Annotated in this window: 54 protein-coding genes, 1 tRNA gene and 1 pseudogene (1 of these 56 running past the window's edge); 30 read left to right on the top strand and 26 right to left on the bottom strand. The window is 70.8% G+C overall.

Translation table 11 applies throughout. The annotated features are described in order from the left end of the window. The 3 genes from CHC09_RS28905 to CHC09_RS28895 form a co-directional block, all read right to left on the bottom strand. A protein-coding gene (locus CHC09_RS28905) for an ABC transporter permease family protein (protein WP_089296383.1) crosses the window boundary here: on the bottom strand, positions 1–535 show its 5' end (the start). Its footprint begins 2,447 nt before the window's first position; only the first 535 of its 2,982 coding nucleotides appear in the window; it begins with the start codon at positions 533–535; its stop codon lies beyond the left edge, outside the window. 79 nt (positions 536–614) lie between these two features. After that, complete coding sequence (locus tag CHC09_RS28900) at positions 615–1,259, bottom strand: ABC transporter ATP-binding protein (RefSeq protein ID WP_089296382.1); 645 nt, start codon at positions 1,257–1,259, stop codon at positions 615–617. A 33-nt stretch (positions 1,260–1,292) separates the two neighbouring features. Then, on the bottom strand, positions 1,293–2,300 hold the full coding sequence (locus CHC09_RS28895; protein WP_239138549.1) for a magnesium transporter CorA family protein: 1,008 nt from the start codon (positions 2,298–2,300) through the stop codon (positions 1,293–1,295). Positions 2,301–2,358: 58 nt separating this feature from the next. Here CHC09_RS28895 and CHC09_RS28890 point away from each other — a divergent pair, with 58 nt between their 5' ends. Further along, positions 2,359–3,072 carry a nicotinamide mononucleotide transporter family protein gene (locus CHC09_RS28890; protein WP_089296381.1) on the top strand — a complete coding sequence of 238 codons (714 nt, stop codon included), beginning with the start codon at positions 2,359–2,361 and terminating at the stop codon, positions 3,070–3,072. A 2-nt stretch (positions 3,073–3,074) separates the two neighbouring features. Here CHC09_RS28890 and CHC09_RS28885 read toward each other — a convergent pair whose 3' ends face one another. Then, positions 3,075–4,505, bottom strand: coding sequence for an MFS transporter (locus tag CHC09_RS28885; RefSeq protein WP_089296380.1), 1,431 nt, complete (start codon positions 4,503–4,505; stop codon positions 3,075–3,077). A 77-nt stretch (positions 4,506–4,582) separates the two neighbouring features. On the opposite strand from CHC09_RS28885, the gene CHC09_RS28880 reads away from it, so the two are divergent. Beyond that, positions 4,583–5,248, top strand: coding sequence for a TetR family transcriptional regulator (locus tag CHC09_RS28880; protein ID WP_239138548.1), 666 nt, complete (start codon positions 4,583–4,585; stop codon positions 5,246–5,248). Between the two features lie 74 nt (positions 5,249–5,322). Beyond that, a complete protein-coding gene (locus CHC09_RS28875; RefSeq protein ID WP_089296378.1) occupies positions 5,323–6,528 on the top strand; it encodes a pyridoxal phosphate-dependent aminotransferase in 1,206 nt (401 codons plus the stop codon). A gap of 391 nt (positions 6,529–6,919) precedes the next feature. Here the strand turns inward: CHC09_RS28875 and CHC09_RS28870 are convergent, their stop codons facing one another. Further along, positions 6,920–7,588, bottom strand: a complete 669-nt coding sequence (locus tag CHC09_RS28870) for a response regulator (RefSeq protein ID WP_089296377.1) — start codon at positions 7,586–7,588, stop codon at positions 6,920–6,922. Further along, positions 7,585–8,697 carry a sensor histidine kinase gene (locus tag CHC09_RS28865; RefSeq protein WP_239138547.1) on the bottom strand — a complete coding sequence of 371 codons (1,113 nt, stop codon included), beginning with the start codon at positions 8,695–8,697 and terminating at the stop codon, positions 7,585–7,587. Before CHC09_RS28865 ends, CHC09_RS28870 begins: the two co-directional genes overlap by 4 nt. A gap of 113 nt (positions 8,698–8,810) precedes the next feature. Here CHC09_RS28865 and CHC09_RS28860 point away from each other — a divergent pair. Beyond that, a pseudogene (locus CHC09_RS28860) lies at positions 8,811–9,464 on the top strand (ABC transporter ATP-binding protein); the annotation flags it as partial. Positions 9,465–9,526: 62 nt separating this feature from the next. Next, positions 9,527–10,468 (top strand): transmembrane transport protein, encoded by a 942-nt coding sequence (locus CHC09_RS28855; protein ID WP_089296375.1) that lies wholly within the window; start codon positions 9,527–9,529, stop codon positions 10,466–10,468. A 230-nt stretch (positions 10,469–10,698) separates the two neighbouring features. Here the strand turns inward: CHC09_RS28855 and CHC09_RS28850 are convergent, their stop codons facing one another. Both CHC09_RS28850 and CHC09_RS28845 read right to left on the bottom strand, forming a co-directional pair. After that, positions 10,699–13,500, bottom strand: a complete 2,802-nt coding sequence (locus tag CHC09_RS28850; RefSeq protein WP_239138546.1) for a S8 family serine peptidase — start codon at positions 13,498–13,500, stop codon at positions 10,699–10,701. Positions 13,501–13,728: 228 nt separating this feature from the next. Next, positions 13,729–14,421 carry a hypothetical protein gene (locus CHC09_RS28845; RefSeq protein ID WP_089296373.1) on the bottom strand — a complete coding sequence of 231 codons (693 nt, stop codon included), beginning with the start codon at positions 14,419–14,421 and terminating at the stop codon, positions 13,729–13,731. Here CHC09_RS28845 and CHC09_RS28840 point away from each other — a divergent pair. The 8 genes from CHC09_RS28840 (at position 14,420) to CHC09_RS28805 (ending at position 22,563) form a co-directional block, all read left to right on the top strand. Beyond that, positions 14,420–14,950, top strand: a complete 531-nt coding sequence (locus CHC09_RS28840; protein ID WP_239138545.1) for a CGNR zinc finger domain-containing protein — start codon at positions 14,420–14,422, stop codon at positions 14,948–14,950. The two genes, CHC09_RS28845 and CHC09_RS28840, sit on opposite strands and share 2 nt — an antisense overlap. A 96-nt stretch (positions 14,951–15,046) precedes the next feature. After that, positions 15,047–16,030 carry a glutaminase A gene (gene glsA, locus CHC09_RS28835; protein WP_089296371.1) on the top strand — a complete coding sequence of 328 codons (984 nt, stop codon included), beginning with the start codon at positions 15,047–15,049 and terminating at the stop codon, positions 16,028–16,030. Between the two features lie 16 nt (positions 16,031–16,046). Further along, the gene (locus tag CHC09_RS28830) at positions 16,047–17,324 is read left to right on the top strand and encodes a cation:proton antiporter (RefSeq protein WP_089296370.1); all 1,278 of its coding nucleotides are present in this window, start codon (positions 16,047–16,049) and stop codon (positions 17,322–17,324) included. A 157-nt stretch (positions 17,325–17,481) separates the two neighbouring features. Beyond that, entirely contained in the window at positions 17,482–18,582 is a 1,101-nt protein-coding gene (locus CHC09_RS28825) for a peptidoglycan-binding domain-containing protein (protein WP_089296369.1), read from the top strand. A gap of 72 nt (positions 18,583–18,654) precedes the next feature. Then, entirely contained in the window at positions 18,655–19,674 is a 1,020-nt protein-coding gene (locus CHC09_RS28820; protein ID WP_089296368.1) for an SGNH/GDSL hydrolase family protein, read from the top strand. A gap of 30 nt (positions 19,675–19,704) precedes the next feature. Beyond that, positions 19,705–20,556: an SGNH/GDSL hydrolase family protein gene (locus tag CHC09_RS45485; protein WP_143232637.1), complete on the top strand. Its 852-nt coding sequence runs from the start codon at positions 19,705–19,707 to the stop codon at positions 20,554–20,556. Positions 20,557–20,628: 72 nt separating this feature from the next. Further along, on the top strand, positions 20,629–21,579 hold the full coding sequence (locus tag CHC09_RS28810; protein ID WP_089296367.1) for a hypothetical protein: 951 nt from the start codon (positions 20,629–20,631) through the stop codon (positions 21,577–21,579). 6 nt (positions 21,580–21,585) lie between these two features. Beyond that, the gene (locus CHC09_RS28805) at positions 21,586–22,563 is read left to right on the top strand and encodes a tetratricopeptide repeat protein (protein ID WP_089296366.1); all 978 of its coding nucleotides are present in this window, start codon (positions 21,586–21,588) and stop codon (positions 22,561–22,563) included. Between the two features lie 19 nt (positions 22,564–22,582). Here CHC09_RS28805 and CHC09_RS28800 read toward each other — a convergent pair whose 3' ends face one another. The 3 genes from CHC09_RS28800 to CHC09_RS28790 all read right to left on the bottom strand — a co-directional run bounded on the left by CHC09_RS28800 (position 22,583) and on the right by CHC09_RS28790 (position 25,554). Then, positions 22,583–23,329, bottom strand: a complete 747-nt coding sequence (locus CHC09_RS28800; RefSeq protein WP_143232635.1) for a hypothetical protein — start codon at positions 23,327–23,329, stop codon at positions 22,583–22,585. A gap of 71 nt (positions 23,330–23,400) precedes the next feature. Continuing rightward, complete coding sequence (locus CHC09_RS28795) at positions 23,401–24,897, bottom strand: alpha/beta hydrolase (RefSeq protein ID WP_089296364.1); 1,497 nt, start codon at positions 24,895–24,897, stop codon at positions 23,401–23,403. Between the two features lie 63 nt (positions 24,898–24,960). Next, positions 24,961–25,554: a response regulator transcription factor gene (locus tag CHC09_RS28790; RefSeq protein WP_275407894.1), complete on the bottom strand. Its 594-nt coding sequence runs from the start codon at positions 25,552–25,554 to the stop codon at positions 24,961–24,963. Positions 25,555–25,580: 26 nt separating this feature from the next. On the opposite strand from CHC09_RS28790, the gene CHC09_RS28785 reads away from it, so the two are divergent. From CHC09_RS28785 to CHC09_RS28765, 5 genes are all read left to right on the top strand, one after another. Continuing rightward, positions 25,581–25,982 (top strand): hypothetical protein, encoded by a 402-nt coding sequence (locus CHC09_RS28785; RefSeq protein ID WP_089296362.1) that lies wholly within the window; start codon positions 25,581–25,583, stop codon positions 25,980–25,982. A 316-nt stretch (positions 25,983–26,298) separates the two neighbouring features. After that, positions 26,299–26,724, top strand: a complete 426-nt coding sequence (locus tag CHC09_RS28780) for an RNA polymerase sigma factor (RefSeq protein WP_203833240.1) — start codon at positions 26,299–26,301, stop codon at positions 26,722–26,724. Between the two features lie 25 nt (positions 26,725–26,749). Then, the gene (locus CHC09_RS28775) at positions 26,750–27,412 is read left to right on the top strand and encodes a hypothetical protein (protein ID WP_143232633.1); all 663 of its coding nucleotides are present in this window, start codon (positions 26,750–26,752) and stop codon (positions 27,410–27,412) included. A gap of 396 nt (positions 27,413–27,808) precedes the next feature. Next, positions 27,809–28,501 carry a response regulator transcription factor gene (locus CHC09_RS28770; protein WP_089296359.1) on the top strand — a complete coding sequence of 231 codons (693 nt, stop codon included), beginning with the start codon at positions 27,809–27,811 and terminating at the stop codon, positions 28,499–28,501. Next, positions 28,498–29,949 (top strand): HAMP domain-containing sensor histidine kinase, encoded by a 1,452-nt coding sequence (locus CHC09_RS28765; RefSeq protein WP_089296358.1) that lies wholly within the window; start codon positions 28,498–28,500, stop codon positions 29,947–29,949. Before CHC09_RS28770 ends, CHC09_RS28765 begins: the two co-directional genes overlap by 4 nt. A 106-nt stretch (positions 29,950–30,055) precedes the next feature. Here the strand turns inward: CHC09_RS28765 and CHC09_RS28760 are convergent, their stop codons facing one another. Next, on the bottom strand, positions 30,056–32,200 hold the full coding sequence (locus CHC09_RS28760) for an MMPL family transporter (RefSeq protein ID WP_089296357.1): 2,145 nt from the start codon (positions 32,198–32,200) through the stop codon (positions 30,056–30,058). A gap of 242 nt (positions 32,201–32,442) precedes the next feature. Here CHC09_RS28760 and CHC09_RS28755 point away from each other — a divergent pair, with 242 nt between their 5' ends. Further along, complete coding sequence (locus CHC09_RS28755) at positions 32,443–33,651, top strand: monooxygenase (protein ID WP_239138544.1); 1,209 nt, start codon at positions 32,443–32,445, stop codon at positions 33,649–33,651. A gap of 176 nt (positions 33,652–33,827) precedes the next feature. On the opposite strand, the gene CHC09_RS28750 is transcribed toward CHC09_RS28755, so the two are convergent. The 3 genes from CHC09_RS28750 to CHC09_RS28740 form a co-directional block, all read right to left on the bottom strand. Next, entirely contained in the window at positions 33,828–34,493 is a 666-nt protein-coding gene (locus tag CHC09_RS28750) for a response regulator (protein ID WP_089296355.1), read from the bottom strand. A gap of 380 nt (positions 34,494–34,873) precedes the next feature. After that, a tRNA-Val gene (locus tag CHC09_RS28745) sits at positions 34,874–34,945 on the bottom strand. 54 nt (positions 34,946–34,999) lie between these two features. Beyond that, positions 35,000–35,404 (bottom strand): TIGR02611 family protein, encoded by a 405-nt coding sequence (locus CHC09_RS28740; RefSeq protein WP_089296354.1) that lies wholly within the window; start codon positions 35,402–35,404, stop codon positions 35,000–35,002. A 276-nt stretch (positions 35,405–35,680) separates the two neighbouring features. On the opposite strand from CHC09_RS28740, the gene CHC09_RS28735 reads away from it, so the two are divergent. The 4 genes from CHC09_RS28735 to CHC09_RS28720 all read left to right on the top strand — a co-directional run bounded on the left by CHC09_RS28735 (position 35,681) and on the right by CHC09_RS28720 (position 38,117). Further along, the gene (locus CHC09_RS28735; protein WP_014446635.1) at positions 35,681–36,112 is read left to right on the top strand and encodes an SsgA family sporulation/cell division regulator; all 432 of its coding nucleotides are present in this window, start codon (positions 35,681–35,683) and stop codon (positions 36,110–36,112) included. Positions 36,113–36,314: 202 nt separating this feature from the next. Then, the gene (locus tag CHC09_RS28730) at positions 36,315–37,208 is read left to right on the top strand and encodes a helix-turn-helix domain-containing protein (protein ID WP_089296353.1); all 894 of its coding nucleotides are present in this window, start codon (positions 36,315–36,317) and stop codon (positions 37,206–37,208) included. A gap of 66 nt (positions 37,209–37,274) precedes the next feature. Further along, on the top strand, positions 37,275–37,730 hold the full coding sequence (locus CHC09_RS28725; protein WP_089296352.1) for an RrF2 family transcriptional regulator: 456 nt from the start codon (positions 37,275–37,277) through the stop codon (positions 37,728–37,730). Positions 37,731–37,940: 210 nt separating this feature from the next. Further along, positions 37,941–38,117 (top strand): DUF4236 domain-containing protein, encoded by a 177-nt coding sequence (locus CHC09_RS28720; RefSeq protein WP_089296351.1) that lies wholly within the window; start codon positions 37,941–37,943, stop codon positions 38,115–38,117. A gap of 15 nt (positions 38,118–38,132) precedes the next feature. Here CHC09_RS28720 and CHC09_RS48510 read toward each other — a convergent pair whose 3' ends face one another. Continuing rightward, positions 38,133–39,032, bottom strand: a complete 900-nt coding sequence (locus tag CHC09_RS48510) for a hypothetical protein (RefSeq protein WP_089296350.1) — start codon at positions 39,030–39,032, stop codon at positions 38,133–38,135. Between the two features lie 87 nt (positions 39,033–39,119). On the opposite strand from CHC09_RS48510, the gene CHC09_RS28710 reads away from it, so the two are divergent. Together CHC09_RS28710 and CHC09_RS28705 are read left to right on the top strand one after the other, a co-directional pair. Beyond that, complete coding sequence (locus tag CHC09_RS28710; protein WP_239138541.1) at positions 39,120–40,622, top strand: fibronectin type III domain-containing protein; 1,503 nt, start codon at positions 39,120–39,122, stop codon at positions 40,620–40,622. A gap of 92 nt (positions 40,623–40,714) precedes the next feature. Beyond that, positions 40,715–42,295 (top strand): GGDEF domain-containing protein, encoded by a 1,581-nt coding sequence (locus tag CHC09_RS28705; RefSeq protein ID WP_089296349.1) that lies wholly within the window; start codon positions 40,715–40,717, stop codon positions 42,293–42,295. Between the two features lie 8 nt (positions 42,296–42,303). On the opposite strand, the gene CHC09_RS28700 is transcribed toward CHC09_RS28705, so the two are convergent. The 5 genes from CHC09_RS28700 to CHC09_RS28680 are packed head-to-tail and all read right to left on the bottom strand — an operon-like array spanning position 42,304 to position 47,110. After that, on the bottom strand, positions 42,304–42,813 hold the full coding sequence (locus CHC09_RS28700; RefSeq protein WP_089296348.1) for a DinB family protein: 510 nt from the start codon (positions 42,811–42,813) through the stop codon (positions 42,304–42,306). A gap of 35 nt (positions 42,814–42,848) precedes the next feature. Next, positions 42,849–43,652, bottom strand: coding sequence for an endonuclease/exonuclease/phosphatase family protein (locus CHC09_RS28695; protein ID WP_307833943.1), 804 nt, complete (start codon positions 43,650–43,652; stop codon positions 42,849–42,851). After that, positions 43,649–45,106 (bottom strand): phosphatase PAP2 family protein, encoded by a 1,458-nt coding sequence (locus CHC09_RS28690; RefSeq protein WP_179277327.1) that lies wholly within the window; start codon positions 45,104–45,106, stop codon positions 43,649–43,651. The genes CHC09_RS28695 and CHC09_RS28690 overlap by 4 nt, the downstream gene beginning before the upstream one ends. Before the next feature lie 34 nt (positions 45,107–45,140). Continuing rightward, on the bottom strand, positions 45,141–46,142 hold the full coding sequence (locus CHC09_RS28685; RefSeq protein WP_089296347.1) for a YihY/virulence factor BrkB family protein: 1,002 nt from the start codon (positions 46,140–46,142) through the stop codon (positions 45,141–45,143). Next, positions 46,139–47,110 carry a diacylglycerol/lipid kinase family protein gene (locus CHC09_RS28680; protein WP_089296346.1) on the bottom strand — a complete coding sequence of 324 codons (972 nt, stop codon included), beginning with the start codon at positions 47,108–47,110 and terminating at the stop codon, positions 46,139–46,141. Before CHC09_RS28680 ends, CHC09_RS28685 begins: the two co-directional genes overlap by 4 nt. A gap of 52 nt (positions 47,111–47,162) precedes the next feature. Between CHC09_RS28680 and CHC09_RS28675 the strand changes: the two genes are divergently transcribed. Genes CHC09_RS28675 through CHC09_RS28665 form a run of 3 tightly spaced genes read left to right on the top strand, consistent with a single transcriptional unit; the run spans position 47,163 to position 49,023 of the window. After that, positions 47,163–47,663 carry a DUF1990 domain-containing protein gene (locus CHC09_RS28675; protein ID WP_089296345.1) on the top strand — a complete coding sequence of 167 codons (501 nt, stop codon included), beginning with the start codon at positions 47,163–47,165 and terminating at the stop codon, positions 47,661–47,663. Next, positions 47,660–48,436 carry an MBL fold metallo-hydrolase gene (locus CHC09_RS28670; protein ID WP_089296344.1) on the top strand — a complete coding sequence of 259 codons (777 nt, stop codon included), beginning with the start codon at positions 47,660–47,662 and terminating at the stop codon, positions 48,434–48,436. The genes CHC09_RS28675 and CHC09_RS28670 overlap by 4 nt, the downstream gene beginning before the upstream one ends. Further along, positions 48,433–49,023, top strand: a complete 591-nt coding sequence (locus tag CHC09_RS28665; protein ID WP_089296343.1) for a DedA family protein — start codon at positions 48,433–48,435, stop codon at positions 49,021–49,023. Before CHC09_RS28670 ends, CHC09_RS28665 begins: the two co-directional genes overlap by 4 nt. Here the strand turns inward: CHC09_RS28665 and CHC09_RS28660 are convergent. After that, positions 48,992–49,870 (bottom strand): serine hydrolase, encoded by an 879-nt coding sequence (locus CHC09_RS28660; RefSeq protein WP_239138558.1) that lies wholly within the window; start codon positions 49,868–49,870, stop codon positions 48,992–48,994. The genes CHC09_RS28665 and CHC09_RS28660 overlap by 32 nt on opposite strands. Before the next feature lie 207 nt (positions 49,871–50,077). On the opposite strand from CHC09_RS28660, the gene CHC09_RS28655 reads away from it, so the two are divergent. Continuing rightward, positions 50,078–51,013 (top strand): hypothetical protein, encoded by a 936-nt coding sequence (locus CHC09_RS28655; protein ID WP_179277326.1) that lies wholly within the window; start codon positions 50,078–50,080, stop codon positions 51,011–51,013. Between the two features lie 226 nt (positions 51,014–51,239). Here CHC09_RS28655 and CHC09_RS28650 read toward each other — a convergent pair whose 3' ends face one another. Further along, positions 51,240–52,283 carry a S1 family peptidase gene (locus CHC09_RS28650; protein WP_089296524.1) on the bottom strand — a complete coding sequence of 348 codons (1,044 nt, stop codon included), beginning with the start codon at positions 52,281–52,283 and terminating at the stop codon, positions 51,240–51,242. A gap of 186 nt (positions 52,284–52,469) precedes the next feature. After that, a complete protein-coding gene (locus tag CHC09_RS28645; protein ID WP_089296341.1) occupies positions 52,470–52,991 on the bottom strand; it encodes a winged helix-turn-helix domain-containing protein in 522 nt (173 codons plus the stop codon). A gap of 351 nt (positions 52,992–53,342) precedes the next feature. Here CHC09_RS28645 and CHC09_RS28640 point away from each other — a divergent pair, with 351 nt between their 5' ends. Next, on the top strand, positions 53,343–53,825 hold the full coding sequence (locus tag CHC09_RS28640; RefSeq protein WP_089296340.1) for an NADPH-dependent FMN reductase: 483 nt from the start codon (positions 53,343–53,345) through the stop codon (positions 53,823–53,825). 13 nt (positions 53,826–53,838) lie between these two features. Here the strand turns inward: CHC09_RS28640 and CHC09_RS28635 are convergent, their stop codons facing one another. Together CHC09_RS28635 and CHC09_RS28630 are read right to left on the bottom strand one after the other, a co-directional pair. Beyond that, a complete protein-coding gene (locus tag CHC09_RS28635) occupies positions 53,839–55,515 on the bottom strand; it encodes a S8 family peptidase (RefSeq protein ID WP_239138540.1) in 1,677 nt (558 codons plus the stop codon). Positions 55,516–55,622: 107 nt separating this feature from the next. Then, positions 55,623–55,871: a hypothetical protein gene (locus tag CHC09_RS28630; RefSeq protein ID WP_089296338.1), complete on the bottom strand. Its 249-nt coding sequence runs from the start codon at positions 55,869–55,871 to the stop codon at positions 55,623–55,625. Positions 55,872–57,038: the final 1,167 nt, after the last annotated feature.

Genomic DNA, 57,038 nt, shown 5'->3' with positions numbered 1-57,038 from the left:
ACGTCCCGTCCGGGTCGAGCCGCCCGTACCGCGCGACCACCTTCACGGTGACCGTCCCGGAGACCAGCGAACTGCGCATCTGCAGGGACGCGCCCGGCCCGACCCCGAGCCGCCGGGCGGTCTCCTCGCTGATCGCCGCCTCGCCCGGAGCCGACGGGCACGGCCCGTCGAGCCGCACGTGCTCGCAGAAGCCCTCCCGGTACGCCACCCGGATCGGCCCCTGCTCGACGCTGAGCAGCACACTCAGCCCCGCGGCCGGCTCGCTCAACGGCACCGGCAGCGCACCTCGCACCCGCCCACCGAGCACGTCGAGCGCGGCCGCCGGCTCGCCCTGGGTGTTCACGTCGAGCACCGCCGAGACCACCCGCTCGGCGGCTCCGGCCGCGGCCAGGTCGGCCGCGGCGGCTCGACCCGCCGACGCCCACGCGAACCAGGGGCCGGCCACCGCGACGGCCGAAGCCAGCGTGGCCAGCACCAGAATCGTCAGCACCTGCGCGGCCCGCGCCCGCACAGCACCGATCACGAGCGCGAACATCCGAGCCTCCCCGTGTCTCCGGGCAGGTTACGCGTTCCGCGGCCGCTCCGGCGTCCGGAAGTTTCGCCCTGTGGACAACTCAGGCTCGCGCCCAGGAGGCGACCCCGTCAGCCAGGTGCAGTTCGCGGTCGGCGGCCGCGGCCGCCTCCGGGTCGTGGGTCGCCAGCACCACGGCCGCCCCGCGATCGGCCTCCGCTCGCAGCAGTTCCAGGACCTTCTGCCGGTTCGCCGCGTCCAGTTCGCTGGTGACCTCGTCGGCGAGGACCACCGCACCCCGCAGCGCCAGGCCCCGGGCGATCGCCGCCCGCTGCTGCTGCCCGCCGGAGAGTTCTTCGATCAGCTGATTCGCCTGCCCGGCGAGCCCCACCGCGGCGAGCGCGTCCGCGGTCCGCCGGCGGGCGTCAGCGGGCGAGCCCCCGGTCGCGATCACCGCGACCGACACGTTCTCCGCCGCGGTGAGGATCGCCGCCAGCCCGTTCTCCTGGGGGATCAGCACCACGCCCCGCCCGACCGCGGCGTCCCGGTCGCCCAGCGGTGCACCGGCCACGGTGACGGTGCCGGAGCGCGGCGGCAGCAGACCGGCCATCGCGCTGAGCAACGTCGTCTTGCCCGCTCCGGAAGTTCCGGTAACGGCCAGCACCTCGCCGGGGCGAGCGGTCACCGTCACTGCGCGCAGGACGGGGTCGCCGTTGCCGTACCCCAGATCCACCGACGTCAGGTTCATGTATTCGCTACCCCCGATCAAGCGGGGAGGTTACTACAGCCAGCCGCGTTTCTTGAGGTAGATGTAGAGTCCGGTCGCCATGACGACGATCAGCGTCGTGCTCAGCCCGAAACCCCACGGCTGGCCGAACCCGGGATAGGGCAGGTTCTGCCCGAAATAGCCGGTCAGGGCGGTCGGCACGGCGATGATCGCGGCCCAGGCGGCGAGCTTGCGGGTGATGTCGTTGAGGATGTTGCTCTGCTCGTTGAGGTCGGCGTCGAGCAGTTCGGTGATCCGGACGAGCGAGTGCTCGATCGACTCGAGGGCGCGTTCGGCATGGTCCTCGACATCCCGGTAGTACGGACGCAGCCGGTCGTCGGCCAGGTCGCTGTCCGGTCGGTTCACCTCGGCAACCACGTCCTGCATCGGCGCGACCGCCCGGCGCAGCTGGGCCAGCGAGCGGCGCAGCGCGAACCCGCGCATCCGGACCGCGCGGGGCGCGCCACCCTCGCCGAGCATCGAGTCCTCGACCCCGTCCATCGCCTCGTCGAGCTGCCGGGCGGCCGCGTACTGACTGTCCACGACCACGTCGAAGAGGCCGTACAGCAGGAAATTGACGCCGCCGACGGCGGCCAGTTCGGCGTCCGCGTCCCACCGCTCGACCAGCTTGCCGACGTCTCCCTCGTTCTTGTGGACGGTGATCAGAACCCGTTCGGTGACGAACGCGCTGATCTCCACCTTGTGCGCCCCCAGCGAGCCGCTGCCCCCGTCGTGGTCGAAGTAGACCGCGTAGACGTTGACGAAAAGATGATCGGGATAGCGGTCGAGTTTGGGCCGCTCGCGGGCGGCGAGCGCGTCCTCGATGGCGAGCGGGTGCAACCCGTACTCGGCGGTGACCGCGGCCAGATCTTCGGCGGAGGGTTCGAGCAGGTCGAGCCAGCCGACCGAGTCCGGGCGGTCGCGCAGGTGCCCGGCGAGGGCGTCGTACCCGAAGTCCTCCTCGACCACCCGGCCTTCGACGTAGAGACGGGAATGGACGGGACAGGAGATCTTTGCGGTCACCGTCTCACTATGCCCAGGCGGAAACGGGACAGAAACTCAATGCGGCCTACCATGAGCCGTGACTTGGCTCGATCACTTGCTGACCGCGTTCTACACCGCCAAATGGCAGGTGACCCCGGATCAGGCGATCTATTGGCGGGAGATCGTCGGCAACGCCTTCGGGCTCGGCTCGGCCCTGTTCGGCCTGCGCCGCAGCGCCTGGGCCTGGCCGGTCGGGATCGTCGGCAACCTGCTGCTCTTCACCGTGTTCGTCGGGCAGGCCATCGGCAACGATCAGGGCACCCCGCTCTACGGCCAAGCTGCCCGCCAAGTGTTCTTCCTGATCACCAGTGTGTACGGCTGGTGGCGCTGGCAGCGCAACCGGCGGACCGGCCACGGCGCCGCGGTGGTGCCGCACTGGGCCGGCCCCCGGCAGCGTCTCGTCTTCATCCCCGCGGCGCTGCTCGCCGTGGCCGCCTGCTTCTTCGCCTTCCGCGCGATCGGCGCCGGCTTCCCGGTTCCCTGGTGGTACCACCTGGCCGATTCGTGGATCTTCGTCGGCTCGATGCTGGCGACCTTCGCGATGGCCCGCGGCTGGGTGGAGTTCTGGCTCTGCTGGATCGCCGTGGACCTGGTCGGAGTGCCTGAGCTGCTGCACTTCGGCTACTACCCGTCCGCGGTGCTCTACGCCGTCTATGCCGTCTTCGTCGTCTGGGGCTTCGTCGTCTGGCTACGGATCTCCCGAACCGCGCGACCGCACGGCTCGGAAGATCCGGTACCGGTACCCGCCTGAGCTCAGACCGCCTCGAGCACCGGCTCCGGAACCGGGACGGCGGCGGTCGGTTGCTTGCGGAGCATCCACAGGCTGACCGGGACGCCCACCAGGACCAGGACCGCCGCGATCACCAGCGAGAACTGGTAGCCGACCAGGTAGCGGTGCAGTTCGGTGCCGGTCGCGGCGCCGGCCCGGTTGCTCAGGATGGCGCCGAGGACGGTCACCCCGAGCAGCCCGAACACCTCGCGGGACACGTTCAGCATGCCGGAGGCGACACCGGCGCGGTCTGTCGGCAGCGCGCTGATCACCACGTTGCTGAGCGGAATGAGCAGGCCGCCGCCGACGCCGTAGAGCGCGAACCAGGGCAGCAGGTCGAGGTAGTGGGTGCCCTCGCCGTACTGGGCGATGCCGCCGATCGCGACGCCCATCACCGCCAGACCGAAAGCGGTCACTCGAGCGACGCCGAAGCGGGTCTCGAAGCGGGGAGCGAGGATCGCGCCGACCGCGGTGATCAGCGCGAGCGGAACGAAGCCGGCGCCCGCCTCGGTCGGCGAGAAGCCGAGCACGTTCTGCAGGTAGATGGCCATGTAGAAGTAGATGCCGAAGACGCCGAACGCCCACAGTCCCATGGCCAGCAGGCCACCGGTGAACATCCGCAGGCGGAAGAAGGCCAGGTTCACCATCGAGTCGGCGGCCCGGCTCTGCCGAACTCCGAACGCGACCGCGGCCAGGGCGGCGATAGCGAACGAGCCCAGGATGAGGCCGGACGTCCAACCCTCGGCGTCACCCTCGATCAGGGCGTACGTCAAAGCGAAGAGTGCGATGGAGGACGTCACCAGGCCGATCGGGTCCAGACGCTGCCAGGCGCCGGCGGTCCGGGCCGTCGCGGCCCGCCGCGGCATGCTGATCAACGAGAGGGCCAGGGTGGCCACGCCGATCGGCAGGTTGATCAGGAAGATCCAGCCCCAGGAGGCGTGCTCGCTGAGCAGGCCGCCGGTGAGCGGTCCGACGGCGAGGGCGAGCGCGCCGACCGCGCCCCAGATCCCGATCGCGGCGCCGCGCTCCTTCGGATCCGGGAAGAACTCCTGGAGCAGCGCGAGGGCCGCGGGCGAGAGCAGAGCCGCGCCGATGCCCTGTACGGCACGGGCGCCGATCAGAAGTTCCTGACTGCCGGCCAGCCCGGCCGCGACCGAGGCCACGGTGAAGATCCCCAGGCCGGACAGGAAGACCATCCGGTGGCCCAGGACGTCGCCGAGGCGGCCGCCCGCCAGCAGCAGACCGGCGAAGACCAGGATGTACGCGCTGGTGATCCACTCCAGTCCGGAGATGCTGAGGTTCAGCTCCCGTTGGATGCTCGGCAACGCGACATTGACCACGTTGTTGTCGAGGTACGTCATGAAGGTGCCGAGCGCCACGGCAACCAGCGCCCACCACCGACGGTTCTTCTCCACGGTCTCCCCCTATACGGAGTACTTGTACGATGTACATGTACTCCGTACATGAGACCTGTACGTTGTATGGTTGTCAAGTGACCCCAGCCGAACGACTCAGCAAGGCGACCGTCGCCGAGCGCGCCCTGCGCCTCGCCGACGAGGAGGGCCTGGAAGCGATCACCATCCGCCGCCTGGCCAAGGAGCTGGGCGTGACGCCGATGGCGCTGTACTGGCATTTCAAGAACAAGGACGAGCTGCTGCTCGGGGTCATCGACCACGTGCTGAGCGGGGTGCGGGCGGACCGCAGCGCCGGCGATCCGTGGCAGAAACAGCTCCGCGCGATCGTGGAGACCGTGATCGGCGTCATGCGCGCCCACCCGTGCCTGCCCGACCTGCTCCACTCGGCCGACAAGACCCGGACGAACAGCTTCACCCGGGCCACCAACGACACCCTCGCCCTGCTCGCCGACGCCGGCTTCGGCGTCGAGGAGGCCTACTGGATCGCGACGTACCTGCTGCACGGCGCGATGGGCCTGGTCGCCACTCGACCTGACTGCCCCGCCAGCGTGCCCCCGGAAGACGCGGCCGAGTGGCGCCGGCAGCGACGCGTCCAGCTCGAGTGCCTGCCCGCCGACCAGTTCCCCATGATGATCGAGTTCGCGAAGACGTATCAGCGCGCTCCCGACGTCGAGCGCTACTTCGCCTTCGGCGTCGACCTGCTGATCTCCGCCGTCGAGGCGATGGCCGGCCGCCGCCCCTAACCGATGGGATCGGGTGGAGGATCTCGACGCGGGCTGGCATCGTTTCCTCTGGTACACCTAGGTCAGGAGGTCCGATGCGGCAGGCGCAGCGGCTGAAGAGTGTCCGGTACGACATCCGGGGCCCGGTGCTGCGCCGGGCACAGGAACTGGAGGCCGCCGGCCACCGGATCCTCAAACTGAACCTGGGCAATCCGGCCCCGTGGGGCCTCGCCACGCCCGACCCGATCGTCGCCGACGTGGTGCAGAACCTGAACGCGTCGCAGGGATACAGCGACGCCCGCGGCATCTACTCGGCCCGGGTCGCGGTCGCCCAGCACTACCAGACGCTCGGCGTGACCAGCGTCCAGCCGGACGACGTACTGCTCGGCAACGGGGTCTCCGAGCTGATCGTGATGGTACTGCAGGCTCTGCTGGACACCGGCGACGAGGTGCTGGTGCCGAGCCCGGATTATCCGCTCTGGACCGGTGCGGTGAACCTGTGCAGCGGCCGGGCGGTGCACTACCGCTGCGACGAGAGCGCGGACTGGGCGCCCGACCTGGAGCACATGGCCTCGCTGATCACCGAACGCACCCGCGCGCTCGTGGTGATCAACCCGAACAATCCGACCGGCGCGGTCTACTCCGAAGAGGTCCTGCTCGGCATGATCGAGCTGGCCCGCCGGCACGGCTTGCTGATCTTCGCCGACGAGATCTACGACAAGATCGTGTACGAGGGCGCGGTGCACCACACGCTGGCCGCGCTCGCCCCGGACGTCCCCGTCGTCAGCATGGGCGGGTTGTCGAAGACCTACCGTGCCGCCGGATTTCGCTCGGGGTGGCTCGCCACCAGCGGTTTCCCGGCCACCGGCTCGGATTATCTGGACGGTTTGCAGATGCTCGCCAACATGCGGCTCTGCCCGAACGTGCCGGCCCAGCACGCGATCCAGACCGCGCTCGGCGGTTACCAGAGCATCGAGGAGCTGATCCGCCCCGGCGGCCGGCTGCTGGAGCAGCGCGACCACGCGTGGCGTTCCCTCGTCGCGATTCCCGGGGTCGACTGTGTGAAGCCGGCCGGTGCGCTCTACCTGTTCGCCCGCCTGGACCCCGAGGTCCACAAGGTCCACGACGACGAACGACTGGTGATCGACCTGTTGGAACAGCAGCACCTGCTGATCTCGCACGGCACCGGGTTCAACATCGACACCCCGGACCACCTGCGCCTGGTCTTCCTGGCCCCGATCGACGTCCTCGACGACGCGGTGGGCCGGATCCGCACCTTCCTCGCCACCTATAGCCAGTAACCCCGCGACCTGCAGCCGGTAGCCCCACGACCTGTTGCCAGTAGCTCCGCAGACCCGCGCCGCCCGCATTGTCTGCACCGCTCACCTCACAGGCTCGCCCGTCGGCAGCTCAAGGCAGCAGCGCCTAAAGGCTGCGGCCCCGCGTCTCAAGGTCACGGCTCGGCGGCGCCTCGGGCGGCGGCTCGAGGGGCGGCTCAGCCGGCGGCTCAGGCAGCACCTCAGGCAGCGGCTCAGGTAACGGCTCGGGCAACACCTCAGGCAGCACCTCAGGCGACGGCTCAGGGCGGCACCTCAGACAGCACCTAAGGCAGCGGCTCCGGTAACGGCTCGGGCAGCGCCTCAGGCGGCGGCTCGGGCAGCACCTCAGGCAGCGGCTCGGGCCAGGCGGGCCTCAGCCGGTTTGCGGGAGGTCCGCCCCTGCCAGTCCGTTCTCCCAGATCCAGTAGGCGATCCCGACTCGGTTGCGCTGTCCGAGCTTCGTCTGGACCGCCGCGACATGCCCCTTCACGGTGCTCACCGAGATGAACAGGGCGCTGGCGATCTCCTGGTTGGACCGGGCCCGCGCGATCTGACGGGCCACCGCCAACTCCCGGTCGGTGAGCCGGTGCCTAACCGGCGCGGGCGCAGGCCGGGTGGCGGCCAGCTCGCGGAGCAGCCGCACGGTCACCGCCGGCGAGACCAACGACTCGCCCTTGTCCGCCGCCCGGACCGCCTCGGCCAGCAGTTTCCGGCCGGCGTCCTTGAGCAGGAAACCGACCGCGCCGGCCCGCAGCGCGCCGTGCACATACTCGTCCTGGTCGAAGGTGGTGACCACGACGACTCGCATCGGCTCGCGGACACCCGGACCGGCCAGCGCACGGGTCACCTCGATGCCGTCCATCCCGGGCATCCGGATGTCGACCAGGCAGACATCCGGCCGCAGCCGGCGGGCCATCGCCACCGCCTCCACCCCGTCCTCCGCTTCGCCGATCACGGTGATGTCCGGCTCGTCCTCCAGGATCACCCGTAACCCACTCCGGATCATCGCCTGGTCATCGGCGATCAGGACTCTGATCGTCATCGGTCACCTCCAGGAAGGCTCACGGCGACCAGCCATCCCGCGCCGTCGCGTGGACCGGCGTGAAACGTGCCGCCCAGGGTCTCGACCCGCTCGCGCATCCCGATCAGGCCATATCCGCCCCGCCGGGCCGGTCGCCGCCCCACCGGGCCGTCGTCGCTGATCTGCAAGTGCACGCCCGCGCTGTCCTGGCGGACGGTGACGGCGACCTCGCTCGCCTGCGGTGCATGCCGCGCGATGTTGGTCAACGACTCCCGCACGACCCGGTGCACCGTGCCCGCCACCTCCGGCGGCCACGGACTCGTTTCGTCCGGCAGGTCGAGGTGCACCGCCGGCCCGTGCCGCTCGAACCTCCGGACCAGCTCACGCACCTGCTCCGGTGCCGGTCGCGTGGCCAGCGCATCGTCGTCGTCGCGGAGCAGCCCGACGACCCGGCGGATCGCGTTCAGCGCCTCCGAGCCGGCGCTCTCGATCGCCGCCAACGAGTCGTCCAGCTCCTCGGGCCGCTTCCGCGCCAGGATCCGCGCGCCCTCGGCCTGCAGCACGAGCCCGGTCAGATGGTGAGCGGCCATGTCGTGCAGCTCACGGGCCAGCTCCAGGCGCTCGTCCCGGCGGACCCGCTCCTCGGTCTCCCGTCGGGTGTGATCGGCCAGCCGTAACGCCAGGCCGGTCGCGATCGCGCTGACGAAGCCGATCGCGTTCAGCGCGGCCACCAGGTTCACCTCACCGCCGGCCGGATGACTGGCCAGGAAGACCGCGAGAACCAGGACAAGCGCACCGGCCGCGACGGCGCCCGCTATCGGGTAGGCACTACGCCGCACCACCATTCCGACCAGCACCGCGAGGGCGAGAATGCCGGCCGGGCCCGGCTCCCGGGGCAGCCCGGCAAGGCGCGCGACCACCACCGCGAGCAACGCCAGCAGCAGACCGAGTGTGGCCGCCGCGACCGGTTTCCGATGTCGTGCCAGTGCCGTCGCGCCGAGAGACAGCCCGATCCCGGCGCCGAACAGCCAATACCAGCCGCCCCAGCTCGTCGCGATCGCGGCAGCGGTCAGCGCCACCGCGGTCAGGACCGCGGCGGCCAGACCGAACTCGATGAGTCGTTCCCGCACAGCCACAGCGGACACACTACGTCGGCGCGCAGGCGACCGTACCGGCCAAAAGTACTGCCCACCCCTTCCTGGGAAGGGTGTCCCGGACCGCCCGGATCAGCACGATGAACGCCATGTCCTCCGTACTCAAGGCCACCGGCCTGACCAAGCGATACGGCAAGCATCTAGCCCTGGCCGACTGCGACCTCGACGTGCCGGCGGGCCGGGTGACCGGCCTGGTCGGGCCGAACGGCGCCGGAAAGTCCACGCTGCTACAGCTCGCGTGCGGCCTGATCGAGCCCACCGCGGGCACCCTGGAGGTGCTCGGCGGACAGCCCGGCGCGACCGCCGCCCACCTGGCCCGGGTCGGCTTCGTCGCCCAGGACACCCCGGTCTACCCGTCTCTCACCGTCGACGAGCACCTACGCCTCGGCGCACGGCTGAACCCCGGCTGGGACGCCGGGCTCGCACGCCGCCGGGTGGACCGGAGCGGCCTGCGCCCGGGTCAGAAGGCCGGCCGGCTCTCCGGAGGCCAGCGCGCCCAGCTCGCCCTGACCCTGGCCGTCGCCAAGCGTCCCGAGCTGCTCATCTTCGACGAGCCCGCGGCGGCCCTCGACCCGCTCGCCCGGGACGCGTTCCTGCGCGACCTGACGGAGTCGGTGGCCGAGTTGGGCGCGTCGGCGGTGCTCTCGTCGCACCTGCTCGGCGACGTGGAACGGGTGTGTGATCACCTGATCGTCCTGGCCGGTGGCCGGGTCCGGGTGGCCGGCGACGTCGACGCCCTGGTCACCGGGGCAGACTCGCTGGAGATGTTGGTGCTCACCCACCTGAAGCGGGCGGAGGCGGCCCGATGATCTGGCTGAGCTGGCGACAGTTCCGGGCACAGGCGCTCACCGGGGCCGTCGCGCTGATCCTTCTCGCGAGCTTCCTGGTCGTGCTCGGCCACCAGATCCGGGACGGTGACCATTCGGGCGCGGAGCTCCGAGATCGGTTCCAGAGCCAGGTCTACCTGCTGGACGCGGTGCTGCTGTTGACGCCCGCGTTGATCGGGCTGTTCTGGGGAGCGCCGTTGGTCGCCCGGGAGCTGGAGACCGGCACACACCGGCTGGCCTGGAACCAGAGCGTCACCCGGCGGCGCTGGCTGAGCGTGAAACTGCTGCTGACCGGCCTGGCCGCGCTGGTCGCCGTGGCCCTGGTGAGCGCGCTGCTCACCTGGGCGGCCAGTCCGCTCGACCGGGTCGCCGACGAGCGGTTCACCACGATCTTCTTCGGCACCCGGAATCTGGCTCCGGTGGCCTACGGGATCTTCGCTCTCGTCTTGGGCGTCGTCACCGGCCTCCTGATCCGCCGGACGGTTCCGGCGATGGCGCTCACCGCGCTGGTCTTCGTGGTGACCCAGGCCCTGGTGCCGAACCTGCTCCGTCCGAACCTGGTTCCGCCGGTCCATGGGTCCGCTCCGATCACCGCTGAAGTGGTGCGCAACCTGTCCTTCCTCGGGAGTCAGCCGGTGATCTCCGGGTTGAAGATGCCCGGTGCCTGGGTGCTCGACACCAGCGAGTTGCGCACCGCCGACGGGGCCCGGGTCTCTCAGGAGGCCTACGACAATTGCGTGTCGGGGTCGTTCGACGCCGTGGCCGAATGCCTGGGAGCTCTGAAACTGCACGTGGACGTCGAGTATCAGCCGGCGGACCGCTATTGGACCTTCCAGTGGTTGGAGTCCGGCTTCTATCTGGGTCTGACCCTGCTGCTGGCGGCATTCGGCCTGTGGCGGATCCGCCGCTCGGGACAGTAGGGACGAGATCTCGTGGCGGCTACGAACCCGGCCGAACGGCACGCCGAGCGTCCCGGCGCCGGCCCCTGCGAGCCGACATCACGGGAGATCGCGTACGAAGCCCGGCCCGCGCACCTCTCACGCGGGCTGGACAGAACAGGCGGCAGGCCCCGCCGCCCAGAACAGGGGGCAGGCCCGGCTACCCGGAAGAGTCCGTCCGGGCCGCCGTGGCAGGCCCGGACGGACTTCGGTCACGCCGGCTCGAAGCCGGTCAGGTGCAGCGAGAACGCCCGGATCGACCCGAGGTCGGAGCCGGCCCGGTCGACGACGTGGAAGGTCCACGTGCCGTCGGCCGGGGAGACCCGCAACGACGCCAGCGGGTCGTCCGGTCGCCACGTGCCGGTGAACGGCGCGTTGCTCGATGTCGCGGAGGCGAACGACGCCGTGGCCGCGTCGTCGAACACCACCTGGCACAGGTTGTTGCCACCGCCGCCGGTTCGCGCGAACAGTGTCGCGGTCCGGCCGTCCGGCGCGGTCAGCGTCCCGATCAGGTCGCCGACGAAGGTGTGGTCAAGGCCGACCGTCGTCGAGGCCGTGTCGGTGGAGCAGGCCGTGCCGTCGATCGAGAAGGTCAGCCCGGAGACGTAGCCGACGCCGCTGACGGCCACGGTGGCCGAGGCGCCGGTCGGGTCGTTGTCCGGGACCGTCACCGGCGAACCGCTGTAGGCGAAGTCCCGCACGGTCGCCGACGGCTGCCCGGTCGGCACCACCAGCGTGGTGGTGGTCGGCGACAGGACACCGGCGAACGAGATCTTGACGGCGAGCGTGACCGGCCGCCCGAGCGGATAGCCGGCGGCCAGTTTCAGCGTGAAGTTCTTCGACTTCGACACGCCCGCGGCGATGTTCCCGTACGACGAGGCGTGCGGCGTCACCGTCGCCCGAGCGTCGTCCGAGTTCACCACCACGCTGACCCCGGTCGCCGTACCGTCGCCCTCGTTCACCGCCGGCAGCGCGACCGACGCGTTCTCCCCCGGCTCCAGGTACGCGTCACCGTCACCGGTGACCGGGGTGACCGCCGGGTTGCCGGCCCGTACCAGCGGCTGCGGCGTGGCACCGGTGTCGCGCAGCAGCCGGTCGGCCCGGACCACACCGGTCCCGGTGCGGTTGTCGTAGCCGCTCGGTGCCAGGTCGAGCGCGGTCCCGGTCAGCGCGGCCCGGATCTCGGCGTTGCTCATCCCCGGGTTGCCGGAGAGCGCCAGCGCCGCGATCGCGGCGGCGTGCGGTGCCGCCGCCGAGGTGCCGAAGAAGGGCGCGAAGCCCGGGACCGACGTCAGTACACCGTCAGCCGCGGTGATGTCCGGCTTGTTCCGTACGACTCCACCGGTCGAGCTGAAGTTCCCCGGCGTGACCGGGGTCCCGTCCGCACCGAAGAAGATCCGCCGCGGCCCGTCCGAGGTGAACCGTTCCGGCGTGGACTGTTTGGTGAACACGTTCGGGTACGGCCCCGCCGGGTTCGGCGGATCCCCGCTCTCGAGATCGAACGGCAGCGCCCCGCTCGCCGGCGCCGCCGCGACCGAGAACGCGCCCACCGCCGCGCTGTGCCCGCGCGTCACGCCGGGCGTGGAGAAGGCTTTCAGCGTCCCGTCGGTCGAGTCGGTGAACCGTCCCCGGAAGACGCTGAGCTGCAGATACCGGTCCGCTCCGGAGTACTTCACCACGGCCAGCTTCTGGTTGCTCCCGGAGCCGGTGGCGAGGATCTCGAACGGATCGTCGTCGCCGTCCTGGGTGTCCTGCGAGAAGTCGGAGACGTTGCCGGCGGCGTTGATCAGATAGAGGTCGTAGTCGTTCGCCGAGCCACCCAGCGCGTCCGCCCACCACAGTGTCGTCACCCGGCCGGCGCTCCCCGGCGAGAGCGGGTCGAAGATCTGCACGCCGGTTCCCGGGTCGAAGTCGTGCGCCGCCCCGGCGAACTTTCCGACCCCGCGCCCCGAGTCGACGAAGTCGCCCTCCCAGTTGCCCGAAGTCCCGTCGAGGGTGTTGCCCTCGTTCCCGGCCGAGCTGAAGTAGAACGCCCCGTCCGCGACCACGGCGTTGACCGCCTGCGCCGGCAGTCCGTCCTGGAACGGGCTCTCGTGGTAGTAGACGACGTCGTCCACGACGATGTCGCAGCCCGCCGTGAACCGGAGCGCCCGGATGTTCTCCGCGAAGCTCACCTCGCTGGTGAACGCGGTCGCGAACCCGAGCTTCGCGTTGGGCACCAGGTCGTGGAGGATCTCGAGCATCGCCGTACCCTCGTCACCGTCGCCCTCCTGCCCGGTGAGCACGTCGACGTCGGCCGGCAGGTCTCCGGTCGCCTGCGACGCCTCGAGAGAGTCCACACCGTCCGACAGGGCGCAGATCTTGACCCCGGTTCCGGTCACCTTGTAGCGCGTCCGGGCGGTGTCCGCCGCGTGCGTCCGGTCCCCTTCCGAGACCACCGCACCCTGGCTGGGCGCGGCCGCCGTGATCTTCGATGCGGCGGCTCGCACCGCGCCCTCGACCCGCGCCGCCTTGGCTTCCTTGGACTCGGTCGCCGGCTTGCTGCGGGGATCGGTCTCACGCCCGCTGATCAGCCCGTGCTTGGCGTTGACCGCGGTGACGTCCGACCATCCGGCGATCGTCGTCAGCGCGCTCAGCGGCGCCTCGACGAGCACCGTCCCGGTCGCGGCCGACGGGTAGCGGATGCCCGCACCGACCTTCCGGAGTCGCCCGATCAGATCGTCGCCGACCTTCGTGGCGTGTACCTCGACCTCGGTCGTCCCCGCCTTGGAGACCACCACCCCGGTCGCCAGCTCCGGCAACGCGCCCGACGCCACCTTGCCGCCGCGCTCACGCAACTCGACGGCGAGTTTGCTGTCCAGTTTCCGCTCGGCCCCCGTCAACGACTTCTTCATCTGCTGCAATGCCGCGATCTGCGCGTACGTCCTGGCCGTCGCGTCGTCCGGTCCCTTGGCACCGGCTGCCTGCGCTCCGGCTCCCACCACCAGAACACCGGCGGCGACACCGGTCAGCAATCGTCGTAGCCCACGTCCCCTGATTCTCAATGCAGCCCCCACTGACATCGATCAATTCGATGCCTGTGGATGTTATCGGCAGTGGGAGATCAACAGGACGTATGGACACGACCACTATCGGTCCCGTCGCCGCGCCGGAGCGGTCGTACGGGGATGAAGGGCGTGACTTCGGAGAGACGCGGTTGGCCGTCAACGGCAGCCCGCCGGTTCAAGCGCCGCAACCCGTGCTCAGTTCAGTAGCCAGGTCAAGCCCAGCTCACGGGCGGTCGCCGCGGACGCCTCGAGCAGCATCTCGCGCTCGGGACCTTCCGGCAGCGCGCCCGCGAGGGTCACCTGCGCGGCCGCCACCTGCGGACGGGCACCCAGCGCGGAACGCAGATGCAGCGAGCGACGCAACAGCATCTCCCCCTGCGACCGGTCCCGCTCGATGGCCTGGCCGCCGAGATGACGCACGACGTAGGACTCGAGTAGCAGGTCACCCGCCTCATGGCACAGTTTCAGCGCCTCGGTGTACCGGACATGAGCCGTGCCGGGATCGCGATGGACGTTGTCCGCGACGACGCCGAGCCAGAACGTCGCCCACCCCCGCAGCGACTCGGCCCGCATCGCGCCAAGAAACCCGGAGCCGGCCGTCCGCGCATCGTCGTCCAGGGGATCGAGCCCGAACAGAATCCGGGTGTACGCCAATTGAGCACCCAGGTACAGCGCCTGCGGCGAGGCGGGGTCGAGAGCATCCACGGCCGCCCGCGCCGAAGCTGGATCATCGAGCCGCCACCAATGCCGATCCACCAGGATCCGCGCACGCAGTTCGATGACGTCGGCGCCGGACCCGCCGGAGATCAACGCCAGCGCGCTGTCCCACTCACCGGCGCGGTGCAGGCTGTCAGCCGCAAGCACGATGTAGGTGTCACTTGCTATCATGACACCTACATTGACTTACATCGACTACATCGGCAACGTGACACGCTTCGCCGTGGAACTCGCGAACGCCGGAGACGCGGACGAACTGAGCCCCGAGTCACGGCGGCTGCTCACCGAGCACGCCGTCGAGCAGCCGAAAGCCGGGGAGCTCACACGGCTGGTGGCGCTCGTGCGGGAAGCACTGCGACAGATCGTCGACGCCACGCCGCCGGACGCGATCCGGACGCTGATCGCCGACTACCCGCCCGACCTGCACCTGTCCGATCACGACAACACCGGAACCTGGCACATCCACTACGCACACGACGGGCTCGCTCCCGGGCAGTGGATCGGGCAGGTCGTCGCCGCCTCGCTCGCGCACGTCGCGACCAGCGATCCGGGTCTCACCCTCGGCCGGTGCGCGGCGCGAGGCTGCCGGAACTTCTTCGTGGACCAGTCGCGCAACCGCACCCGCCGCTTCTGCGGCAACACCTGCGCCAGCCGCACCACGGTCGCCGCCTACCGCGCGCGCCGCCACGGGCCGGCCTGACGGAGCGGGTCTCACCCTCCTCGGATGAGGGCGGCCGACCGGCCGGGCCATAGCCTGATCGCTGCCGCCGCTCCTGGGACTCGTGGATGGGGACCGATGGACACCGACGTCGCGCCGTACGTCTCGACCGGCCAGTTTCCCTCTCCGGAGCAGGTGCGGCGCTCGATCGACGAGGCGCATCAGCGATATCGGACAGTGACCGCGGGCGAATGCTCCCGGGTCTACCCCGCGCTGGCCCGGGTGTCGCCCGACCTGTTCGGCATCTGCACGGCGGGCACCCGTGGCGGCCTGTACGCGGTCGGTGACGCCGACCACGGGTTCACCGTCATGAGCGTGGCGAAGCCGTTCGTGTTCGCTCTGATCTGCCAGGTCCTCGGCGCGGAGAAGATCCGGCAGCGGCTGGGCGTCAACGCCACCGGCCTGCCGTTCAACTCGTTGACGGCGGTCGAGCGCACCCCGGACGGCCGTACGAACCCGATGGTGAACCCCGGCGCGATCATCACCGCGAGCCTCGCCCCGGGCGACACCACCGCGGCCAGGTGGCGATTCCTCCGCGACGGGCTGTCCCGGTTCGCCGGCCGGACGCTGCCGCTCGACGACGAGGTCCACGCCTCCGCGGCGGCGACCAACCACCGCAACCGCGCCCTCGCCGACCTGCTGCAGACCTACCGGCTCCTCGGCTGCGACCCGATCGAGGCGGTCGACCTGTACACCCGGCAGAGCTGCCTGCGGGTCACCGCGACCGACCTCGCGGTGATGGGCGCGACCCTGGCCAACGGCGGCGTCAACCCGCGCACCCGCGAACGCGTGGTGGAGAGCGGGGCCTGCCACTTCACGCTCGCGGTCATGGCCACCGCCGGCCTCTACGAGACCTCCGGAGATTGGTTGTACGACGTCGGAGCGCCCGGCAAGAGTGGCATCGGGGGCGGCGTCATCGTCGTCTCCCCGGGAAAGGGAGCGCTGGCCACCTTCGCGCCACCGCTCGACGACTATGGAAACAGCGTCCGTGGGCAACTGGCGGCCCGGTACCTCTCCCGCCGGCTGGGGTTGACCCTGTTCGCCTCCGAACCGGCGGCCTGAGCCGCTCGGCGTGGGCATGGACGCGGGGGCCGTGGCTCTGGTCGCGCTGATCGTGTTCGCCTGGGGCCTGTTCTCGGCCCGGCTCGGTCGCGCGGACCTGAGCGCACCGATCGTCTTCGTCGCCGCGGGGCTGCTGCTCGCCGAGGTGCTGCACGTCATGCGGCTCGACCTCACGCCCGAGTCGATCAAGCTGCTCGCCGAGGTCACCCTCGTGTCGGTGCTGTTCGCGGACGCGTCCCGGGTGGGTCTCCGGCAGCTCAGGGCCGACCTCGGGTTGTACGCGCGCCTTCTCGGCCTGGGACTTCCGCTCACGATCGCCGCGGGGACGGCACTGGCGCTGTGGGTGATCGACGGTACGGGGTTCTGGCCGGCGTTGTTGATCGGTGCCGCGCTGGCCCCGACCGACGCGGCGCTCGGCGCCTCGGTGATGACCGATCCCGCGGTGCCGGCACGGATCCGGCGACTGCTGAACGTGGAGAGCGGACTGAACGACGGCATCGCGACTCCCGTGGTGATGGTCGCGATCGCCGGCACCCTCGCCACCGAGGGCGTCGCGGCACACGGTGTGGGTGGCGCCCTGGTCGATCTGGCGATCGGTCTGGCCGCCGGGATCGTCGTCGGCACCGTGGGTGGCCGGGGGCTGCGGATGGCCCGTCGCCGGGGCTGGGCGTCCGAGGACTTCGCCGGGCCGGCCGTGCTGGCGCTGCCGATGGTCGCCTACGCGGGCACGCTCTGGCTGGACGGGAACGGCTTCGTCGCCGCGTTCGTCGCCGGCCTGGCGTTCGGCCACTTCGGCCGCCGGGACGGGGCCGTGGAGGTCTACTACGTCGAGCAGACCGCCGGGCTCATGTCGTTGCTGACCTGGCTGGTATTCGGCGCGGTCGCCGTGCCGACCGTCCTCGACGGCGCCGATTGGCGGTTCGTCGTCTACGCCGTACTGAGCCTGACCGTCGTCCGGATGCTTCCGGTGGCGATCGCGCTGATCGGCACCCGGCTGTCACGGCCGACCGTGGCGTTCGTCGGCTGGTTCGGCCCACGGGGTCTGGCCTCGGTCATCTTCGCGGTGATCGCCCTGGACGAACTGCCGGGCGAGGCGGACCGCGCCGTGGCGATCATCGGAACGACCGTACTGCTCAGCGTATTGGCGCACGGCCTGAGCGCGAAGCCGCTCGCCCTCCGGTACGCGGCGAACCTCGCCGACCCGCCCGATCGACCGCCGGCCGCTCAACTGCCGGTCCGTGGCCTGCTGCCGCGCCACGACGGTGGAGGACCACCCTTCACCCGGCCGGGATGAGCCGTCGTGCTCGCCGGGCTGGGAGCCTGGCCGGGCCGGATTCGCCGCTGGGGAGAGGTTCGCATGAACGGATGGCTGATGTGGGGACTGTTCCTTCCCGTACTCCTGGTGGTCGCCTTCATCGTCATGCGGCGCCGACGGAACGGTCGCCGTTGAGATGCCGGCCACGGCGAAGATCCTGGTGATCGCGGTAGTGCTCGCGGTGGCCGGCTGCGGCGACGGCGACACCCGGGTACGCATGGCCGAGCGGCGGCTGAGCGACAAGCAGGAGGCCCTCGCCGAGGCGCGGACGGAGCTCGCCGGCCGGGCCGACGCCTTCTGCGGGAGCGGCGCCTCCTACCTCACCGCGCTGGACCGCTACGGCGACCTCCTCAACGCGACCGCGCCCACCGTGGGCGACGTGAAGGAGGCCGGCGCCGAGCTGACGGAGCCACGGTCCGACGTGATCGCCGCCGCCGAACAGGTCGTCGCCGCCCGCGAGGAGGTGGCGACGGCCGAGAAGGAGGTGGCGGAGGCGACCGCGGCCCTGGCGTCCGCCCGCGCCGGGGCGCCGCCCTCGCCCACGGCTTCGCCGTCGATCACACCCTCGGCCGAGGGGCCCGTGGCCGACACCACGGTCAACCGGGTGAAGCAGGCCGACGCCGACTTCACCGCGGCGCGGCAGGGCATCACCGACCAGACGCCGCTGCGGCAGGCGTCGGAGCGGTTCAACGCGGCGGCCGTCGCGTTGGAGATGTCCTGGCTGCGCCTGCTCGCCGAGGCCGGCTGCCTGAGCGAGGAACAGCGGGGGCAGGCCCGCGACTACACCCTGGCCGTCCAGAAGTCGCTTGCCGAGGCCGGCTACTACCGGCAGGAGGTCGACGGCGTCTACGGTCCGACCACGGTGGCGGCCGTCCAGGCCCTGCAGAAGGCGCACCATCTGCCCGAGACCGGAACCGTCGACAAGGCCACCGACGCGGCGCTGCGAGCGGAGTTGCGGGCCAAGGGTGGTGCGGCCACCGCCGACTCGATCGCGGCCACCGCCGCCGTACAGCAGACTTTGAAGCTGGCCGGCTTCTGGACCGGTCCCGTGGACGGCACGTGGACCGCGGAGCTGACCGAGGCCCTCGAGTCGTTCCAGGCGGCCCTGGGCGTCGAGCCGACCGGAGCCGTGGACGCGGCCACGATCGCCGCCGTCGAACGCGCTCTGGAGCAACGGTCGGCCGCGCCCTCCGCCGCCCGGTCGCCGTCCCCGGCAGCGCGGGTTTCCAGTCGATGAATTGACACTCTTCGATTGAAGGGCCACCATGTCACACATGCCATGGGAGCGCTCCCGGATCGGAGGCGGGTCATGCGACGATGCATCGTCCTTGTGGCGACCGTGCTGCTGAGCCTCGGCGGCTGGCTGATCGCCCCGGGCGCGAGAGCCGCCGTCGGCGACGGATCGCCGAGTGACACGAACATCAGCTTCGTGGGTCGCTGGAACACCTCGAACAAGGCCGCGTACGTCCCCTACTGGGCCGGGGCGTATCTCCGGGTCGGATTCACCGGCAGGACGGTGAAGCTGCGGCAGCGCAACAAGATCGACCTGTGGGCCAGTATCGACGGCAAGGCGTTCACCGCGTTCAGCGGCGTCTCCGGGACTGTCGATCTGACACCGACGGCGCTGGCGAGCGGCAACCACACCCTCATCGTCAGCTATCGCCAGGTGGCCGGTTCGTACACCGGCGACGCGGTCTTCCAGGGTCTGGTGCTGGACTCGGGCGCCGCCACGTTCAAGGCGCCGGCCCGCGGCAGACTGGTCGAGTTCGTCGGCGACTCGATCACCGCGGGCACCACCAGCAGCCAACTGGCCGTGACCGACTACGCGTTCGTGACCGGTGAGCGGCTGAACGCGGATCACACCCAGATCGCGATCGGTGGCATGTGCCTCTCCGAGACCTCGGACGGCTGCTGGGCACACGAGACCCGGTACTGGATGTCCAGCGGCGGCCAGGCCGGCACCGACCTGTGGGACTTCACCCGCTACACGGCCGCCGCCGTGGTGATCAATCTCGGCACCAACGACAAGAGCCACGGCGTGAGCGGTGCGGACTTCCAGGCCGACTACATCACGTTCCTGACGAAGCTGCGGGCCAAGTTCCCGAACGCCAAGCTGCTGGCGATGCGGACCTTCATCGGCCGGTACGCGGCCGAGACCCAGGCGGCGGTACGGGCTCGCAACGCGAGTGGCGACCTCGCCGTGTCCTACGTCGACACCACCGGCTGGCTCCCGTCGGACGGCCTCAGCGACTCGGTGCACCCGAACGACAAGGGTCACCTGGCCATCGCCGCCCGGCTTACCCCGATCCTCACCGCGACACTGCCCTGACCCCCCTCCAAGCGCAGGAGCATCCCCCAGATGAAAACCTTCCTCGTAGCGCTGGTGACCACGGTGCTGGCCACGGGACTCGGCGTCCCCGCCCGAGCGGCCACGACCCACGCGCGGGCGGCCCTGCCCTGCGCCGAATCCAGCGGCGTCACACGAGCGGCCGCCCTGGCGAAGATCAAGATCTGGATGGCCGGCGACTCGACCATGATGAACGCCAGCACCTGCCCGATCGGCTGGGGCAGCCAGTTCGCCCCGTACTTCACCACCGACGTCACCGTGCAGAACAGCGCGGTCGGTGGCCGCAGCATCCAGACCTGGCTGTACGAGGGGAACGTCACCAGCACCAAGAACTCGGCCGGCGAGTGCGTGCTCAGCTCGACGGCGTACAGCTCGCGATGGACGGGCATGCTGGACACGAGCGCCGGCATGAAGACCGGCGACTACCTCTTCATCCAGTTCGGCATCAACGACGGCACCTCGGCCTGCCCGCGACACGTCGGCAGCGCCCGCTTCAAGGAACTGCTCGGCGTTATGGCCTCGGCGGCCAAGGCCCGCGGCGCCAAGCCGATCTTCGTCACCCCGGTCGCGGCGATCACCTGCAGCGGCAGCACCGCCGTCGGCAACCGCGGCTTCGTCACCGAGACGAAGGACGCCGCCACCGCCAACGGGGTGCCGGTCATCGACCTGCACGCCCGCAGCGTCGCGCTCTACAACCAGCTGAAACTGTGCCCGAACAACGGCGACTACACACAGGGCGCCGTCGGCGCGTTCTTCTGCAACGACCACACCCATTTCGAGGCGGCCGGCGCCAGACAGATCGCCGCCCTGATCACCACCGCGCTCCGCGACCAGAACATCGGCCTGGCGGCCTACCTGGCGTAGGCCGGCCCGGCCTACGCGAGCGAGGACAAATGATCTTCCGGTACGGGGCGGTGGCACATAAGCTCTGCGGCCGTGTGGTCTACCAAGAAGAAGGACGACGATGTTCCGGAGTTCTGTCGATTCCTCGACGAGGACGCCGAACACCTGCGCCGCGCGCTGCGTAAACAGGACTGGCCGACGGCTCGCGGCATCCTCGAGGCGGCCGATCCCGAGCACCGGTCCCACTACTTCTCGGTCGCCGCGACCACGGTCGGCGTCGAAAGGTGGATCGCCGACGAGCCGGACTCGGTCCTGCCGTTGCTGCTGCGTGGCGCCGGCCTGCTGACCTCGGCCTGGGAACTGCGCCGGGACGGCCTCGCCGGCCCTCTGAGCGACGCCGGAGCCGAGCTCTGGTCCCGGCTGGTCCGGCAGGCCGAGGAGTGCGTCGACGAGGTCCTCCGGCGCGACCCCGGCCGGGCCGACGCGTGGACCTGGTCGATCGCGCTGAGCCGCGCCCTCGAGCTACCCGAACAGGAGCGGCGGCGGCGTTTCCAGCGGCTGATCGAGATCGAGCCGGACAACTGGTACGGCCACGAGCAGATGCTGCTCGCCCTCTCCCCGCGATGGGGCGGCAGTTCGGAGGCGATGTTCGAGTTCGCCCGCACGCGAGCCGCCGCGTGCCCCGGCACCCACATCCCGGCCCTGGTCGTGCTGGCGCACCGCGAGCAGATCGCCCACCTGGCGTACCTCGCCGAACCGGACGACCCGGACCGCGGCGAGGACCTGGCCTACTGGGAGCCGGAGGCCGTGACGGACGAGCTCTGGGACGCGGCGCACGCCTCGTTCTGGCACGACGACTACGAGATCACGCTGCTGACGCCGATCGTCTGGAACAACTTCGCCTACGCGTTCGCCTGGGGCGATTTCCACAAGCCGGCCTGGAGCATCTTCGAGTCGATCGAGGACGACTGGATCACCCGGGAGCCGTGGGACACGATCAAGTTCTTCCTCCGCTCCCGCAACTACACCAGAGAGAATCTCTGATCAGCCATGTGGCCTTTCAAGAAGCGTCCGGACGACGCCGAGACCGACACCGTGAAGTTCAACGATCTGCTGCGGGACCAGGGCGCCAGGCAGCTCCTCCGGGCCCTCCGCGAGCGGGACTGGCCGACGGCCCGGGACATCCTCACCGCCGCCGACCCCGAGCATTTCATGTTCTACATGTGGTGCGTCTCCGGCGCGGACGGCCTGCAGGAGTGGATCCCGGACGTGATCCGCGCCGAGCCCGACTCCACCCTGCCGCTGCTGGCCCGCGGCGCCCACGCCATCTCCTGGGCCTGGGAGGCCCGCGGCAGCGGCACTTCCAGCACCGTCGGCGAGGACCAGTGGAAGGTCTGGTTCCAGCGGCTCAAACTGGCCGAGAACTGTCTGGACGAGGTGATCGACCGCGATCCGAAGTGCGCCGAGGCCTGGCATTACCTGATCGTTCTGGGCCGGGCGCGGCAACTGCCCATGGAGGAGCGCTGGCGCCGGTTCAACCGGCTGATCGAGATCGATCCGGCCCACCTGCTCGGCCACCAGCAGATGCTCGAGAACGTGATGGCGAAGTGGAGCGGCAGCACCGAGGCGATGTTCGACTTCGCCCGGACCAGGGCCGCCGCCTGCCCCGGCACCAACATTCCGCTCCTGGTCGCGCAGGCGCACCGGGAACAGCGGCGGGTCGAGGGCAGTGACAAGTACCTCCGGCGTGCCGACGTGGCCGGTGAGATCTACGCCGCCGCCCACAACTCGTTCTGGCACGCCGGCTACCAGCGGTCGCTGATGACCCCGATGGTGTGGAACCAGTTCGCCCACGCCCTCACGGTGGGGCGGTACTTCCGGGAGGCCTGCGGCGTCTACGACCTGATCGGCGACGACTGGATCAACTCCACGCCGTGGCGCACCACCGAGCGTTTCGTGACGATGCGCGACCGCGCCCGCGACAAGGCCGACGACCCGGACCTCGACCCGGACCTCGACGAGGACTGAACGGGACCCCAGGTCCGGGTCACCAGCTCGGACCTGGGTCCGGCCACCAGGGCGAATAGAAGAAGAACAACCTGGCGAGGATGGGCCAGTACGTCCAGAGCTCCGGGACCGGACCCTCGTGGCCGACGAAGGCCACCATCAGGGCGAGAGCCGTGACGGGAAGGAGAACAAGACCCGGCAGCGCCAGTACGGCGATGAGCACCAACGGCCGCCGGCTCAGCGGGCGACACACCGCCACGCCGGCCAGCACGCCCGCCAGGGCACCGATCAACGCGCCGACGGTCGCCCCGGTCGTGGACCGGTAGAAGGTCACCACCGGACCCTGCGTGTCATGGGTGTAGGCGATGACCACATCTCCCCGCTGGGCCACCCAACCCGAGCAGCGCAGTTCCGCTACGTCACGGAGACCTTCCCAGCCCTGCCGCACCGCATTGGTGCGGGCAAGCCGGTCCAGGCTGCAATCGGGCTCTCCGGTACCCGTGCCACCGTCGTCGGGCTCGTAAGGAATCTCGACATAGCCGGGGCCCCACTCCTCGTCCCCGAGCCGCGACCCGTAGACGTAGTCACGCCGGTCGAGCTCGCCGGCCGGATTGACCCCCGGCAGGATCTCCCGCGCCATCCGCAGAGCCTCGGTGTTGTCCGGCAGCGGCCCGGGGTTGAACCCGCCGACCCACGACCCCACGATCGCGCCGATGATCCCGAGCACCAACGCACCGAACACCACCGCCGCGACGCGGGTCCCGCTTCTGGGCCTGGTCAACGTCAATGTGGCCTTCCTCGACGCGGGTCAGAACCGGAGAGTGTAGTTCGTCGATCAGCGGTCGGCTTCGACAGGCTTCAGCCGCCGACGAGCGGCAGCGCGACCGCCAAGGGCCAGGCCACGACGACGGCGCCGGTCACGGCGATCACCCAGGCGGAGACGGCGAATCGGTTGAGGAACACGCTCCACAACGCCTGCCAGAGCATCAAGCCGATCAGCGGGAAGAGGACCAGCAGCACGAACCCGTTGGTCAACCCGGTCACCGCCGCGGCGGTCAGGACCGTCACGAAGACCGCCGCCACGGCCAGCAGGCGCGACGGGACCCCGCAGGCGACGTGTTCGGTCGCGTAGGCGAGCAGGGCGAAGGCGGCCCAGATGATCAGAAGCAGCCACCAGCGGTCGCCGACCGGCAGGGCGTGGGTGACGCCCAGGTGCAGCGGCACGGCGATCGAGACGATCGCATAGGGAACGGCCAGGAGAAGGCGAGGCCGGCTGATCATTCGGCTCCGCCGGATCGCGTACGTGGGCCGCCGGACCGCGTACGCGAGAAGCAACGCTCCGGTGACAGCCGCGTACCCGGCGACGTACCCGGCGATCGCGAGTGGCAGCCGGGCCGTGGGCAGGACCCAGGCCGTCAACGCCCCGGCCGATGCCGCGGCCGCCGTCACCGCCGCGACCCTGATCGTCGTCGTGATGCCCGCAATCGCCTGCCGCGGTTCCCCGTCCCGCCGCCGCAAGCGCGGCCAAGGGTCGTTGGCCGGGTCCGCGAGCAGAGCGGCGAGCGGGTAGAGCCCGAGCAGGAAGGCCAGCATCAGCAGGGCCGCGCCGGCGAGGCGCCGTGCGGGGAACGGGATCGCGTCGTCGTTGCGCGGCCCGCCGAACGCGAGGTCGAGCCACGCCACCGTCTCCCGGTGGGTCTCGGGGGCGTACAGGATGGTGATGTGCTCGACGCCGTCGACGATGCGAACCGCGCGGTCGGCGCGCTCGGCGGCGACGCTGGTGGCGACCTCGCGGAAACCGGGAAACTCCAGTGCTCCCGCCATGGTGAGCAGCCGCGCGGGTCGTTCGGCCGAGGCGACGGCCGAATCCGGCAGGGAGATCGCCACGGTCGCGGTCACGTCGGGGTGGGCGGCCGCATACCGGGTGACGGCACCCGCGCCCATCGAGTGCCCGACCAGCGCGACCCGGGACGGGTCGACGTCGGGCAGCGAGCGCAGGTGGGCCAGCGCCACGTCCAGGTCGTGCTGGAGGACCCGGGTGGCGTCCGAGGTGCCCGCGACCCGATCCGGCAACGGCTCCGTGTTCGCGCCGTGTCCGGCGAAGTCGAGCAGGACGACCACGTATCCGCGGGTCGCCAGGGTGTCGCCGAACGGGGCCATCAGCTTCGCGGATCCGGAGAATCCGTGCGCGACGACCACACCCGGGTGCGTGCCGCTCGAGGTCGGATGCACCTCGTCGAGCGGCACTCCGCCGGAGGTGACGTGCGCACGGCGCAGGTCGTCACCGGCCCCGGCGATCAGCCAACCACCGGTGACCGTCAGGACGAGCAGGAGAAGCAGCAGCGTACGTCTCAAAGGATCTCTCCCCGCGAAAAATCGGCGGCTTCGGTCCCGACTACCTGACCATCCCCGACCGGCTCAGATCCAGCCCCGGCTGCGGGCCATCCGGGCGGCCTCGTGACGGTTCGCGCCGCCGAGCTTGCCGACGGCCGAGGAGAGGTAGTTGCGGACCGTGCCGCACGACAGCGACGCGCGCCGGGCGATCTCGCCGATCGGCGCGTCGTTCGCGGCCGGCGCCAGCACCTCGGCCTCACGACGGGTCAACGGGCTGTCCCCGGCGCTGATCGCCTCGGCCGCGAGTTGCGGATCGACGTACCACCGGCCGGCGGAGACCGTGCGGACCACCGAGGCCAGCGTCTCCGCGTCGATGGTCTTGGGAAGGAAGCCGTGGACGCCGGCGGCGAGCGCGCGCTTGAGATGACCGGGGTAGCCGTGTGCTGTCACGATCATCGTCCGGCAGTGCGGCTGGATCCGGTGCAGTTGCTCGGCCAGCGTCACCCCGTCGGTGTCCGGCAGGTGCAGGTCGAGCACCGCGACGTCGGCCTCGTGAGTCCGGGCCTGGGCCAGGGCCTCGGCGCCGGTGGCGGCCTGCGCGACGACCTCGATGTCACTCTCCAGCCCGAGCAGCGCCGCCATGGCGCCCCGGGTCAGATGCTCGTCGTCGACGAGCAGTACCCGCCGCGCTCGCCGTCGGCACGGTGACCGTGCTGGCCGGCTTCCTCACCACGCAGGCCCTGCTCGGTGACGCCGGGGTGTCGCTCATCGATCCGGGCGTGGCCCGCACGCTGGTCTGCGGCGTTCTCTACGCCGTTCTGCTCCTCCTCTTCTCGATGGGCGTGGCCGCGCTGCTGCGCGGCTCGGCGCTCGCCATCGGCATCCTCGTCCCGCTGTTCTTCATGGTCTCCGGGATCCTGCTGAGCATCCCGGCCACGCGGACCGTCGCCCAGTTCCTGCCGGACGTCGCGGGCGGCTTCGCGATGGCCTGCAGACCCACCGAGGGCATGCTGCTCACCCCGCTGACCGGGATGACCGTGCTGCTGGCCTGGGTGGTCGCGGCGGCGGCCGGCGGATACCTGGCACTGACCCGGCGCGACGCCTGAACCCTGTCCCGCGGGAGGCACTCGAAGCCGAGCTCCAATCCCGGATCTTCCCGGCGACTGCTGCCGTGAGCAGGGCAATCCCGGTCGGGACCGCGACCCAGACCGGCCGGGGATGAATTCCGCCACCAACCGCGGCTGTCAGCATCGCCCGAACCGCCGCCGGCGACGTGAACGATTCCGGGCAGTTCCGCGTCGAAGTTCTGAGGGACAACGGGAGGGAACGCCGATGAGGCAACCGCTGCGACGTTCGCAGGAGGACGACCCACCGTGGGGTGATGACGCCGGACGGGTCCGGGCCGTTTTGATCATGGGTGGGGTGCCGTGGCAGGACCTGGACGACGCGTTGCAACAGGTCCGCCTGAAGCTCCTGGAACAGTCGTCGGCCGGAACAATCCACAATACGGCCGCCTGGAGTGCTGTCGTCGCGTCACGGGTGGCCGTTGACTGGCATCGCGGCCGGCGACGCACCGAACTGCTCCGCCGGCGGCTCGTGGCGCTGCGAGCTCCCGGCGTCGCCGAAACGCTGCCCGCCCACGATCGCGATCTCGCGCTGATGATGGCAGGAGAACTCGACGAACTTCCGGCGGATCAGCGTCAGCTGCTGGTGCTGCGGTTCTACGTCGACCTGACCGTGCCACAGATCGCAGACGCGCTGGGGGTCGCCCAGGGAACGGTGAAAAGCCGGCTGCACCATGCGGTCGGCCGGCTGCGGGACCGGTTGAGCACGAAGGGAATGGTGTGAAATGCCGCAGATCACGGATGGTGGCATGACGCCGCCCGACAACGCGCTGATGTACGCGATCACCGGCGAGCAGGCGCCGGCCACGATGGCGGGCACCGACGAGATGGCCGAGGCGACGGCAACCGTGACCGCTCTGCGGCGCGGCCTGGCAGCGCTCGGCTCGGAGCTGGCCACGGCGGCACCGGAGTCGGCGACCGACCCGGCCCGGCGGCCGGACCGGGCCTCGGCACGGCGGATCTGGGCACGCCCGTGGACCCTCGCCACCGCCGCAGCCGTCGTGGGCGTCGCGCTGGCCGGCGGCTACGCGTGGACCGGATCCGATCCGGCCGACAACCCGGACAGCCGGAGCCTCCCCGGCCTGGTGGCGTGCGCCGAAACCATCGTCATGGGAAACGTGACGTCGGTGAGCAGCCAAGGCGACCGGTTCGCGGTGACGCTCGACGCGACGCGGTACCTGAAGCCGGAGAACGGACCGAAGGTCTTCACGGCCGGCGACGCACGGCTCCCCCTCGGTGGAGCCGGCACCGCACCGGCCCGGGGCGAGCGCGTCCTGGTGGTCGTCCACGATGCGGCGAACGGCGATGTCGATCTCTTCACCGGCACGGACATCGCCTCGGAGTGGGCCTGGATGGAGAACGCGCTACCCGACTCACGCTCGATCGACCCCAAGGAGTGCGACGGCGAATAGCTTCCGGCGGCGCGGCGCCCGGGTCGACGTCGTGGTGCTCTCGCAGGCTCATGCGAACGGTCGTTGAGCTGCTCGAACATTCTCGCTGGCGGGAGCTGCGCCGCTCCCCTCGGTGCACAAGATCTCGGTTGGAGGGCCGGACTCCCGTCGGGGCCGGTGAGACCCTTGGTAGGGAGCACAAGGCCGCCAGCCGGTCAGCCCAGCGGGGTTCGGTCACCATCTCGCTGCTCCCTTGCCAGCGAGGTATTCGCCCGGAAGTCAGCGCCCAGAGCCGAGCGCAGGCATCCGTAAGAGCAGGGCTCGCGGGCATCACAGAGGCGACGGCTCTAATCCTGGCTTCAGGTTGGCCGGGGAGAATGAGCGGCAAAAGCAGCAACTGGAAGGGGGCGGTCCGGCGTGCGGATCCTGATCGCGGATGATGACGCGGCCATCCGTGAGTCGCTGGAGCGGGTGCTCCAGGTCGAGGGTTACGACACCAGCACCGTCGCCAACGGTCTCGCCGTGCTCGACGGGGTCGATGGGGCGGGCGGTGACACGCTGGATCTGCTGATCCTCGACGTGATGATGCCCCGCCTCGGCGGGTTGGAGACCTGCCGGCGGTTGCGGGCCGCGGGTCGGGATCTGCCGGTGCTGATGCTGACCGCCCGTGATCAGGTCTCCGACCGGGTCACGGGGCTGGACGCGGGCGCCGACGACTACCTGCCCAAGCCGTTCGCCACCGAGGAGTTGCTGGCCCGGGTGCGGGCCCTGCTGCGCCGGCGCACGACCGCCGACGGGGAGTCGCAGATCCTGTCGTTCGCCGACGTCCGGCTCGATCCCGACAGGTTCGAGGCGTGGCGGGGCCGGCGGCCGCTGCGCCTGACCCGGACCGAGTTCTCCCTCCTGCAGGTTCTCTTGCGCAACGCGACCCGGGTCTTGACCCGCGACGCGCTGTTCGAGGCGATATGGGGCTTCGACATGAGCACCACCGCCAACAACCTCCAGGTATACGTGAGCTACCTGCGCCGCAAGATGGAGGCCGAGGGTGAGCCGCGATTGATCTACACGCTGCGCGGCCTGGGATACACGTTGCGGGAGACTCCTCCGTGAGCAGGCACCCCCGCTGGGAACCGCGCCGGCTGACCCGATGGTGGCGCCGGCGGTCCTTGCGGACCAGGATGACGGTGATCGCGGCGACGGCCATCGCGATCAGCGTGTTCGTGGCCTTCCAGGTGGCCAGCGAGCTACTGGACTGGGAGTTGCAGAACACCGCCGAGAATCAGCTACGCGCCGACTCCCGCGTCCTGGCGACGAGCGCGGAGCGCGCCGGTCTGGCGCAAGTTCAGCTACCGCCGTATCCGGGATCCGGTCGGCTGGTGCGGGTCATCCTGCCCGACGGCTCGACCCGGACGCCCGTCGGCCAACCTGAACTGCCCCCGGTCAGCGAGCGCGCCGGGCGCGTGGCGCAGGGCGCGTCAGCCGACCTGATGGAGTCGAAGGACAGCGACGACGACGGCTACCGCATCTACACGCTGCGGGCGGGCGACGGCGCGGTGCAGGTGGCCCACGTCGCCGACGACAGCCCGATCAACCGGTTCGGGTTGGGCATGCTGCTGATCGGGATGCTCTGCGTGGTCGGCGGCGCCGTTGTCGGGCGGACCGTGGCGCGGACCGGACTGGCACCGATGGACCGGCTGACCGCCGCCGCGGTACGTGTCGCGAACACCCAGGATCTCGACGCCGACATCCCGGATGAGGGCGGTGGGGAGATCCGGCGGCTGATCCAGGCGATCAACGACATGCTCGCCGCGCTCCGGGACTCCCGGCGGGCCCAGCGGCTGCTCGCCGAGGACGCCGCCCACGAACTCAAGACCCCGCTCACCAGCCTGCGCCTCAACATCGAGTTGCTGGTCCGGCTCGACCGGCGCGGCACCCTCGACACTGCCCTCCCGGCGGAAAGCCGTACCCGGCTGCTCAACGACCTCGGCGCCCAGGTGGCCGAATTGAGCACCCTTGCCGCCGAGCTGACCGACCTGGCGCGCGGTGACGTCAGCGACGAGAACACCGAGCTGCTCGACCTCGCCGACGTGGTGGTGGCCGCCGCGACCCAGGTGCGTTCCCGCGTGCCCGACCTCGAGGTCGCGCTCGACGTGACCTCCGTGTGGGTGAGCGGGCGTCCTGCCGCGCTCCAGCGAGCGGTCCTCAACCTCATCGACAACGCCGGCAAGTGGTCCCCCGCGGACCAGCCGGTCCAGGTCCGGCTCCGAGCCGAGGGCGCGTCGGCGGTGCTCGAGGTTGACGACGCCGGACCGGGCATCGACGCCGCCGACGTACCGCGGGTGTTCGACCGGTTCTACCGTGCCGACAGCGCCCGGGCGTTGCCGGGGTCCGGTCTGGGGCTGTCGATCGTGCAGCGGGTCGTCCACGCCCACGGCGGCCGGGCCGCCGTCGCCCGTTCCGCACGCGGTGGCGCGCTGCTTCGGGTCGACCTTCCGGCCACGGCGCTGCCCACCCCGATCGCCCGGCTCACCGCCGGGGAGGACACCACGGTGCGCTGACCGCCCCGGCCGCACGGCTCAGAACCAAAGGACGGCGGCCGCCGGGCCCACGAAAGATCCGGGACGGGCCTGGGGCCCGTCCCGGATCTCGTCCGTGCCGCCGCGCTCACCGTTGCAGCGCGAGCTCCTCGTCGTCGGCGAGCGACTGTGGCCCGTCCGGCGGCTCCGCCGTCGGCCGGGACAGCCGACTCGGCCACCAGATCCGCCGACCGATCAGCAGGGTGAGGGCGGGCACCAGGACCGACCGCACCAGCAGGGCGTCGAGCAGCACGCCGAAGGCGACCAGGAATCCGACCTCGATCAGCATCACCAGCGGAAGTGTGGTGAGGACCGCGAACGTGGCCGCCAGGACCAGGCCTGCCGAGGTGATGACGCCACCGGTGGCCGAGAGGGCTTTGAGCATGCCCTGTCTGGTGCCGAGACGCACGGTCTCCTCCCGGCCCCGGCTGGCCAGGAAGATGTTGTAGTCGACGCCGAGCGCCACCAGGAACAGGAATGCCAGCAGCGGCACCGAATAGTCGATGCCCTTGAATCCGAGGACCGTGTCGAAGATGAACACGCTGCCGCCGAAGGCCGCGGCGAACGAGACGATCACGGTGGCCATCAGGACCAGCGGGGCCACGATCGCGCGCAGCAGCAGCCCGAGGACGATCAGGACGACGGCGAGCACCAGCGGGATCACCAACTTCTCGTCGCGGCTGGTGGTCACCTCGGTGTCGAGGTTCTCCGCACTCGGCCCGCCGACGATCGCCTCCGCCCCGCTCACCGCGTGCACGGCGGTGCGTACTCGCTTGATCGTGTCGTACTCTGCGACGGTGTCCGGCGCGTCCGTCGGGAACACGGAGATGTCGGCCCAGCCACCGCTGGTCTGACCCGGGATGGCCACGGCCACACCGGGAGTGCCCTTGACGATGTCGAGCACCCGCTCCTGGTACGCCGGCCTTGTGAAGATCGTCATCGGCTGGCCGCCGAGCTCCGGGAAGTGCTGGCGGAGAACAGTGAAGCCGGTGACCGACTCCGGCGCGGACAGGAACTGGTCCTGTTCCCGCAGGGCGCCGGTGTTGCCCGCCAGTCCGATGGCGAGCACGCCGAGGACTCCGAACGAGCCGAGCGTCGCCACCCACCGGCGGCGGCTGATGGCGGTGCCGAGCCGTCCCCACAGCCCCTGCTTCTGCTCCACGGCCGTACTGAACCGCGGGATGGCCGGCCAGAAGATCCGCCGGCCGAGCACGACGAGCACCGCCGGGAACAGCGTCAGCATGGCCACCAGCGCGCACAGGATGCCGGCCGCACCGATCGGGCCCAACCCGCTGGTGCTGTTCAGGTCCGCGACGAGCAGGCAGAGCAGGCCGGCGACCACGGTGGCCGCGGACGCGAGGATGGCCGGCGCCGCGCCGCGTAGCGCGTGGACCATCGCGACCCGCACGTTCTCGTGGTGGTGGAGTGTCTCCCGATATCGAGCGATGAGCAGCAGCGCGTAGTCCGTGCCGACGCCGAACACCAGGATCGTCAGCAGCGCCGAGTTCTGGTCGTTGACCACGATGCCGAAGCCCTTGACGAGCAGGTAGACGGTCGCCATCGCGGTCAGTGTGGCCGCGCCGACGACCACGAGCGGGATGAACCACAACACCGGGCTGCGGTAGGTGAGGATGAGCAGCACCGTGACGACGAGGACGGTGGTGAGGAAGACCTGCAGGTCGATGCCGTCGAAGACGGCGTCCATGTCGCCGTCGACCGCGGCCGGGCCGGTCACGTCGAGTTCCAGGCCCGCGGGGCGGTCCTTCGCGGCGTCACGCAACGGGCCGACGATGGTCTCCGGTCCGCCATAGTTCGTGCTCACGTCGAGGGTGAACATCATCGCTTTGCCGTCGGTGGAGAGTCTCGTCGGTGGGCCGTCGTCGTCCTCTCCGGCCGCCGCCTTCGGCGGGTACCGCTTGGCAAGGGTGTTGTAGTGGCGCTCGACCGTCGCCCGGTCGGCGTCGGTCATGCCGCCGGCGCGGTGGTACACGAAGACGAACGTGTTGTCCTCGCCGCCGGGGAGACTGTCCTCCAGGGCCGCCACCTTGGTGGACTCGGCATTTGCCGGCAGGGTGTCCACGGCTCTGTCGGTGGTGACCGAGCTCAACTTTCCGCTCAGCGGCACCAGGACCGCCGCCAGCGCCACCCACAGGCCGATCACCAACCACGGCACCCACCGGCCTGCCAGCCGACCGGGCGGCGCTTGCCTGGACGGCGCTGCGTTGACTGCCATCAATAGCCTCCTACATGCGCGTTACGTCGCTCATCTGAGGCCGACTTCGTACCGAGCGAATCTGAGACGACCGTTAGAACGGCGCTCAGCCCGGGTGTTCTGCAGTAGGCGCGCCCAGCCGCGTACCACGGCGCGGGTGCCGAACGGCGCTCCGGCGAGTGGTACCGCGGTGCCGTCCCTCTCACGAGAATGACGACCGCAGTACGACGAAACCGGACGGAATCGGACCTAGCTTTCGAGCTATGACGAAACCTGATAGCCCACTGTGGAAATTCGGGGCGGGAACCATGGCGCTGGCCGGGGTGTTCGCTGTCGTGGCCGCCTGCGGGTCGGACGCCGACAACAGTGCGGCGCCCGCCGCGACCGGCCCGCACAGCGCGCACGCGGGAGGATCGTCAGCGCCACCACAGCCGCTGCGCGCCGGCGAGCGGTTCGTCGACCTGAGGATGGCCGGGGCCTACACGCCCGCGCCGCCCGAGGGCGGCGGCTCGGACGAGTACCGGTGCCAGGTGATCGATCCGGGCCTGAGCAAGACGGCGTTCCTGACCGGGACCCAATTCGCGCCGGAGAACGTCGCCATCGCGCACCACGCCATTGCGTACGCGGTGCCGCCGGGCGGCGCTGCCGCGGTGCGTAGGCAGGACGCGAAGACCCCTGGTCTCGGCTGGCAGTGTTTCGGCGGGACCGGCGTGGCCGGCGCCGAGGTCGAAGAGGGGGACGCGGCGTGGGTGGACACCTGGGCGCCGGGCGCCACGGAGACGCTGCTGGACCAAGACGCCGGCTACAAGCTGGAGCCGGGCAGCCTGCTCGTCCTCCAGATCCACTACAACCTGCTCGCGACCGACGGCAAGCCGACCGGGTCGGACCGCTCGGCGGTGCGGCTGCGGCTGACGGACGGCACTCCGCGGACCCGGGAACTCGAAACGTGGCCGGTCGACGCGCCGACCGACCTGCCCTGCGCCGCCGACGAGTCGGGTCCGCTCTGTGATCGGGCGGCCTCGATCGCGGACGTGACGAAGCGGTTCGGGCCGGATGTCGGCGAAATGGCGGACCGGCAGGTGGAGGAGTGCGGCCGGCGCGTGCCGAAGCCCGGTAACACCCAGACCTGCGACCACAAGGTGGAGGCGCCGATGACGCTGTTCGCCGGCTTCGGCCACATGCACATGCTCGGGCGGGCCTTGAAGGTCGAACTCAACCCGGGCACACCGAAGGCCCAGGTCGTCCTGGACGTCCCGCAGTTCGACTTCGACAACCAGCGGCTGGTGAAGCTGCCGTCGCCGGTGGAGATCGGTCCGGGGGACACGCTGCGGGTGACGTGCACACACGACGCGGGGCTGCGCAAACAACTGCCGCAGCTGAAGAAGCTGCCGCCCCGCTACGTGGTGTGGGGTGACGGCACCAGCGACGAGATGTGTACAGGCATCATGATGGTCTCCCTCCGCGAGTCCTGAGGAAGCGTCGAACGTGTGTGAGCTCGCTGAAGTCAACGAGCCGAAAACAGCTTCGAGCTCACACACATCGACCCTGAACGGGCGGTGACGTGGCGTGCGGGCGGACCCGGCGGCGGATCGGCCCGGAGCGGCTGGGACCTACGATCGCGCCCTCGACGGACGTGCGAGACGAAGTGCTAAACCGGCCGGGTGAGTCTCAGGTCGTAGGCGAGGATCACGGCCTGGATCCGGTCCCGTGCGCCGATCTTGGCGAGGACCCGCCCGACGTGGGTCTTCACCGTCGACTCCGACAGCGTGAGCCGTTGTGCGATCTCGCCGTTGGTGAGGCCATGGCCGATGGCGACGAGGACCTCGCGCTCACGGCCGGTCAGAAAGCTCAGCCGGGGATCCTCCCGCGCGGGCCCGCAAAGGTCATCGTCGAGCCGGTCGGCGAACGCGTCGAGCAGCCGCCGAGTCAGCGCCGGCGCGATCACCGCGTCCCCGGCGGCGACGGCCCGGATGCCGGCGAGCAACTCCTCCGGGCGGATGTCCTTGAGCAGGAAACCGCTCGCCCCGGCCCGCAGCGCGGCGAATGCGTACCGTTCCACGTCGAACGTCGTCAGCACCAGGATCCGCGAACGCCCACCGGCTGCGACGATGCGCCGGGTGGCCTCGATCCCGTCGACGCCCGGCATGCGGATGTCCATCAGCACCACGTCGGGACGTAGCTCGGTGATCCGCCGAACGGCCTCGGCGCCGTTCTCGGCCTCGCCGACGATCTCGGTGTCGGGGGTGCTCTCCAGCAGCATGCGAAACCCGAAGCGCTGCAGCGGCTGGGCGTCCACCACGAGCACAGAGATCATGAATGGCTGCCTCTCAGGATCGAATGGACGGTCCAGTCGCCGTCCGGCGGGGGCCGGCGCTGACCGTGTCGCCGTAGAGCGCGGCGCGTTCGGCCATGCCGGCGAGGCCGGGACCCGCGTCGCCCGGCGACGCCCTCTTCCTACCGAGCGAACCTGAGACGACCGTTAAACGGCGCTCAGGCCGGTTGGCCGCCCGCGCGTGTCCGTCGGCGAGCGACCCGCTGTCGCGCACGACGATGTGGCAACCTGGCGGAGGTCAACCAAGGGGCGAACAAATTCTGATCTCGGAGTGGTCAGCCCGACCTGCTCCCAGAATTACGACAAAAGGCCCACCGCAATGAATCATCGCGGCAGGTCCTTTTCGCAGCTCAACGTACTTGTGGGCGATACTGGGATCGAACCAGTGACCTCTCCGGTGTGAACGGAGCGCTCTCCCGCTGAGCTAATCGCCCTCAACGAGAAGGAACTCTACCGGACCATCGCCCCACGACAAAAATGGGGGTGGCTCACCGATCCAGCAGGTCCTGGCAGACCTGGATGAGGTCGATGCCGAAACTGAGCCGGGCCGCGAAGTAGACCACCGCCGCCACGAAAACCAGGCCGACGATGCCGAGGAGGGCACGCAGCCCGAGGCTCTGCCGTCCGATCCAGTGCGTCCAGTTCTTCACGTGGCGCCGGGTGAAGGCGAGCAGATTCTTCGCCCAGGCGAACTCCAGGGCCAGGATGGCGAGCCCGAGGATCACGATGGCCCAGCCCGGCCCCGGGAACGGGATCAGCACGATGCCGACGGCCACGACCAGGGCCCCGACCACACCGATGCCGATCTTCAAAGCCAGCCGCCCGGTCGGGTTGGACCGGATACGGTCGAGCAGACGCACGTCGGAAACCTTGTCGTCCGGTTTTACACCCATTTCATCCCTCAGTGTCCGGGGGCCCCGTCACTACCCGGGACGAATGGACGTTACCGGAGTAAGTCAACTGCTGGACCACCCGACGCCGGGCGGAACCGAGTACATGGGCAGAACAGGACAAGATATCTTTTTGCGTCCTGAGCGGAGGGGTTTTCGGAACCGTCTTCCCACTACTGGGTGAGATCAGCGTATGGCGGAGCGTAATGACAGGGATCACCTGAGTATGGGAAACGCGGGGTTCACCAGCCTCGCAGCGGTGCCGGGGGGAGTTCGTCCATGAGTACCATTCGTCCAACGACCGTCGAGGTCGAGACCTCGCTGCGGCTCGTAGCGCCAGACGCGACGGCACTGCCGGTGCGCGCCAGTCTGCGCTACGACCCGGCAGACCCGTATGCGGTCCATGTTTTATTCCACGCGGAATCAGCCGGTGGGGAAGCCGTGAGCTGGTCTTTTGCGCGGGAACTGCTGGTCACCGGGCTCGACGAGCCGGCGGGTATCGGCGATGTCCGGGTGTGGCCGTGGGCCACACCGCGGGGGGATTTCGTCGCGCTGGCGCTGTCGTCACCTGACGGGAACGCGCTGTTCGAGGTTCCACGCAGTGTCCTTGTCCGATTCCTGCGGCGCACCTATGTGGTGGTGCCGCGCGGAAGGGAATCAGATCATCTGGACGTGGATGCGGCGGTCAACCGTCTCCTCGCCGGTCGGTGAGCAGACAGCAGGAGTGATAAAGGGCGACCCGCGCGGACACTGCCGATCCGCGCGGGTCGCCCTTTATCCGTGAAAGGTCTGGATCTCCGAAAAGGAATCGGAATCGGACGTATAGCGAATACCGAGGCACGAAACAGACAAATAACGCGGTAAGTGCAAGAAGGGATGCGTTGACGTCCATCGACGGTTACCGTCAGGCACGATGCCAGCACTCACTCACCGCGCCGAGCGCGCGCCAGCCTGTATTCCGCCCGACTGGGCGGGGGTCGGTGCCTGCGCCCTTCCGGTGGCGGCCGGAGCCGCCACCGGGTTGCTCGAGTGCCATGCGCTCGTGCTGATCTCCACGGGGCCCTTGCTAGCCGACATCGATTTCACCTCCCATCTGGCCGGACCGGGGACCCTCATCTGGGTGCGCCCGGGCCAGGCCCTCCACTTCGACATCCCGGGATCGGCGAGTGATCCTCCGGGCGACGCCACCACGGTCGTCTTCCGGCCCGGCCTCTTCGCGCCCGAGGAACTGCCCGGCCTGCCCCCGGACGATCCGGTCGGCCCGGCCCGTACCCCGCTGGTCCTCCCGGACCCGGCGGTCTTCCGCGCCGCGATGAAACACCTCGCGGCCGACACCGAAGGGCCACCGGGCCGGATCTCCGCCGCCCTGCTGCGTCATCAGCTCGCCGCCCTGCTGCTGCGGGTCCGGTTGCTGGACGGCGCCGGCCAGGATCTCGGAAACGTGGAGAGCCGGACCTTCGAGCGGTTCCGCCGCCGACTGGAGGACGGTTACCCGCACAGCCGCCGGGTGGAGGACTACGCGGCCGAGCTGAGCTGCTCGGTGCGCACCCTGACCCGGGCCAGCCTGGCCGTCACCGGACGGACCGCCAAACAGGTGGTCGACGACCGGGTGGCCCTGCAGGCACGCCGGCTGCTGGCCGCCACCGACCTCTCGGTGGCCGAGGTGGGCCGGGGTCTGGGGTTCGGGGAGCCGACCAACTTCGGGCGGTTCTTCCACCGGGAGACGGGGCTGAGTCCGGGCCAGTTCCGGGCCGGGTTCGCCGACCGGCCCGGGGGCATTCCCGGACCGCGACAAGCCGTTGACTAAAAGTTAATTCCCATACAGGCCTGGGGTATGTGCTCCGGCGACACAACGGCGAGGCAGAATAGCCGGGTGCAGATCTCCGCGCGCGGCGACTACGCGGTCCGGGCAGCCCTCAGCTTGGCGCAGGCCTACCCATCGCTGATGTCCGCCCAAGCCATCGCCCAGGACCAGGAAATGCCTCGCAAGTTCCTCGAGGCCGTGCTCGCCGATCTGCGCCGCGCCGGGGTGGTGCGGGCGCAACGCGGTGCGGAGGGTGGATACACGCTCTCCCATCCACCGCGGGACGTGACGATCGGCCAGATCCTGCGGGCCGTCGACGGCCCGCTTGCCGGCGTGCGCGGCCTGCGCCCGGAGGAGACGCAGTACTCCGGTGCCGCGGAGAACCTGCCGAACCTCTGGGTCGCGGTCCGTGCCGCGGTCCGCGAGGTGGTCGACGAGGTGAGCCTGGCCGAGCTGATCAGCGGCCGGATGCCGGCCCACGTCCGCAAGCTCACCACCCGCCCGGACGCCTGGCAGCCCCGCTGACCCCGGCTTCGAGGTCCTTCTCGGAGTTCGGAGGCGGGAGGGGCCAGATCCGCCGCCGGTTCTTGTCCAAACCCGGCGACGGTACGACAGAGACCACAGCGGACCCGGCGCCCACCGGGAGTTCCGCATGATCCGGCTCGACGTTTGTCGAATCGTCCGATCGGGAACCGTGCTCTCATCGCACAGTTGTCCCCCGAAGGAGACGTTCCGATGGGCCTGGTTTTCCGCAGCCGCAAGAAGTTCGGTCCGCTGATCCTGAACTTCACCGAGAACGGTTACTCGTCCTGGAGCATCAAGATCGGCCGCTGGTCCTGGAACTCCAAGACCCGCGCCCACCGCGTGGACCTGCCCGGCCCGCTCTCCTGGAAGCAGGACCGGTCCCGCTGACCGCGATCGCCACGCTCACACCGGCGTGATCAGCACGTCGCCCCCGAGGCGGCCGTGCTCGGGGCGGCGGGCGACCACCCCGGCGTCCAGCATCAGGTGCAGGACCCGGTTCGCGTCCGCGGCCCGGTAGACGGTCTCGGTCAGCGTGAACGTACGCAGGTCGCTCACCGTCGCCGGGCCCACCTCGGCCAGGTACGCCAGGATCTCCCGGCGTAACGGCCCGGGGTGCGGCTGCAGCGAGATGTCGATCGGGTGCCGTTCGGGGTCGCCGGGGTCGCGAAACCGCACCCCGGCGAACTCGTCGACCGCCCAGAGCGCCTCCTTGAAGCTCTCCAGGCTCTTACCGGACCCGGTCGCGAACACCACGACCTGTCCCGGCTCCTCGCCGGTGGCCAGCTCGGCCGCGGTGAGCAGCGGGAAACCGGCGTCCCGGTAGGGCGCCGCCGGCGTGCCCGGCGGCAGCACCAGCAGGACCTCGGCCGGGCGACCGGCGGCCAGAGCCGCCACTGTGGGCACCGCCGGCGGCTCGCTCTCGGTGCCGGCGTCGAGGAAACCCAGCAGCGGTACGCGGGTCGCCCCGGCCGCCTGCAACGCGACCCCGACGCGCGCGCCGGTGCCGCCGCCGATACCGAGAACGGACAGTCCCGCCCCGGCGCCGGCCTGTTGCTGAACCTCGCCGAGTCGATCAGTGACTGTCGTCATGTCGTCACCGACGGCCACCATGGACAGCTCGCGCCCCCGGGCCAGATCGGGCAGGTCGGCGAGCACCCGGACCGCCGCCTCGGCCGTCACGCCGCCATCGACGTCGGCGTATCCGTGCAGATAGATGGCCCGGCGCCCGCGGTGAAGCGCGGCCGGGGCCCACGCTTCCAGGTGCCGGATCAGCAGTTCGCGTTTGACCGTCGTGACTGACATGCCGGATGTTCTACCTCGTCCACTTCGCACCGACTCCCGGAGCCCGGGACTTGTACCTAGGGTATTCGTACGAGCACTATGTGATATGTGGCTCCTCCGCTCGCCGAACTGACCGCTCAAGCCCAGACATTGACATCGGCCGGGGATCTCGCGGGCGCCCGGGCCGTGCTCGCCGAGGTCCTGCGCAACGCGGACGCTGATCCGCGCCGCGCCACCGCCGAGCTGGCCGTCGCCGCCGCTCTCTTCGCCCGGGTCCTGATCGCCCTCGGCGACCCGCAGTCCGCCCGGCTCTGGGCCGCCTTCGCACACGCCGCCGAGGAGCAGTTGCACGGCCCACGGGACGAGCGCACCATCGCCGCGGCCGCCACCCACGCCGCCGTCCTGCACCGCATCGGTCAGTACGGGCGGGCTGCTCTGGTCTATCACGACCTGGTCGTCGAGTTGGCCCGGATCGACGATCCGGACGCCCCGCGGGTGCTGGCCGCCGAGGCCGACCTGGCCACCTCGGAGCACGCCGCCGGGCACTGCGCCGCCGCCCGCGCCCGGCTGACCGGCACCTGGCGGCGCTACCAGCGGAGGTACGGCGAGTCCTCCCCCGCCGCGATCAAGATGCTGGCCCGGCTCGGCGCCATGGAGCGCGAGTGCGGGCGGGAGGCCGCCGCCCACGATCATCTGGCCACCGCGCTGCGGCTGAGCGAAACACACCTCCCGGCCGGCCACCCACTGGCCCGTCAGGCCGCCACGCTGGTCCGCGGTGAGCGCTCCGGCCGGCACACCTGCGGGCGGATGACCCGGCCCGGCCGGGACGAGGACACCGAGCTGCGGCCCGGCGGGTTCCGCCCGTTTCCGCGTCGCCCCACGGTCCCCGACCCCGAGCCGGACGGGACGACGGCCACGAAGTACCCGCCCGCGCCGGACGACACGCTCGACGACGCCACCCAGCCGCCGCCGGACAACCTGGCCACCGATCCCAACGGGACGGTCTACCAGCAGCCGTTCTACCTGAGCGACCTGAACCTGCCGGGTGACCCGACCGGCCGCCACGCCCGCGCCGACACCCCACCGCCGCTGCCCGGGCACCGCGCCCCGGACTACGGGCCGGACGGCCACCCGATCGGCACCGCCTCGCTGAGTCCCCCCACCGGACGGCGGGAGAGCCATCCCGCGCTGCTCGCGGCCGCGCTGGCCGGTGGCGTCACGGTGACCGCCGCGGTGGTGATCGTGACCCTGCCGGACCCGGAGGGGACCGCCGTCCCGCAGGCCGCCACCTCGCAGGCCGCCGCCACGGTCAAGCCGACGGTCACCGTCGCCGGTCCGGGAGCGCCCGGCTCGCCGGAGCGCGTGACGCTCCGGGACAACGGCACCAGCGTGTCGCTGAACTGGATCTACCCAGCCTCGGCGAAGGGTGAGGTGGTGGTCGCCGGCGGGCGGACCGGGCAGACCCCGGGCGAGTTCCAGCGGCTGCCGGCCGGTGCCGCCGACTTCGAGGTCTACAGCCTGAACGAGCGGCTGGACTACTGCTTCACCGTCGCCGTGCGGTCGGCCGGCGGCAAGCTCGCCCCCTCGGCTCCGGTCTGCACCGACCGGTGATGCCCGCAACCACATCGCAACCGAGCGGGAACCACTCCGCCACCGGACAACCTGACTCTGGTGCAACAGGGCGGCTACAGAAAGTAGGGACAGTGACGACGGAAACGGCGGACTGCGTCCCCACCGGCATGGACGAGCTCAGCGTCCTCGACGCCGCCGTGGCCGAGCTCGAGAACCGGGCGAACTCGCAGTTCCGGACGGTTCGGGAGCCGGCCGCCGAGATCCGGCGGCGGGCTGAGGAGCTCGGCGCCGACGAGCTCTACCAGCGCGCCGACCTGCTGCTCGCCTCGGTCGCCTTGCGTGAGGGGCGGACCGGCGAGGGTGGCCAGACCGCGCACCGGGTGCTGGCCTGGGCGGAACGGCACAACTGCCCGCGACTGCTGGCCCGGGCCCACCGCCAGGTGTCGCTCTTCTACCGGTACGTGGGCGACTCCGCCGAGGGCCTGAAGCACGCCGTACAGGCGGTCTCACACCTCCCCGAGGACGAGCCGCGCGTCGTCCGGACCCAGTTCCTGCTGTCGCTGTCGGTGACTTTGGAGGAGAACGGCGCGCGGATCGACGGCGACCAGCGCGGCCGGGAGGCGCTGGCGCTCGCCCGTGCCGAGGGCGACCACGAGATGATCCTCCGATGCCTGAACAACCTGGCGTACAGCGCGTACGAGAACGACGACGAGCCCGCCGCCCGGGCGATGGTCGCCGAGATGCACGAGATCGCGGCCCAGATCGGGCACCGCTTCGGCGCCAACGAGTTGGACACGATGGCCCGGGTCGAGCTGATGGGCGGCCGCTACGACGCGGTCGAGGCGCTGCTCACCCCCGTGCTGGCCGACCTGGTCACGGCGAATGAGGGTGACGCTGTCGCGGAGTGCCAGCTCACCCTGGCCCTGACCCGCCGGCTGGCCGGGCGGTACCCGGAGGCGCAGGCCGCCCTCGACGCCAACCTGCGGATCTGCGAGGAGCGCGGACTGGCCGCGGTCCGCGCCCGCCTCCGCGAGGAGCAGGCCGCGCTCTACGCCGCGACCGGGCGCTTCGCGGAGGCGTACGAGGAGCACCGGGTGTTCCACACCGAGACGACCGCCCTGCTCTCGGCGCAACGCGACGCCCGCGCCCGCGCGTTGCAGGCCGTCTTCGAGGCCAACGAGGCACGCCGGTCCAGCGAGCACTTCCGCGAGATGGCCCACCGGGACGCGCTCACCGGGCTGTACAACCGCCGGCACGTCAACGAGCGGGTGCCGGCCATGCTCCTCGACGCGGTGAACCGGCGCGGGCCGATCTCGCTCGCCATCATCGACCTGGACCACTTCAAGCGGGTCAACGACACCCTCTCGCACGCCGCCGGCGACACCGTGTTGCAGCACGTGGCCGCGTTGCTCGAGGAGGCCACGCCCGAGACGGCGCTCGCCGCCCGGATGGGTGGCGAGGAGTTCCTGCTGGTCCTGCCGGGCGTCGGCGCGGAGGAGGCGGCGCTGCGCTGCGAGCGGCTCCGGTTGCGGATCCGCGCGCACGCCTGGGGCCCGATCACCGGCAGCCTGCCGGTCACCACCAGCATCGGGGTCATCACCTCGCCGCACGGGAGCGGCACGCTGCCGTCGCTGCTCGCCGACGCCGACCGGAACCTGTACGCCGCCAAGCGCGGCGGCCGGGACCGGGTGGCCGCCACCCTCCTCGCCTAGCGACCGCGCTACTCGCCTACCGCGCCGGCTCCCAACTCGACGACGATGTCCAGGTGGCCGACGTGCCGCGCGTACTCCTGGACCAGGTGGAAGAGGATCCGCTGCAGGGTGGGCGGCTCGGCGCCGTCCCAGCGCGGGCCCGGTTCGCCGACCGCGTTCAGGTCGGAGCTCGCGATCACCTTGTCGGTGTGCGCGCCCTGCGCCCGCAGCGCCTCGGCCAGGCCGGCGAAGGTCTCGTCCGGGGCGACGTACCAGCGGTCGACGTTGCGGTCGCCCCACGGGTCGTCGAAGGCCACGCCCTCGAAGCCCCATTCGATCCAGCGCAGTTCCACGTACCGCAGGTGTTTGACGAGCTCGATCGGCGTCCAGCCGGAGGGCAGCCGACTGCTCCGGCGTTCCGGTTCGGGAAGCGCCGCGACCTTGGCCAGGAGCGTCTCGCGGAAGTACCCGAGATAGCCCACGAAGACCTCGGCGGTGTCGCCGGCGGGACGGGTCGGCGAGGGGAACTCGATCGTCATGCCGCGAGTATGCAACTTCGGCGACCCGGACCCGCTCACGACACATCCAGCCGCAGGTCCACCCGGACCGGATAGTGGTCGGAGGCGTGCTCCGCCGTCCCGCCCCGGACCACCCGCATGTCCCGGGCGGTCGCCGCCAGGTCCGGGGTGGCCAGCACGTAGTCCAGGCGCATCCCGCCGAACTCGCGCCCGCCGCCCTGGGTGGTCGGCACGGTCCGCCCGTCGCCGCCGCCGGCCTTTCCCCACAGGTCGACCAGCCCCGCCTCGGCGAGCCCGGCGAGGGCCCGGCTGTCCACGGTCCCGTCCGGGTACAGGTGGCGTCTGCGATACATCGACGGCTGGTCGGCGAGCGCCTCGGTGTGGTCGTTCACCGGGTCCAGGCCGTTGAGGTCACCGGCGAGGAGCACCCGGTCCCCATTCAGGTACCGGCGGGCCAGCCAGCGCGCCTCCCGCATCCGGCGGTACGGCCGGAACGGGTTCAGGTGGGCGCTGATCACGGTCACCGGCCCGGACCCGGTCTGTACCACGGCGACCGCCGCCGCGTGGTGCAGCCGCCAGGTGACGCTCGCCGTGTGGGTGATCCGCAGCGGTGCCCGGACCAGCACGGCCACCGGCATCCCGAACCGTGACGGGGCCAGGTGGGCGCTCATCCCGACCGCACCGGCCAGTTCGGCCATCCGCCGCCCGCCGTCGCGGGTGAAGTCACGCAGCTCCTGCAGGGTCAGGATGTCCGGTTCCTCGGCGGAGATCACCTCGGCGATCGCCGGGAGGCGGAACCGCCGGCCCCGGTCGACTCCACCGGTCTTGATGTTCCAGGTCATCATCCGCAGGGCCGTCACACGACCACCAGCTGCCGGTTCTCCACCGCAGCCTCGGTCGCGGTGACCGCGTGCGTGTTCGGCCGGATCACGAACCAGAGGGTGCCGAGCCAGGCCGCGGCGAGCAGGCAGGCGCCGAGCACATCGGTCGGGTGGTGCATGCCGCGGTACATCCGGGACATCGCCACCCCCAGCGGCATCAGGACCGCGAGCGCCGGGAACAGCCAGCGCCACGGTTTGTGGACCCGGGCCATCACGATGATCGCGATCGCGCTCCACAGGCAGATCGTGGCGGCGATGTGCCCGGACGGGAACGCCGAGGTGGGCAGCGGGCCGTCCAGGTGCTCGGCCGCCGGCCGGGGCCGGTCGACGGCGGCGGCACTGGTCAGGAACAGGGTGAGTTCCCCGAACATGGCCAGCACCAGGAAGAGCACCGGACGCCACTGTCGCCAGAGGGCCAGTGCGAGCGGGCAGAACACCAGCGAGACGGCGAGGATGGCGTGCGTGTCGCCGGCCTTGCTCCACAGCCAGCTGAGGTCGTCGAGGGCCGGGCTGCGGAACTCCTGGAGCCAGCGCGGCACCGCGTCGTCCCAGCCCGGTGACCACCTGGTCACGGTATATCCGAGTACATAGAGCAGGCCGAACGTCAGGACCCAGCCGACCACGATCTCCGCGGCCTGCGTCCACGGCTGCGGCAGGACGGCGCGCTCGGCGGGCGCGGGCCGCAGGTCTGGGCCGGCCTCCGGCTCCAGGCCGTCGTGGGCCGGCCGGGCGGCGGGATGCCCGGCCTCGCGGCGCCAGAGACGGAACGCGTACGCCGTCACGCTGATCCAGGCGATCCCGAGCAGCCACCCGGCCACCACATCGGAGAGGAAGTGCACGCCGAGCGCGATCCGGCTGAACCCGATCAGCGCCACGATCAGGCCGAAGAACCCGAGGAACCAGGGCCTGAACCTGGGTCGTACGGCGGGCAGCAGCACCAGGGCGAGCATGCCGTAGACGATCATCGAGCCGAGCGCGTGCCCGCTCGGGAAGCTGTTGCCGGGGGCGTGCGCGACCGGCGACTCGACCACCGGGCGGACCCGGCCGACCAGGACCTTCAGCGACGGGTCGAGGATCATCGCGCCGATCCCGGTGACCACCAGGTAGAGCGCCGGGCGTGGCCGCCGCCGGATCAGCAGCGCCACGACGACCACCGCGACGAGCGGGATCATGAAGCCGCGCCCGCCGAACGTGGAGATCTGCTGCAGGATCTCCACCCTGGTCTCGGAGCCGGCGACCTGGTGGTTCAGGCCGTCCGCGACCGCGTGGTCGAGACTCTGCAGCGGGGTCCAGTGGAATCGCACCAGCAGCAGGAGCGTGGCGAAGCCTAGACCGATCACGATCACCGCGATCAGGCCGAGGACGCTGCGCTCGGCGAAGTGCCGCACCGGCGCCCAGCCGGCACGCTCCACCACCCGGTTGTCATCGGTCACGGAACACTCCCTAACGATCGGAGGTTCCGGCTCCTTACCCCGTCGGCTCGGTGGATACACCGGCGGCGCGTTGCGCGGGCACGTCCACCGGCCTCCACTGGTCCGGCTGGGCCGGACGGGCACCGACCCGGCGCGCCTCCAGCTGCGCGGCGAAGGCCAGGCCCAGGAAGAACGCGATCCCGGTCAGGTTCGCCCAGAGCAGCAGCGCCATCATCGCGGTGAGCGGGCCGTAGGTGGCGCCGAAGCTGCCGCTGACCCGGACGTACCCGGCGAGCAAAAGGCTGGCCAGCCACCACAGGACGGTCGCCACCACCGCACCGAAGAGCAACCAGGAGAGCGCCGGCTGCTTACGCCGTGGCGCGTGCCGGAACAGCGCGCCGACCGCGATAACGATCAGGCCGAGACTGACCGGCCAGCGCAGCACGTCCCAGCCGACCCGGAGCCAGCCGGGCAGATCGAAGTGGGTCGCCGCGGACTCGCTGGCGGCCCGGCCGGCGACCAGCAGCAGGAAGCCGAAGAGTGCGGGCAGCCCGGCACCGAGCGCGAGCAGCGTGGCGCGAAAGTACTTGTGCGTCGCCGGGCGGTCCCGCTCGACGCCGTAGATGCGGTTCGCGCCGCGCTCGATCTGCGCCATCGCGGTGGTCAACGCGACCAGCCCGGTGATCAGGCCGAGGGCCAGGGCCAGCTCGCCGGCGTCCTCGGTGCGGTCGTCGTCCATCAGCAGTTCGCGAACCACCGGCTCGCTGGCGCCCGGGGTGAGCGCGATGACGGTGTCCGCCACGACCTCACCGCCGGCTTCGACGCCCAGGTCGCTGGCGAGGCCGGAGAGGGCGATCAGGAACGGGACGATGGCCAGGCAGAGCTGCAGGGCGAAGGCGCGGGAGTGACTGAAGCCGTCGCCGTAGCGGAACCGGATGAACGCGTCGCGCAGCAGCGGCCAGCCGCCGTAGTGCCGCAGCGCGAGGTAGGCGTCGTCGGCGGAGAGCTCGTCGCCCGCCATCGTCCGGGTCTCCGGGACCGGCTCCGTGCTGCTCACGACGACTTGGCCCGTTTCGCGGCCGCCGCGGCGTCGTAGGCCAGGTCCGGGTCCGCGTCGGGTTGCGGCACGCACAACAGCAGAGCCTTGGGGCGTACGGAGATCTTCATCGCCTTGCCGGGCGCGACGAGATCCCCGTCCAGCTGCCTCGGCTGCGCCCGGTTGCTGTAGATCTCTACCCGGGACGCGGTGAACGTCTCCATCTTCGGCACCCGCTCGCGCCGGCTGGCCACCCCGGCGATCAGCCGCGCCCAGGAGAACAGGGTGTCCGGGCTGATGATCGCCACGTTGAGCCGTCCGTCATCGGGGACCGCCCGCTTCAGCAGGCGCACCCCGCCCTGCAACCGCCCCACGTTGCCGACGATCACGGTCTGCGGCCGGCGCGGCATCGGCGCGCCGCCGTCCAGCCGGATCCGCACCCGCATCGGCCGGTCCAGCAGGTGCTTGGCCGCCCCGAACAGGTACGCCGGCCAGCCGATGCGCTTCTTCGCCCGCTCCGAGGTGTCCTGGAGCATCATCGCGTCGAAGCCCATCCCGGCCATCACCACGAAGCACTGGTCGCCGAGCAGGCCGACGTCGATCCGGCGGCGGCCACCCTCCAGCGCGACCTGGACCCCGGCCGCCGGGTCCGTGCCGAGCCCCAGGTTCGCCGCGAGCAGGTTGCCGGTGCCGGCCGGCAGCACGGCGAGCGCCACGTCGGTGCCGATCAGCGCGCTCACCACGGCGGTCACGGTGCCGTCGCCGCCGCACGCGAAGACCAGTTCGGCACCGTCGGCCACGGCCTGTTTCGCCTGGCCACGGCCCGGATCATCGAGGGTGGTGGCATACCACGCCGGCTCCGGCCAGCCGGCCTTCGCCAGAGTCCTGCGGAGGGTGCTCCGCAGGTGCTCGGGATCGGCCACCTTGCTGGGATTCACCACGACGGCGGAGCGGGGTCCTGTCACGCGCCCAGTTTGCCGGAGAGACATCACAGGTGCGACTCAGGAATCATCCCGGCCCGCAACGGGCACACTTTCTCAGGTGACCGACTTGACGTACCCCCAGATCGGCCTGACCCGCACCGGCCCCCTGCCGGACGGCTACCGGCACCTGCGCTACCGGACCCGCATCGGCTCCGGACCGGCGGTCTACGCCGTCGCCGGCGAGGCGCTCCTGACCTTCCGGATGCACCGCGCCACCGGCGCGCGGATCCGCACCGACGCGGAGCGCGCCGTGCCCGGCGTGCGGCTCACCGTCGGCCTAGGCCCGGTCAGCGCGCCCTGCGAGGTGGTCTGGTCGGCCCAGGAGGAGGACAGGACCGGATTCGGGTACGGGACGCTGCCCGGCCATCCCGCGAGCGGCGAGGAGGCGTTCATGGTCGAGCGGGACGAGCGGGGCGACGTGTGGTTCACGGCGACCGCGTTCAGCCGGCCGGCGGGCGCCCTGATGCGGTTGGCCGGCCCGTTCGCGGTGCTGGTCCAGCACACCTACGCTCGCCGATGCGGACAGGTGCTCCGTCGGCTTAGTACCGTGGGGCGGTGAGCACTACCTCGGTCACCTGGTGGGGGCACAGCACGATCTGGCTCGCCGACTCGGGTGTCACCCTGCTCATCGACCCGGTGCTCACCGACCGGCTGGCCCATCTGCGGCGGATGGCCGGCCCGCCGCCGCGACTGCCCGGGGCGCCGGACGCGGTCCTCCTCTCCCACCTGCACGCGGACCACTTCCACGTGCCCTCGCTGCGGGCTCTGCCGGGCGAGCCGCTGCTGATCGTGCCGCGCGGCGCGGCCGCCTTCACCGCCCGGGCGCTGGGCGCGGCGGTGGCCGACCGGTGCGTGGAGCTGGCGCCGGGCGACGAGGTCACGGTCGGCGCGGTCCGCGTCCGCGCCGTCGCGGCGCGGCACGACGGCGGGCGTGGTCCCTGGTCCAGGGAGCGGGCCGTGGCCATCGGGTTCGTGGTCGAGGGCACTTCGCGGACGTGGTACGCCGGTGACACCGGCCTGTTCGAGCAGATGCACGAGCTGGGCCCGTTGGATCTCGCCCTGATCCCGGTCGGCGGCTGGGGTCCCACCCTCGGCTCGGACGGGCACCTGAACACGACGGACGCGGCGGAGGCGCTGCGCCGGGTCAAGGCGTCCTGGGCGGTGCCGGTGCACTACGGCACGTTCTGGCCGATCGGCATGAGCCGCCTCCGGCAGCACCTGTTCGCCGAGCCGGGCCCCCGCTTCGCCGAGCAGGCCGCCCGGACCTCGCCGCACACCCGGGTCCGGGTGCTGAGTCACGGGGAGACGCTGACCGTGGGATCCGCCGCGTGATCGACACCCTGGCCGCCGTGGGATGGCTCTTCGGCGTGGTGTGCTTCGGCGCGATCGTGCCGATCGTTCCGACCGGCGCGGCGGTCAGCGGGGCCGCCGCGCTCGCGTTCCACCAGCGGGATCCGGTGACCATGGTCCTGGTGGTGGCGACCGGCGCGGCCGGCGCCTACGCCGGCGACCTGGTCATGTACGCGATGTGCCGGTTCGGCGGCGAGCAGCTGGCCCGGCGGCTGCACTGGCTGCGCGACGAGGAGCACCTGGCCGCGGTGAAGGACCGGTTGAAGGCGCACCAGATCCCGGTGCTGCTGGTCTCCCGGCTGATCCCCGGGGGCCGGGTGCCGGTGCTGCTGGCCTCCGCGTTCGCCGGCATCTCCTGGCGTACGTTCGTGGTCGCCAACCTGCCGGCCTGCGCCCTGTGGTCGGTCGTCTACGCGTCGATCGGCCTGGCCGGCGGCTCGATCTTCCCGGAGCCGTGGCAGGGCGTGGTCGCCGCGGTGCTCCTCATCCTGGTGATCAACCAGGCCGTGACCTGGTGGAACAAGCGCCGGGAAGCGGCTAGTACCGCAGAAGGTTCCGGGTCGTCTTGACCACCTTCTCGATCACCGCTTCGCCGGCCTGCTGCGTTTTGTGCCCGTGCGAGAGCACCGCGATCGAGACATCGACGTCGTCGCCGGTGATCCGGCCCACCGAGTTGACGATCCACAGGTTGTTCTCGGTCGAACGGGGCAGCCAGCCGTTCTTGACGGTGAACTCCTCGCCGGTCCGCGCCGCCGCCGGGACGCCCCACCGCTGCTGCGAATCGACAGTGCTCATCAGCTTGTGCGCGTAGTCGCGGGCCTTCTCCGACAGTGGGCTGTCGTCGGAGACCAGCTGCGAGAGCAGCTTCACCTGGTCGGAGACCGTGGTCCGGGTCAGGCCCCAGGCGTTGTTGACGGTGGTGCCGGTCAGGCCCATCCGCTTGTCGCACTTCTGGATCCCGGAACGGCCGCCGAGACTCTTGAACAGTTCGGTGGTGGACTGGTTGTCGCTGAGCCGGATCATCTTGCCGGCCCGGGTGTCCTCCAGCGAGGTCAGCTTCCGGCCGCCGTCCTGGGCGGTGAGCAGCAGGCAGGCGAGCACCTGCACCTTGACCACGCTGGCCGTCTCGTAGTGCTCGTCGCCGCGGTAGGCGTAGGACTCCCCGGTCTTCTTGTCGAGCACGGCGACCGAGAACTCGGGGACCGTGGCGGCGTACTTCTTCAGTGCGGCGTCCAGCGCCTTGACCTTCTTGGCGCGCGCGATCCTCGCCAGCTCCTCGGGGCTGGGGCCGGTCGGGGACGGCGAGGCGGTCACCGCCGAGGGGTCGCCGGTCAGGAACGTGGCGGCCGCGCCTTCGCCGCCGATCACACCTTTGGCCAGCAAGCCGGCACCTCCCAGAACGATCACGGCCGCCATCATCAAGAGAAGGTTCGGGGAACGTCGCACCTCAGCATGATGCCCTGCCGGTACGCGGACTGGTGTCGCCGGTCGCTGTGAATCGTCCCTGAGCATCCGAATCTGCACCATAAGCTCTACCGTGACTACTTTCCGTAGCCATCTCCACTTTGCGGGCCCGGTACCAGGAGAGCCTCCGGGTTGCCGACGGGGTAGCAGAATGGAGGCATGGCGTCCCTGCTGTCCCGAGCCGTCCAAGTGTCCCGTGCCGTGCTGGCCGTGCCCGCCCTCGCCGCCGAGCTCACCCGAACCGCGGTCGGCCAGGTGATCGAGACCGCGGGCGCCGCTGCCAGCGTGCCGGTGCGGGCGCTGAGCCTGCTCGGCCAGGCGGAGCTGCTGATCAACCGGGCCGGCCTGGCGGTCGGTCAGGCCGAGGAGTTGATCCGGCGGGTGAGCGCGGTGACCACCACCGCCGAGTCCGCGATCGCCGACGTGCACACCGTCACCGCCTGCGCCCAGGACGCGGTCACCAGCGTGCGCGCGGTGACCAGCGCGGCCGAGGCGCTGATCGTCGAGGCCCGGGCGATCACCACGGCCGCGGCGCTGACGATCGAGGAGGCCGACGCCATCTCGACCGCCGCCGGTGACCTGGTGCGCCGGGCGGCGACCACCGCCGACGCGGCCGGCACCATCATGATCGAAGCCGGCTCGCTGACCACGTCAGCGGCCGAGATCGTCGCCGAGGCGGGTGCGGTCAGCGCCGCGGCGCGCGGCATCGTGACCGAGGCGTCCACGGTCGCGGGCCGGGCGTCCTCGGTGGTCACCCGCGCCGACCAGGCCGCGATCGTCGCCACCGAGTTGCTCGACGGCTACGCGCCGACGCTGCGCAAGGCCGCGCCGCTGGCCGCCCGGTTCGTCGACGAGTTGACCCCCGAGGAGGTCACCGCCGCGATCAGGATGGTCGACGAGCTGCCGGCTCTGCGCGACCACATGGTGAACGACGTGATGCCGCTGCTCAACAAGCTCGATCAGGTCGGCCCCGACCTCCACAAGCTGCTCGAGGTCACCGAGGACCTGCACCTGGCGATCGCCGGGTTGCCCGGCCTCAAACTGCTGCGCCGCCGCGGCGAGGAGCGCACCGAGGACCACCACATCAAGACCTGACGGCCGCCGTCGGCGGAGCTTGGGCCGCGAGGCCTGGGGGCGGGGCGCGTAGGTCGTACCGCGAAAGGGTTGCGGCGGGGTCGTGGAAACCGACCCCGCCGCGCCGGCCTCGCGCCCCGCCCGACCCTGCGTCGGAGAGTGCAACCTTGAGAAAGTCGCAAATCCTGCCGGGCGGAGGTTCGACGGCCGGAAGCCGGCCTTCCCTGGGGAAGGCCGGCGTCCTTGCTCAGAAGACCGAGACGCCGTAGACGCTCAGCGGCTCGACGACCGGCTGGAAGTACGTGACGCCGCCGGAGCTGCAGTTGCCGCTACCGCCCGAGGTCAGGCCGAGCGCGGTGGAGCCGGAGTAGAGCGAGCCGCCGCTGTCGCCCGGTTCGGCGCAGACGGTGGTCCGGATGAGCCCGGAGACCGAGCCCTGCGAGTAGTTGACCGTGCTGTTCAGCGCGGTGACCCGGCCGGAGTGCGTGCCGGTGGTGGAACCGCGCCGGTAGACCGTGGCGCCGACCGCCGGGGTGCCCGCCGAGGTGATGTCCTGCGAGCCCACCGCACCGCTGATGGTGACCGAGGTGGAGGTGTACCGGACGATGCCGTAGTCGTTGCCCGGGAAGCTGGTGCCGGCCCGGGTACCCAGCGTGGCCGACCCGTTGGTCCAGGTCGTGCCGGCGTTGGTGCAGTGGCCCGCGGTCAGGAAGTACTTCGTCCCGGAGCTGGTCTGCACGTTGAAGCCGAGCGAGCAGCGCGAGCCGCCGGTGTAGATGGCGTCACCACCGGAGATCCGGGTGCTGATCGTGCCGGGGATCGACTCGATCCGGGCGTTGTCGCCGAGCTTGGCGACCGTGGCCTTGACCGCGGCCAGCTTGGCGCCGGTGACACTCTCGTCGACGCTGACCACGACCTGGTTGGTGATCGGGTCGACGGCGAAGGCGGTGCCCGGGGTCTTCAGGTTGGTCTTCAGGCTGGCGTCGGCCGCGGCGAGCGTGGCGCCGCTGCGGGCCACGTACCGCGGGGTGGCGCCGGCGGCCTTGACCTCGGCGGCGGTGGTCGCGTCGGTCACGTTGACCACCAGCTTGCCGGAGGCGTCCAGGTAGGACCCGGCGTCACGGGTACCCAACTGGTCGTCCAGCCTGCTTGCCAACGCCGACGGCGCGAAGGACGCGTCGGCGATGGCCGGGGCGGCCGAGGCGGCGGGGGACGTGACGGCCAAGGCGCTGCCCGCGAGAATGCCGACCGCCAGGCCGACGATCGGCCGGCGAAGCTTCGGGTTGAGCACGGTTCCTCCCAGGGGGATTGGGTAGGTGGCGAACCGGTCCGGCACGCCAGTGCTCGCAAGTATTTAAATTGATCGATGATGTGGCAAGGCTCGGCCAATCTGGCACAATGGCGCTCAGGTCACCACTGAGCTGCGGAAACCCTGTCGCCATAGTGCCGGGGTTATGACTCTTTCGGGATGTGTCCGTCAGCGCTCCAGCACCGCGATCGGCGCGTCGTCGGCGAGCCGGTAGCCCAGGCCGTAGACCGTGGTGATCAGCTCCGGGTCGTCCAACTTGGTGCGCAGCCGGCTCACGTGCACGTCCACAGTGCGGTTGGTGGTGTGCCGGTGACCCCAGACATGGGTGAGCAGCTGGGTCCGGCTGAACACCTGGCGCGGGTGCTGGGTCAGGAAGAGGAGCAGGTCGTACTCCAGGCGGCTGAGGTCGAGTCGCCGGCCGTCGCGCAGCGCGGTGCGCGCCCGCGGGTCGAGCACGATCTCACCCTCCTTCGCGTCGCTCCGCTCCGGCAGGTCCAGCTCGACCGCGGCGCCCGGACCGGCCGCGTCGACCAGCTCACGCAGCGCGGCCAGCACCCGGTCCCGGCCACCGGCTCCTCCCGCGATGCTGATCGTGACGGTGACCGGATCCTCCGCCGGAAGGCTCGGAACCGGGCGCAGGTCGGGGCGACCGTGGTTGGCGCGCGGGTGGGCGATGGCGAGCGCGGACATGTGCGACTCCTTCGACGGCGACTGCCACCGGATCCGGCGGCACCAAGCAAGGATATAATTCCTATCTGTTAGATAGGCATACCGCATGGTAGTCACGCACGCCACATCTGACCAGGCCCGCCCCGATCGCACCGATCTCCCGGCGCCGCCACCGACCCCCCGTCGCGGACCGTCCTACCTGGCCACACTCCGACTGTGCCTATATTTTTACTAGGATTTGGGAACCTCGTTGACCAAAGCCTGTCGAGGCCGCAGGGTGAGCCGAGACGAAGAATTCTCAACGAGTGGACACGCGATCTTCGCTTCACCTGAGAGGAGGCGCGGCGTGCCGGTGCGGGCGCCGCGAAACGGATGACTGGAATCGTCGTGGTGTCCGGCAATCCACGCGCCGGGTCACGGACCTCGGCCCTGGCCATCGCGGTCGGCGAGGCGATCGCCGCCCGGCTGGGGTCGCCGGCGCCCACCGTGATCGAGGTCGGCGCTCTCGGCGCCGGGCTGCTCACCGACGGAGACGCCGGCACCGCCGCCGCGGTGGCGGCGCTCGCCGAGGCGAGCCTGCTGGTGGTGGCGACGCCGACCTACAAGGGCAGCTACACGGGCGTGCTGAAGGTGCTGCTGGACCGGCTGCCGAACCAGGGGCTGGCCGGAAAGCAGGCGGTGCCGGTGGTGACGGCCGGAATCGCGCCCCAGGCAGCCGCCGCGGAGGCGCTCCTCCGGCAGCTGCTGGTGGAGCTCGGGGCGGCCGTCGTTCGGCCAGGGCTGCCGGTGGTCGAGGCGGACCTGCCGGAGACGGCGGAGATCGCCCAGAAGTACGCCGCGGCGATCGACTGGTAGACACGCCGGCTCGTCAGCCCTGGCCGTCGCTCTCCGCCGCGTCGACCTGAAGGGTGAGATCCCTGGTCACACTCTTGCCCCACTTGTCGGTGAACCCGACGGTGAAGGTCACGGTCTCGCTCGCCGCCGGCACACCGGTGATCAAGCCGGTCGCCGGATCCAGGGAGAGCCCGTCCGGCAGCGCGCCGGCGGTCACCGACCAGGTGCCGGGCCGGTGGCCCACGGTCGTCAACTCCGCCGAGTAATCCGACCCGGCAGAGCCCGGCGGCAGCTCCACGGTCTCGATCGCGGGGCTGCCGACCAGCACCGGGATCACGATCGTGCGGGTGACCGCCTGCGGCACGAAGTCGGTGAACCGCACGGACACCTGGTAGGTGCCCGGCGCGGCCGGGACACCGGTGATCACACCGGACCGGCTGAGCGACAGGCCGGGCGGCATGCTGCCGGAGGCGAGCGCCCAGGTGCCGGTCCGGGCGGCCTTCAGGTTCAGGCGCGCGGAGTACGCCGTGCTGACCGTGGCGGTGGCAGTCCGGGCGGTCCAGATCACCGGCTTGGCGGGCGGTGCCGTGATGAAGAGCAGCCGGTTCGGCGAACCCTTCCGGTCGATGACCCTGCCGGTGCTGGCGTTCCGCACCAGCAGGCTGTGGACCTGCGCCGGGGACAGCCCCGGGCTGGCGTCGAGGAGGAGCGCGGCCGCGCCGGCGACGTGCGGGGACGCCATCGACGTTCCGCTGTACACGGCCGAGGCGGTGTTGCTGCTCGCCACCGAGGACCTGATGCTCACCCCCGGCGCGAAGATGTCGACCACGCCTCCGTAGTTGGAGAACGCGGCACGCCGGTCCCTCACGTCGGTGGCCGCCACGGTGATCGCCGCGGGCACGTCGGCCGGGCTGCTCGTGGCCGCGTTGGCGTTCTCGTTGCCGGCCGCCACCACGTAGGTGACCCCGGACGCGATCGACTGCTTCACCGCGTAGTCCAGCGCCGGGCTGGCGTCGCCGCCAAGGCTCATGTTCGCCACCGCCGGCTTGATCGCGTTCTGGGTCACCCAGTCCACGCCGTCGATCACGTCGGACAGGTATCCGCCGCCGTCGCAGTCCAGCACCCGGACCGCGACCAGCCGCACCTTCTTGGCCACGCCGTAGTGGGCACCGCCGATGATGCCGGCCACGTGGGTGCCGTGCCCGTCACAGTCGGAGGCGACGCTGTCGTCGTCGGCGAAGTCGTATCCGTACGAGGCCCGGCCACCGAACTCCTGGTGACCGATCCGGATGCCGGTGTCAATCACGTAGGCGTGCACCGACGAGCCGTCGTCGGTCGGCACGTAGGTCTTGGAGAGCTTGGCCGAGCGCTGGTCGATCCGGTCCAGGCCCCAGACCGGGTTCCGCTGGGCGGTGATCCTGATCCGCCGATCCTGCTCCACGGAGCGGACCGCCGGGTCGGCGGCGAGCCGGCGGGCCTGTGTGGCGGTCATCCGGGCCGCGAAGCCGGGCGTCGACCGGAAGTCGTGGACCAGTTCGCCGACGCCGAGGGCGCGCACACGCGGACCGGTCGCCCCCTGCTTCAGGGTCACGATGTACCGCCCGGCGACGGCCCCTGGCGCGTCGGCGCCGATCACCGTGCCGGTGGCGAAGACCGGGGAGGGAGCGGCCAGAACGGCCGAGGCGGCCACCGCCGAAGTGAGGAAGGCCACCAAGCTCCACTTACGCATGCCCCGGCAATCGGTCACCGCTCCGGAGTCTTGAAACGCCGGGCCGCCCTGCCACCGAACGGCACCCGGTCAGCCACCGACCAGGGGAATCAGCCGGATGAACGAGAGTCGTAGGAGCCCGACCACCCGCGCAGCACATACAGTGCCCAACGGAGGTCGGCCCGAGTCCAGGCCAGCGGCTCAGCGGTAAGCCGCCCCAGGCCCGGCACAACCCCGTACCCCGGCGCGTCATGGTTCGCGGCACGCACGTGATATTGCAGCGCAACCAGGCGCCGAAACGACATCGACCAGGCCGCGATCTCGACCTCGCCCTTGATCAGAAGCTCCGTCTGCCACACAACCGAGTCCTCGGCGAACCGCTAGCGCAGCTTGCCGCGAAGCCACTCATGATGCCTGAGCCCGTCATATGCCCCCACATCAACCCCTTCCGGAGTCAAAGCGGTCCCCGGCAGATGATCAACCCAGATCGTCACGGCCGTCATCATGCCGAGGAGGTACGACAAAACCCCTCAGCCACCCCTCCCAATCGCAGCCCCCAACACAACCACTCGACCCAGCCAATGCCATCAATCCCGAGTCGATCTCGGACTGCTCTCGCGACTGTCTGATCGTGCGGCAGCGGGCCGGGTTGCCGCCCGGGAGCGCCGCTCGCGGCAGGCGCCCGACCAGCATCGGTGCCCAGGCGGCGCGAGCTGCATTCACCGCAGACAATGCCACCCCACGCCGCCGGGTCGGCACAACAGTCCCAGCAAAGTGGACGAATTCCTCCGGTGAATGGTCCCGCTAGAGGCGCTTCGACCTTCTGTTGGGCATACAACGCCGTGGCGCACCTGCGTGAGGCCGCAATCGACCTGCACCGCCGGATCGGCACCGACCGCCCGTGCGCGGGCTTCCGCGTTCACGTGACGGCGGCCCACGCCAGGCACTCGGCTGGCCAGAGCCCCGCTATCACCCAGGCGTCGACACCACCGTGGCAATAAGCCGGACCCGCTCGGCTGGGCTCCATGGCTGCCACAAGCCTCGTCATACGAGCATGACGACCACCTGAACCTACCCGGCTGGACACCACGCCCATATCGAGACGGCTGATACGAGCACCAGGGTTAGCGGGTTGGGTATGGGCTACTGGCCGACCGTCTCCCGGACGCTCGAAAGCGTCCCGGCCGGCCTCGCTCAACTACCTGAAGCCGCGGCAGCTCCGGCGAGTAGGAAAGGTTCGGGTGGGGAGGGCCATTCGAAGGTATCAAGCCTGACGGCCTTCGAATGGCCCTCCCCACCCGAACCGCCCCCGCTCGCGTACCACCCATCTCCAGGCAGCAAAAGAACCGCCCGCCCCGGACGGGGTGTTCTGCGTTTACCGAGGCGCCGCTACCCCGGTTGCCGTGTATTTCCCGACGGATTTCGGGCATAAAAAAAGAAACGCCCACCCCGCGAGGGGTGGGCGTTTCTTCAAGTTAAGTCCGGCGGCGTCCTACTCTCCCACACCCTCCCGAGTGCAGTACCAT

It is taken from the genome of Actinoplanes regularis (genome assembly GCF_900188005.1).
Classification (GTDB): domain Bacteria; phylum Actinomycetota; class Actinomycetes; order Mycobacteriales; family Micromonosporaceae; genus Actinoplanes; species Actinoplanes regularis.
The sequence above is the reverse complement of the archived record's forward strand: the minus strand, read 5'-3'. Positions and strand labels throughout refer to the sequence as shown.

Excerpts from the sequence above, each read along its gene's own strand:
- CHC09_RS28845 (WP_089296373.1), bottom strand. The coding sequence starts at position 14,421 with ATGATAGCAAGTGACACCTACATCGTGCTTGCGGCTGACAGCCTGCAC.
- CHC09_RS28855 (WP_089296375.1), top strand. The coding sequence starts at position 9,527 with ATGATCTGGCTGAGCTGGCGACAGTTCCGGGCACAGGCGCTCACCGGG.
- CHC09_RS28760 (WP_089296357.1), bottom strand. The coding sequence starts at position 32,200 with ATGGCAGTCAACGCAGCGCCGTCCAGGCAAGCGCCGCCCGGTCGGCTG.
- CHC09_RS28840 (WP_239138545.1), top strand. The coding sequence starts at position 14,420 with ATGACACCTACATTGACTTACATCGACTACATCGGCAACGTGACACGC.
- glsA (WP_089296371.1), top strand. The coding sequence starts at position 15,047 with ATGGACACCGACGTCGCGCCGTACGTCTCGACCGGCCAGTTTCCCTCT.
- CHC09_RS28655 (WP_179277326.1), top strand. The coding sequence starts at position 50,078 with ATGGCGTCCCTGCTGTCCCGAGCCGTCCAAGTGTCCCGTGCCGTGCTG.
- CHC09_RS28730 (WP_089296353.1), top strand. The coding sequence starts at position 36,315 with ATGCCAGCACTCACTCACCGCGCCGAGCGCGCGCCAGCCTGTATTCCG.
- CHC09_RS48510 (WP_089296350.1), bottom strand. The coding sequence starts at position 39,032 with ATGTCAGTCACGACGGTCAAACGCGAACTGCTGATCCGGCACCTGGAA.
- CHC09_RS28805 (WP_089296366.1), top strand. The coding sequence starts at position 21,586 with ATGTGGCCTTTCAAGAAGCGTCCGGACGACGCCGAGACCGACACCGTG.
- CHC09_RS45485 (WP_143232637.1), top strand. The coding sequence starts at position 19,705 with ATGAAAACCTTCCTCGTAGCGCTGGTGACCACGGTGCTGGCCACGGGA.
- CHC09_RS28720 (WP_089296351.1), top strand. The coding sequence starts at position 37,941 with ATGGGCCTGGTTTTCCGCAGCCGCAAGAAGTTCGGTCCGCTGATCCTG.
- CHC09_RS28875 (WP_089296378.1), top strand. The coding sequence starts at position 5,323 with ATGCGGCAGGCGCAGCGGCTGAAGAGTGTCCGGTACGACATCCGGGGC.
- CHC09_RS28820 (WP_089296368.1), top strand. The coding sequence starts at position 18,655 with ATGCGACGATGCATCGTCCTTGTGGCGACCGTGCTGCTGAGCCTCGGC.
- CHC09_RS28825 (WP_089296369.1), top strand. The coding sequence starts at position 17,482 with ATGCCGGCCACGGCGAAGATCCTGGTGATCGCGGTAGTGCTCGCGGTG.
- CHC09_RS28700 (WP_089296348.1), bottom strand. The coding sequence starts at position 42,813 with ATGACGATCGAGTTCCCCTCGCCGACCCGTCCCGCCGGCGACACCGCC.
- CHC09_RS28750 (WP_089296355.1), bottom strand. The coding sequence starts at position 34,493 with ATGATCTCTGTGCTCGTGGTGGACGCCCAGCCGCTGCAGCGCTTCGGG.
- CHC09_RS28900 (WP_089296382.1), bottom strand. The coding sequence starts at position 1,259 with ATGAACCTGACGTCGGTGGATCTGGGGTACGGCAACGGCGACCCCGTC.
- CHC09_RS28775 (WP_143232633.1), top strand. The coding sequence starts at position 26,750 with ATGACGCCGCCCGACAACGCGCTGATGTACGCGATCACCGGCGAGCAG.
- CHC09_RS28755 (WP_239138544.1), top strand. The coding sequence starts at position 32,443 with ATGACGAAACCTGATAGCCCACTGTGGAAATTCGGGGCGGGAACCATG.
- CHC09_RS28640 (WP_089296340.1), top strand. The coding sequence starts at position 53,343 with ATGACTGGAATCGTCGTGGTGTCCGGCAATCCACGCGCCGGGTCACGG.
- CHC09_RS28735 (WP_014446635.1), top strand. The coding sequence starts at position 35,681 with ATGAGTACCATTCGTCCAACGACCGTCGAGGTCGAGACCTCGCTGCGG.
- CHC09_RS28870 (WP_089296377.1), bottom strand. The coding sequence starts at position 7,588 with ATGACGATCAGAGTCCTGATCGCCGATGACCAGGCGATGATCCGGAGT.
- CHC09_RS28645 (WP_089296341.1), bottom strand. The coding sequence starts at position 52,991 with ATGTCCGCGCTCGCCATCGCCCACCCGCGCGCCAACCACGGTCGCCCC.
- CHC09_RS28660 (WP_239138558.1), bottom strand. The coding sequence starts at position 49,870 with ATGGCGGCCGTGATCGTTCTGGGAGGTGCCGGCTTGCTGGCCAAAGGT.
- CHC09_RS28830 (WP_089296370.1), top strand. The coding sequence starts at position 16,047 with ATGGACGCGGGGGCCGTGGCTCTGGTCGCGCTGATCGTGTTCGCCTGG.
- CHC09_RS28680 (WP_089296346.1), bottom strand. The coding sequence starts at position 47,110 with ATGTCTCTCCGGCAAACTGGGCGCGTGACAGGACCCCGCTCCGCCGTC.
- CHC09_RS28740 (WP_089296354.1), bottom strand. The coding sequence starts at position 35,404 with ATGGGTGTAAAACCGGACGACAAGGTTTCCGACGTGCGTCTGCTCGAC.